The organism is Kitasatospora aureofaciens (assembly GCF_001188955.3).
GTDB classification, from domain to species: domain Bacteria; phylum Actinomycetota; class Actinomycetes; order Streptomycetales; family Streptomycetaceae; genus Kitasatospora; species Kitasatospora aureofaciens.
In genome coordinates this window covers 1-53,666 of the sequence record NZ_JPRF03000040.1, presented here as the reverse complement: position 1 = coordinate 53,666, position 53,666 = coordinate 1, and the positions used below count along the sequence as shown (strand labels likewise).

Sequence of the window (53,666 nt, the reverse complement as noted above, 5' to 3'; positions counted from 1 at the left end):
TGCCGGTGTCCGCGGCCCGTGCCGCGTCGGCGCGGCGTGCCGCCCGCACCGTTCCACAAGGGCGCGGCCGCAGCTTCCGACGTCGGCCCGCGCGAGCGGCGGTCCCGGCCCCCGGGGCCCCGGCGCCTGCGACTGGGCGGGCGCCACCCGAATCCCCTGCCACGCACGTGCCTTGGCCGCCGGGCCTCGTTCCGGCCTCTCCGCACCCGGATCCCCAAACGGGCGTGACCGGTGCCGCTGTCAGCAGTGCTCTTCCAGGTAGAGCATGCGACGGTCGGCATGCGTGCGGAACTCGTGCGCCAGGTAGCGTCCTGCCGTTCGGCTTCCGCCAGACCCCTTGTAGTCGTCCTTGACCATGCCCCAGAGCATCGGGCGTTCACCATCGACGACGAGCCGGGGGCGAGTCCCGCCGCTCTCTCCGAGCACGACGACCGAGGCGGGGTCCTTCATCAGTCGACGCACAGCGCGAAGATCGACTCGCTTCTTCCGGAGCTGCCACGCGGCGCCGGCGTCGTCCAGCAGCAGCACGGGCCCTTCGAGCCGATCCGGGTTCATGGGGAAGGCCTGCACAGTTCGAGTATTCGACATCGCGACGCGTGAGACATCAGGTTCGACGGAACTCCGGAGGGAGCCGTTCTTGGTGTGGGCGTCTGCTGTCGGCGCGGCGCCGGGGCGTCTGCGGTGGGCGGTGTCTTGCCCCGTCGGCCCGGGCTTGTACGCGCTGCGGGTCGTGCCCCGCCTGTTGCGTGGTGGTCGGACCGGGGCGGCGTCCGACCTCCTCCGGGGCGCGCGGCCATTCGGCTTCCGGGCTGTGCCGGGCACAGAGCGCAGTTCGCAACTCGACCCGACTCGCCCTGCCCCGCCCTGCTTCGCCCTGCCCCGCCTCCCGAGCCCATGGATCCTTCTGTCCCACGATGGCTCGTGAAATCGAGTGACGTACCGTCAGCGCTTCGTGGTGTACTGCTTCCTGGATCGTTCGCGCACAAGTCTTCCTGAGGAGTGGACAGTTCGATGAGCGTCATATGCCCGGGTTGCGCCGGCGGGGAGCACGTCCTGCCCGTGCCCGAGGCCCTGGGGGACGTGGTGGCCGCTGCCGTGGACCCGTCGGCGGTCGCCCACCTGGCCCCGCCGCCGGCCCCGCAGCCCGGGCCCGTGCGGGACAGCGCGGCGGTGGCCGTGCTGGTGGTGCTGGCGGCGTTGTGGCTGCTGCTGGGGGTGCTCTCCCTGCTGCGCCCGCGTCCGGACCTGGATCGCTACGGGGACGCCTACCGGGCGGGCTACCTGCTGGGCGGACTCGTTGGCCCGGCGGTGCTGACGGGTGCGGCCATGGTGGTGCGCATGCTCTCCCGCCGCCGGGCCCGGCGGCGGGAGGAGGAACTGCTGTGGGGCCGGCAGGCGCGCTGGCAGCACCTGGTCGCGCGGTGGCGCAGCGGCTGGTGGTGCCGGCGCTGCCAGGCGGCGTTCTTCCCGGTCGGTGCCCTGCACCCGGGCGCCCCGCCCTCGCCGCTGCTGGCCGCGCGGCACTACCCGGCCTGGGTGCTGGGCACCCCCGCCCCTGCCACTGCCACTGCCACAGGCTCGGGCTCCGCCCCTTCCCCGGGGCCCGGGAGGCAGGGGGCGGGTGGCCAGGCGCTCTCGTAGTACGCCAGGTGCGCGGCGCGCCCGGCGGGGCGCATGCCGGCGGCGGCCATGACGCGCTGGGAGGCGGTGTTGTCCAGGTCGGTGTCGCCGACCACGCGTGCCGCTTCGTGTGCGCGGGCCAGCTCCAGCAGTGCGCGCAGCGCCTCCGCGGCGTAGCCGCGGCCCCGGGCCGCGGCCACCAGCCCGTAGCCGACGGTGACGGTGCCCTGCGGGTCGCTGTCGTCCGCGCAAACCCGCAGGTACGGCGGGCCCCGACGAGGTCGCCGTCGGCGGGGTGGCCCGGCGCCCACGGCCCCGTCGGGGCCAGGGTCACCGCCCAGGAGGCGCCGGGCCTGGCGCGTGGTCGGCGGGTGAAGGATGAGGAGTTCGGTGACCAGGTCGTCCGTACCCGGCTTCGTACCACCCGCCGTCCGCACCCCGCACCCGCAGTTCCCGCCCCGGGCCCGGGGCCCGCCCCGGCCGGTGCCGCACGGCCCTCCCGCGGGGCGGAGCGACCGAGGATTGGCGACATTTCAGGCGCCGTGTGGTGGGTCGTGTCCCAGCGGTAGGGGGCGCTGGCCTCCCGGACGAGTGCGCGGACGGTGACGAACGCGGCGGCGAGGTAGAGGTAGAAGTCGACGGCCAGGCCGTCGCGTTCCGAGCAGCGGCGGACCTACCGGCCCAGCAGCGGCGCGCTCCGGCCGCGCCGGCAAAGCCCGACGCGGTGGAGTTCGGCGGCGGGCCGGGGCTCACGCTTGGTCGGCGATCGCCGCGAGCCAGAGGTGGAGCTCGATATTGCCGCCGGGGTAGTTGACGAAGACTTGGAGCACCAACGTCGACTCTCCCGCTCGCCAGTAGGCCGCCTTGCCGGAATCCGAGTAACGCAGCTCATCTGCGTTCTCGACAGCCTCGCCGTAGTGCGCCGAGATGAGTGTGACGAGTTCCTCGAAATCCTCGGAGAAATCGTCTGCCCGGCGGAATCCCACCGCTATGTCGTCGCCGCCCCATTCCGTCTCGTCGACGAAATCGTCGGCCAGGACGAGCAGCGCCCCGCGGCGAACCTGCTCCCGCTCGTAGTCGTCGAGCCCGTCGAGATCGTAGGGGCTGGACCGGTCCTCGTCGGCGAGCAGCGGCCGGAACGAGCGGGGCTCGGCGGAAGTCAGCGCCCGCGTCAGCTCGAGGATGCCGGGCCTTCCCGCGAGGAGGTCGTCGAGTATGTGCTCCGGATCGGCGTTCGGTTCAGTCATGGGGCAGAGAATCAACCGCTGTCCTATCGTTCCCGGCGTCGCCCTTGCCGGCGGGCAGGTCGAGGGTGCCACCGGGGTCGAGCACCCGACTGACCACGCCGAGTTCGTCGCATGCGGTGGTGAACGCCCCTGACGGGTCGTCGATCTGCTCGTACACCCCGACCGTGTGGAGAGTGTCGTAGTGGATCGGCACCGCGATCCGGGCGCCCAGCAGGTGGGCTGCCGCAGCCGCCTGGGCGGGGTCGAGGTCGACGGGGAACGGGCTCGCGGGGTGCAGGTGCGGGAAGGTGCACACGGCTCCGTTGACCGGCAGGAAGGCCGCGTCGAACGGGCCCAGGCGCTGGGCGATCCGCCACCAGTGCCCGTGGAAGAGGGTGTCTCCGCAGTGGAGGATCCGGCGACCGCCCACCTCTACGACCCAGGACACCTGCGGTGCGCCGAGCCCGTCGACCGCGGGAACGGCGGTCGCGGTGAACGGCCCTGCGCTGACGCTCTGCCAGGGCTCCACCACCATCGCGGGCAGCTTGTGCTCGGCCAGGCCGGCTTCGGCGGCGGCGGTGTCCGGGGTCTCGCGCGCGGTGCCCTCGGCGGGCGCGGGGCGTAGCAGGATCCCGTCCGGGGCGAGTGCCGCGGCGAGGGCGGCCGCGTCGGTGTGGTCTTCGTGCAGGTGGGTCACGAGTGCCAGGTCGACCGGTCCTGCCGGCGGCAGGAGCTCGGTGCGGGGCGGGCCGATGATGTGGGCCAGTTGGGGCATCGCGGTGACTGCGTCGATGACGGCGCGTCCTCCGGCTGCCTCGATCTCGATTCCCGCCCAGCCGAGTCGTCGTATCCGCATCCTGTCGCCTCCTGCTCGTTCTGTGGTCGGCGTGCGACGCGGGCGGCGGTTGCCGCCGGCGTGTCACGTCGGCCTTTAACGTACGATCGTTCGTATGTCATTAGCGCACGGGCGTTTGCTAAAATCTGGGCATGCCTCGACGCTCAGCCGCAGAAGCCCGCGACACCCGGGCAAGGATCCTCGACCGCGCCGTGGTGATCGCCGCCCGCGACGGCCTCGAGGGGGTCACCATCGGGCGCCTCGCCGACGACCTGGAGATGAGCAAAGCCGGCGTGTACGGGCACTTCGGCTCCAAGGAGGCACTTCAACTGGCCACCTTCGATGCCGCCGTCGAGCAGTTCCGGCAACTGGTTCCCGCCAGGGTGCCCCGAACCGCGACGGGCATCGAACGGCTGCGCCACCTGTGCGACGCCTGGATCGACTACCTCGAGCACGGCGGAATCGCCGAGGGCGGCTGCTTTCTCACCGCGGCGGCCACGGAGTTCGACGGCCGTCCCGGCCCGGTCCGCGACGCGGTCGCACAGGCCGCCGGCCGCTGGCTGGCCTACCTCGAACACCTCGCCGCGGCGGCGGTCGAGACGGGGGACCTGCCGCCCGACACCGACCCGGCCCAGATCGCCTTCGAGCTCAACGGCATCGCCATGTCCGCCAACCAGGCCATCCAGCTCCAACGCGACGACGCCGCGCCCCAACGCGCCCGCCGCGCCATGCACCGCGCCGCTGGCGGGCGTTGAGGCCTTTCCAGCCCGGAGTCGGGGGTCGCGCCGCCGGCGTGAAGCATGCCGTCATCTCTGTTCGAGCCGCTGTGGGACCAGCTCTCGGCGTTGTTTCCCAAGCGCCCGGAGTTCGATCCGAATCACCCGCTGGGCTGCCACGAACTCCTGCTCCGCGGAGGACAGGTCGTCCTTGTGGTGCTCGAACCAGGGGACTTCTTCCACGGCCGCACCTTGGCGAGGTGACCGTGTTGGCTGGTGAGGAGGAGGAGGTTGTGGAGTCGGGTGTGCCGATCCGGGGACACAAGGCACGTCGGTGGGTCCGGATTCCTGCGCTTGGACCTGCTGTCTCAAGGCCGGTGGCCCGACCCCTGCGGGTGCATTCGGTGACGGGGATGCCGTCTGGGCGCCACTGCGCTCTTATCTCTGGGAAGTGTCTGCCGCTTCGCCGCTGCCGGGCGAGCTCGCCGGTGGGGTGGGGGAGCGTGAGAAGTCGGCGGGTCCGACTTCTCACGTCCAGGGCTCGCTGTCGCAAGGGCTTGCTGATGTGCGGCGTTCGCGGACGCGTCAGTGGGGGCAGATTGTCAGGAATGGCGGGGAGGCGTGCGAGGCCCTACGCGGTGACCTGGTGGTGGCGCCTGGTGGGGCAGGGGAAGTAGGCGGGCCCGCTTGCCCGAGAGGTGTGCCGGTGTGCTGTGGTCGCGGGCCGGGTGGTCAGGAGCGCTGGGGGCGCGCCGGGTTCGGGGTGGTGGGGTCGGCGACGCGGAAGCGTTGGGCGACAACGAGGGTGTCGTCGCCGATGGCCGGGGTGCGGCCGAGGAAGGCGCTGACGCCCTCGCTGCGGAAGAACTCCTCGTGGGCGGTACGCCATTGGGCGGCGTCGGCGTAGCCGCGTCCCTCGGCGCGCGCGAAGTCGTCGTCGATCTCCTTCATGGCTACGACCTGTACGTCGAGGAGTTCGATCGTGACGGCCGGGCGGCCCGCGGAGTCGAGCACCGAGAAGCGCTGTCCGGCCGTCGGCAGTGCCTCGCGGGCGTGCTCGTAGATCTCCAGCAGGCCGGTGAGAGCGGTCTTGTCGCCGCTCAGGATCGCCGCCACGCCCCGGTCGCGTTCCGGCCCGGGAAAGGCGAGTTCGAGGGTCGGAAGGTCGTCGTGCTCCATTGGGCGATGGTACGGAGCCGGGCCCGCGTCGATCAACACCCGGCACTCCCCGGCCCCGGGCCGTAGCGGGCCGTTCGGGCGCAGCCGGCCTGCTGGGATGCACCTGCACTTCGTTTTCCTGGCTGAACGTGCCCGGCTCGTTCCACGGGGCCAAGCCCGACGACTGCGGCACCAGGCGCGATTTCGCCCCCCGGACTAACTACGCGTAGCGCTCGAACACTGCCTGGAGGTAGTCCTCCAGGCGCCCCGCCAGCACCGGCGCGCTCAGGTCGGTGCGCCCCAGCTCGCGCCAGGGCACGGCGACCTTCTGCGCGTCCGGGGCGAACGCCAGGGCGTCCAGCAGCCGCCAGTACAGGTGGTCCCCGCCGGTGGTCAGGACGCCCCCGGCCCGCTCGTAGGCGTCGGCGAAGGCCATGCCCGCCGGCACGCCGTGCAGCAGGGCCAGCGCCGTGGAGCAGTGGGCGACGTCCAGGTCGGCGGGGCCCCAGGAGGTCTCCACCCAGTCGACGACGCCGCTGACCGCCAACTGCTCACCGCTGCCGGTGAACAGCACGTTGCCCGGGTGGAAGTCGCGGTGCAGGAAGCAGCCCCGGTGCGCGGGCGCCTCGCGGTCGATCGCCTCCACCGCCCGCTCCCACAGGCGCGGACGCGCGGTCGCGGCGGGGATCTGCACGCGCTCGGGCGAGGTCCACGCCTGCCAGGCACGCGGGCGTTCCTGTTCCGGCACCGCCACGGCGTGCACGGCCGCCAACTGCCCGGCCAGCAGCACGGTGCGGCGCGCCACGTCGCCGTCCTCGTGCACCCGCACACTGCCGGGCAGGTGGGTCATCACCAGCGACGGATCCTCGCAGTGCTCGCCCGTCGCGTCCACCGCCCGCAGCCGGGCCGCCGGGATGCTCCTGGTCTCCAGCAGGCGCAGCACATCGGCCTCCCGGGCCAGCAGGCCCGGGGCGTGGCGGCGGTAGAACGGCTTGACGAAGGAACGCAGCACCAGCGGGTAACCCTGCCCACCGACACCGACACCGACACCATCGCCGTCACCGCCACCGCCTCGACCGACACTCCCGCCGTTGTCGGCGGGTGCGACGTCCAGCCGGCGCATCCGCGAGGTCCACCCGCCCTTGAGCTCCCGCACCCCCACGATCCGCTCACCGGGTGCGAGCACGCCCTGAACCCACCGGCGCGTGCCGGCCCACCCCCGGTCGTCGTCCTCGATCATGGACGACCACCCTACCCCCCCGCCCCGTACGCCATTCATACCCCCCGGCACGCCCTCTCCCGGTCCTGCGAAAAGCAGGTGGCGGGACATCAACTACCGGACGGCCACTGCCTCCACCCCTTTGTTCGACATCCATAGAAATTTGACAGCGAGCCGTGCCACCGCTTGGGTGGAAAGCGGACCGCACACCGGCCCACAGTCGACAAGGGGAGAGTTCGCGATGCCCAGGAAAGTCGTCTTCACCGCCACCGGCGCACCCGAGGTCCTCACCGTCCGCGAGACGCCCCTGCCCCAGCCCGGGCCGGGCGAACTCCGGATCAGGGTCCAGGCGCTGGGACTCAACCGCGCCGAGGCCCTCTACCGCGCCGGCACCTACCTGGAGCAGCCGCAACTGCCCGCCACCCCCGGCTACGAAGCCGCCGGCACCGTGGACGCCGTCGGGGAGGGGGTCACCGGCTTCCGCATCGGCGACGCCGTCGACTCCGTCCCCGCCTTCGACCAGAACGACTACGGCGTCTACGCCACCCACGCCCTCGTCCCCGCCCGCGCCGCCGTTCACCGCCCCGCCCAACTCAGCGCCGTCCAGGGCGCCGCCACCTGGATGCCCTACCTGACCGCCTACGGCGCCCTCGCCGAGGACGGCCACCTACGCCCCGGCGACCACGTGCTGCTCACCGCCGCTGCCTCCAGCGTGGGCCTGGCCGCGATCCGCATCGCCCGGCGCATCGGTGCCGTGCCCATCGCCACCACCCGCACCCGCGCCAAGACTCAGCAACTCCTGGACGCCGGCGCCGCCCACGTGATCGTCACCGGTGAGGAGGACCTGCCCGCCCGCGTGCGGGACATCACCGGTGGCGAAGGCGTGCGCACCGTCTTCGACGCCGTTGCCGGACCGGGTGTCAACACCCTCGCCGGCACCATCGCCCCCGGCGGGCACCTGATCGTCTACGGGCGCCTGGACATGCGCGACACCCCCATGCCCGGCCAGGACACCTTCGCCCCCGTCAGCAGCCGCTTCTACACCATCCACGAGGTCAGCCGCGACGCCCAACGGCTGCGCCGCGGCCATGCGTTCATCACCGCCGGCCTGGCCGACGGCACCTTCACCCCCGCTGTCGACCGCGTCTTCGAGGGCCTGGACAGCATCGTCGAGGCCCACCGCTACCTGGAGGCCGGCACCCAGGTCGGCAAGATCGTCGTGACTGTCACCGACTGACCATCGGCGTACCGCTGACTGTCCATCGACTGGCACCGGCCACTGTCAGGGAGCGTCCCGGGCCTCGGCGTCGGCGGCGGCCACCACCGCCGACAGCAGGCCCGGGAAGCGCCGCTCCAACTCCTCGGCGCGCAGCGTGTTCATCTTCGTGGTGCCCACGTAGTACTGGCGCAGCACCCCGGCCGCGCGCAGTACCGAGAAGTGGTGACTGGAAGTCGAGCGCCCGACCGGCAGGTCGAAGGAGCCGCAGCTCAGGTCGGCGCCCGCGTGCGCCAGAGTGCGCACCACCGAGCGCCTCGCCGGATCGGCCAGGGCCTCCAACACCTGCTGGACGCTCACGTCCTCCACACCGGGGTGCACGATCACCCGCGCCGTCACGCGTGCTCGTCCCACACCCACCACCCCTTTCCCGAGCCCGGCCCCCGTCCCGCAGCACTCATCGCCAAAAACCGCGCACCACGCGCGACTTCACGCGCAGACGCTACTACGGGCAGCCCCCCGCCACGCGCGCCGCAACACCTCCGCAACACGAATCACGCACGGGCCGCCCATCAGCATCGGGTCCACCGTCCGCACCGCCACCGCCACCGGCGACGGCGACGGCACGAGAGCGCAGCAACGACAGGTACGGCTCCCGGTCCTCGGCGGCCGGGTCCATCCCCGACTCCTCCGCCGGCACCCGGCGCAGCTGCCGGTAGCAGCGCTCCTGGAGCGGCGCCCGGCGCACCTCCTCGTTAGCCCAGCGCAGCGCGCGGTGCTCCTCGCCCAGCGCCGACCGAGGGAGGCGGCCGCCGCGCCCCGGTCAGGTGCCCTGGTGGGAGGCGGTCCAGCCGTGTTCGAGGAGGGCGAAGACCTCGTCGGCGGCGCGGGCTGGGTCGGGGTGGCGCTGGATGAGGCTGCGGGCCTCCAGGGCGAAGCGGGCCAGGGCGGCGCAGCGGACGTCGTCCCGGGGCGCGCCGGCGGCTTCGGCGATGGCGGCGGCCAGGGCCGCTTCGTGGCGGGTCCACATGCGGTGGGCGTAGTCGCGCAGGGCGGGGGTGTCCTGCACCATGCGCAGGAAGGCGGCGAAGCGGGGGTCCGCGGAGTGGACGGCGAAGCGGGTCTGCCCGAGCAGGAGGTGCTCTCGCAGGGCTTCGGGGACGGACCGGCCCGGGGGGCGTTCGCGTACGGCGGCGACCAGGGCCGCCTCCAGGTCGTCGTCCTGGTCGAAGACCAGGGCCTCCTTGCCGGGGAAGTGCTTGAACAGCGTGGTGACCGAGACGTCGGCGGCGTCGGCGACGTCCTTGACGCCGACCTGGTCGTAGCCGCGTTCGAGGAAGAGTTCGAGTGCGGCGTCAGCCAGGGCCTGGCGGGTCTGGGCCTTCTTGCGCTCGCGGCGCCCGGTCGCTTCGGTCACTCGCCCACCCTACCGTGAGGTGAACCCACTGCGAAAGTGTAGTCATTGCACTTATTCAGTGAGTGTGCTTTCTTGGTGGTGCCGGACCTCCCGGCGACCCGCACCCACCTCCCGAGAGGCACTCGCGCCTGTCATGAACCATGCCCGCGACCTCCGCATCGCCATCGTCGGCGCCGGCCTCGGCGGCCTCACCTGCGCCCGAGTCCTGCAGCGGCACGGCCGCCGCGTCACCGTCTTCGAACGCGAGGCGGGCCCCGACGCCCGCCCCCAGGGCGGCACCCTCGACCTGCACGCCGACACCGGCCAGGCCGCCCTGTGCGCGGCGGGGCTCCTGGAGCGCTTCCAGGCCCTCGCCCGCCCCGAAGGCGACCAGTGGCGCGTTCTCGACCCCGCGACCGCCGAACCCCTGGCCCAGCAGGGCCCGCCGGCCGGCCCCGACCGCGGCCTCGAGCCCGACCCCAACCCCGGCCCCGGCCCCGACGCCGACTCCGATTCCGGCGCCCGGCCGGAGATTGACCGAGGCCAACTGCGCGGCCTGCTCCTGGATTCGCTCACCGCAGGCACCGTGCACTGGGGGCGCGCCGTCAGCGCGGCCACCCCGCTCACGGACGGCACCTGCCGGCTCCACTTCGCCGACGGCACCACCGAGGACTTCGACCTGGTCGTCGGCGCCGACGGCGCCTGGTCCCGCGTGCGACCCGCCCTGTCCCCGGCCGTACCCGGCTACACCGGCGTCACCTTCCTCGAAACCGGCTTCGACCACTGCGACACCCGCCACCCCGACCTCGCCCGCCTCGTCGGCCACGGCTCGATGCTCGCCAAGGGCGCCGGCCGCACCCTGGTCGCCCAGCGCAACAGCAACCACCACATCCGCGCCTACATCGCGTTGCGCACCCCCCAGGACTGGCACACGGCCGCCGGCGTCGACCCCGGCGACCAGCAGGCCGTACGCGCGCACCTGCTGGACCTGTTCGAGGGCTGGCACGTGAGCCTGCGCCGCCTCCTGCACGGCGGCGACCACCCCTTCACCAGCAGGCCCCTGTTCGTCCTGCCCGCCCCGCACACCTGGCGGCACGTCCCCGGCCTCACCCTGCTCGGCGACGCCGCCCACCTGATGCCCCCGGTCGGACTCGGCGCCAACCTCGCCATGCTCGACGGCGCCGACCTCGCCCACGCCCTGGCCAGCGCGGCCGACGTCGACACCGCCGTCCGCGCGTACGAAGACCTCATGCTCCCGCGCTCGACCCGCGCCGCGACGGACAGCGCCCATGCCCTCGACCACCTCGTCCCCGCCACGGCCCCCTGAGCCCCGGCGGGCCGCGGTCGGATCCGCCGGCGCCGACCTCGCCACGCCCTGACCAGCGGCCCCGGCCCCGGCCCCGACGCCGACGAGCGCCTCCCGTTCCGGGAGAAAAGTTGCTCCCGGAGGGGTGGCGGAGCGGGAAGTCGGCGGGGCCGACTTCCCTTGCGCGGGCGTGGCGCGGGCGCGGGCGCGGACGCTGCTGGCTCTAACGGGGGGCGTCGTCTCGGTCCAGGGTGCCGCCGAGGACGCCGATGAGGTGGTCCGGGTGCAGGACGAAGTCGGCCACGAGGGCTACTGGTAGCAGGAGGTGAACGTACAGGGCCCCCGTCGCCGCGCACCGTACCAGGCGAACTCCCTGACTCACTGCGGGAGTTGTGTCGCGCCGGTGGTGGGCGTCCACCCTGGCGCCCACCAGGCCGATGCCGAGGCCCGCCAGCGCTCCGGCCGAGTCCAGGCCCACCAGCGCGGCCACGGCCGTTGGGTCGTACTCGGTGCGGGACAGCAGCCACAGGTCGAGAGCCAGCACCAGGGCGCCGAACAGGGACGCCTGGAACGCGTCGCCGTCCGCGACCCGCACTGCGCGCCGGATCCACCGCATGCCCCCAGGATGTCTCCGCGCCCGCGCGCGACGGAAGAGCCCGGCGCTACCCAAATTGCGACCCGGGCCCCCGATCCCCGCCCCCGATCCCCGCCCCACCTCTCGACAGTTACCTCTCACTGAGAGCTAAAATCGGAGCATGACGACACGGGCCCCCGCAACGCCCGACGGCACGGTCGCGGACGAGTTCTCCGCCCTGCTCGTCGGCATCCACCGGATGCTGCGCCGCCGCCTGCGCCGCCGTGTCGAACAGCCCAGACTGCGCGGTGCGCAGGTGGAACTGCTGCGCCTGGTGATGGACAGCCCCGGTCTGAGGGTGTCCGAGGCGGCCGAGGAGCTGTGCCTGGCCGGGAACTCGGTCTCCACGCTGGTCAACCAGCTCGCGGCGCAGGACCTGCTGCGCCGGGAGGTGGACCCAAACGACCGGCGGGCGGCGCTGCTCTACGCGACGGTCGCGGCCGAGGAGCGGATCGAGGCCTGGCGCCGGCGCCGCAGGGCGCTGATGGCCGAGCTGGTGGCGGACCTGCCCGAGCCCGAGCGGGCCGCCCTGGCCGCCGCACTGCCCGCGCTGCACCGCCTTGCCGAGGGACTGCGCAACCTGCCGGACGCGGAGGAGGAGTGATGGACCACGAGGAAGCGGTGGTGTGCCGGGGCCTGGAGTACAGCTTCACCCACGGCCGCGGGAAGGTGACCCGGGCCGTGGACGGCATCGACCTGACCGTGCGCACGGGCGAGGTGTTCGGCCTGCTGGGCCCCAACGGTGCGGGCAAGACCACCACGATCCGCGCCATCACCACTCTGCTGCCGGTCGGAGCCGGTATGGTGCGCGTCTTCGGTCACGACGCCACCCGCCGTCCCATGGAGGTAAGGCGGCTGCTCGGTTACGTCCCCCAGCAGCTGTCCGCCGACGCCGGACTCACCGGCCGCGAGAACGTCGCCCTGTTCGCCCGGGTCTTCGACGTCCCCCGCGCCGAACGCGCCCGGCGTGTCACCCAGGCCCTGGCCGCCGTCGACCTCACCGACGCCGCCGACCGGATGGCGGCCACGTACTCCGGCGGCATGGTGCGCCGCCTCGAACTCGCCCAGGCCCTGGTCAGTGCCCCGCGCCTGCTGGTCCTGGACGAACCCACCATCGGCCTGGACCCGATCGCGCGCACCGGCGTGTGGGAACGCGTGGACGCCGTCCGCCGGGCCACCGGTATGACCGTCCTGGTCACCACCCACTACATGGACGAGGCCGACCGTCACTGCGACCGCATCGCCCTGATGGACCGCGGCCGTATCCGCGCTCTGGGAACTCCCGCCGAACTCAAGGACCAGGTCCGTCAGGACGGCCAACAAGGCCAGGCAGGCCATGAAGGCCGGGACGGCCGGGACGGCCGGGACGAGCCGACCCTGGACGACGTGTTCCGCCACTTCGCCGGCCGCGACCTGGCCGACGCCACGGAAGGAGACTTCGGCGATGTCCGCCGTACCCGCCGCACGGCCAACCGCGTCGGCTGAACCCCCCGACCGGGGCCCGGAGTTGGACCTGCTGCTGGTGCCCCCGCGGGCCCGCACCGGCTGGCGCCTCGTACCCGCGCGCATCGCCGCGATGTGCGCGGTGGAACTGCAGAAGCTGCGCCACGACCGCACCGAGCTCTACACCCGGGCCGTCCAGCCCGCCCTGTGGCTGCTGATCTTCGGCGAGACCTTCACCCGTCTCAAGGCCATCCCCACCGGCGGCATCCCCTACCTGGACTACCTCGCACCGGGCATCATCGCCCAGTCCGCGATGTTCATCGCGATCTTCTACGGCATCATGATCATCTGGGAGCGGGACTCCGGGGTGCTCACCAAACTGCTGGTCACACCCACTCCCCGCGCCGCCCTGGTCACCGGCAAGGCCTTCGCCGCCGGCGTCAAGGCCGTCCTGCAGGCCGTCGTCGTGGTGCTGATCGCCGCCGTCCTCGGCGTCGCGATGACCTGGAACCCGCTGCGCCTGCTCGGGGTGGTGGCGGTGGTGCTGCTCGGCTCGGCGTTCTTCTCCTGCCTGTCGATGGCCATCGCCGGGATCGTGCTGACCCGCGACCGGTTGATGGGCATCGGCCAGGCGATCACCATGCCGCTGTTCTTCGGCTCCAACGCCCTCTACCCCCTGGACCTGATGCCGGGCTGGCTGCAGGCCGTCAGCAAGGTCAACCCGCTCAGCTACCAGGTCGACGCGCTGCGCGGCCTGCTGATCGGCACCCCGTCCCACCTGCCGCTGGACTTCGCCGTCCTGGCCGCCGCCACCCTCGCCGGCATCGCCGCGGCCTCCGCCCTGCTGGGACGCCTGGCCCGCTGAGACCGCCGGCAGCCCATCCGGAGGAAAGGAGGAAACACGACAGAAGATGTCGGGTTGAGGGCCGAGGCTGGCACCGCCGGCCGGCGCCGTCGTGGCGCCGGCCGGACCGACCAGGCAAGGACCTTATCCGCCATGCGCGAAACACCCGACGAGCTCCACCGCCTCCAGGCCCTCCTGGACGCCTCGCTCGCCCGCTCCACCGCCCACCTGCGCTCGATCATCAACAGCGAGCGCACCCTCACCGCAGAGCAGCTCACCCGCGTGCTCACCGGCATGTGCACCCTCGCCCTGTCCACCGTCACCGCCAACGGCGAGCCGCGCATCAGCGGCGTGGACGGCCACTTCCTGCACGGCACGTGGCATTTCGGCACCGCCCGCTCCTCCGCCAAGGCCCGCCACCTCGCCGCCCGGCCCGCCGTCAGCGCCGCCCACCTGCGCGGGGAGGATCTGGGCGTGTTCACCCACGGCACGGTGGAGACCCTCAACCCGCCCGGCGGCCCGGCGGCCGCCGACTGGCCCGAACTGCTGGCCCACTTCCGCGACTTCTACGGCCACGACGCCTTCGACTGGGACAACGACGTCGTCTACTACCGGCTCCACCCGCACTGGATGACCGCCTTCGCCCCCGACCCCGCCCAACTCGGCCCAACACCGGACCAGTAGTGACGGACGGCACCACCGACCACATCTCGGCGCCCGTACCGACAACCTGCGCCGGGCTGTCGACCGCGACCCGGGGGACCCGGGAGAGGTGGAACACCGACGGGCGGCGGACCCGCGCGAGCGGTGACAATGGTGCGAAGCGGGGGCCGAGCAGGACAGCGAGCAGGGAGGGCACGGTGCGGGCGAGCCGGACCATCGCGCTGCTGCTGCTCCTGCAGTCCCGGCACACCATGACCGCCGCGGAGCTCGCGGCCGAGCTGGAGGTCTCCGAGCGCACCGTGCAGCGCGACATCGCCGCCCTGCTCGAAGCCGGAGTGCCGGTGTACGCCGAACGCGGGCGCGGCGGCGGCTACCGGCTCGTCGACGGCTACCGCACCCGCCTGACCGGCCTCGAACGCGCCGAAGCCGAAGTCCTGCACCTGGCCGGACTCCCCGGCCCGCTGCGCGACATGGGCCTGGCCGCACACGCCCTCGCCGCCCGGCTGAAGGTCGCCGCCGCCCTCGGCGACGCCCCCGCGGCCGCCGCCCGGCGCTTCCACCTCGACGCACCGGCCTGGTTCCGCGACCCAGAGACCCCGCCGCTGCTCGCCGAGGTCTCCCGCGCCGTGTGGGAGGACCGCGTCCTCGACGCCCGCTACGCGGCACGCGGCGGCACCCGCCGGCGACGGCTGGAACCGTACGGCCTGGTCCTGAAGGCCGGCCAGTGGTACGTCGCGGCCCGCGGCCCCTCCGGCCGGATCGCCTCCTACCGTGTCGACCGCTTCGAGACCGCCGAGGCCGGCGACGAACGCTTCGACCGCGACCCGGACTTCGACCTCGCCGACTACTGGACCACCGCGGCCCGCGAGTTCACCCGCGCCATGCTGCGCGAACGCGCCGTCGTACGCCTCAGCCCGCTCGCCCTACGGAACCTCCCCGTCCTGCTGGAGCCGACCGCCGCCACCGACGCCCTCGCCACCGCAGGCCCCGCGGACCCCGACGGCTGGGTCACCGTCACCCTGCCGCTCGAAACCTGGGACATCGGCTACTTCGAACTCCTCCGCCTCGGCCCGGAAGCCGAGGTCCTCCACCCACCCGAACTCCGCGCCCGCCTCGCCGACGCGGCCCGCCGCACCGCCGCCCTCTACGCCTGACAGGCCCCAGTCTCCCGGCGCGGAGGCCGTCCCCCAGTGCCGGGACGGCCCCCGCCGCCGGGTGCGGGTCAGGCGCTGTGGATGCCCTGGCCGGGGGTGAGGATCCCCGCCGGGTCGAAGCGCCGCTTGGCCTCCTCCACCCGCTCCCACAGTGCCCCGTAGTGCCGCTGCCAGTCCGCGGCCGTCATCCCCGGCACCGCCCCGATCAGGTACCGCTTGCCGCCCAGCTGCACCGCCCGCTCGTACAGGCGCCGGTTGCGCTCCAGCATCCCGGCGACGTCCGCGCCCGGCGCGGGGAAGGCCAGCAGGTCGAAGTGCCAGCCCACCTCACCCTGCGGCAGCACCGCCAGCGGGGTGCGCACCCTGTCGCGCGCGTACGGGTAGAACAGCAGCAGCCCCGCCCCCAGGTCCGCGGCCGTCAGCGACGAGGCGGCCTCCCGCATGAACACCCCCACCGAGGAGGCCGGCAGGAACAGGCTCAGCCACGGCTTGGGCAGCCCCCAGAACCCCGCCGCCCGCAGGTAGCCCGCGAACGCGTCCACCCGGAACGCGTACTCGCGCCAGCTCTGCTCCACCACCGACGTCCCGTCCGCCACCGGGCTCAGCCCCGCCAGCAACGCCTGCCGGTCCACTGGGCGCCCGGCGTCCCCGTAGGCCACCAGCTCCGCCGTGTACCGCCAGCGCTGCCCGTCCGCGCTGCGCACCACGTTGCCGACCTGCAGGTCGAACCGGCCGTCGGCCAGCACCTTCTGCTGGTCGGCGAGGTAGGCGTCCAGGTCGTCGTAGGCCAGGGTGAACACGGTGGAGCGCTCGCGCGCCGGCACCAGCGCCAGCGTCGCCCGGACGATGATCCCCACCTGCCCGCCGCCGGCCAGCACCGCCTCGAACAGCTCCCGGTTGCGCTCGCGCGAGGCCGTGACCAGCTCGCCGGTGCCGGTCACCACCTCCAGTTCGCGCACCGTGTCCGTCTGCAGGCCGTGGTGCTGCACCGCCCCGCCGATCCCGCCCACGCTCAGCGTCCCGCCCACCGACAGGTGCAGATAGTCCGTCAGCACCGGCGGCATCCAGCCCTGCGCCAGCGCGGCGTCGGTCAGCTGCGCCCAGGTCGCGCCGGCCTCCACCACGGCCTCGCCGGGCCGGATCGACACCACCCGGTCCAGGCCGCGGGCGTCGACGGCGATGCCGCCGCGCGGATTGGCCTGGCCGTAGCTGGAGTGCGACTCCAGCCCTGCCTGCCCCACCACCGCCGCGTCCCCGCTCTGCCCGTTGACGGCCACCGGGATGCGGTGGCGCCGCGCGAACTCCACGACCCGCTGCACGTCCCGCACCGAGGCGGGCCGCAGCACCGCTCTCGGCGCGGCGCTGACCAGGTGCCCGAAGTCGGAGGTGAACCGCTCCAGGCCCTCGCCCCGCAGTGTCATCGACCCGTCCAGGGACGGCAGTTCGGCGACGTCGGCCTGCGGTGCGGTCGCCCAGGCGCGGGTGGCGGTGTTCCACCCGACGACGGCGGCGCCGGCCCCGGCGATCAGGGCGCGGCGGGACAGTCCTGACCTGCTCATATCAGCGTTTCTCCGATCAATCGTCAAATAGGGATTGTTGTACCGCAACCATCCCGCCGCCGCCTACCGGGCGGCGCCTCCGGTGCCCGTCCGTCCCTTGTTGTTGCTGCTGGTGTGGTGCGGGCGTGCTATTGGCCTGCCTGTCCCTGGCGGCGTTCGATCTCTCGTAGCTGCGCGACCGTGTGGTTCCACATCTGGTGCTGGTAGGTGGGGGCGTCGGCCGGAATGTGGCAGCCGGCGGCTCCGGCCTCCTCCAACAGTGCCTGTCGCGCTTCGGGCAGGTGGGCGAGGCGGGGGCTGGTCTCGCTCAGTTCCCTCAGGACGTAGGCTAGTTTGTAGGCGTGGGCGTGGGGGTTGACCGTGAACAGGGTCCGGTAGACCCATAGTCCTTCCTCGCCGTTCAGGATTCGTTCGTTGTGGCTCAGCAGTCGTATCCGTGCTTTCAGCACCAGGTCCGTGTGCGCGTTCATCTGCCTTTTCCCCCTTGGTCGTTGCTCCGGTGTGCCCCACCCCCGGCCATGGCGCCGGGGCGCGGCGGCCCGCACGCCGGCCGTCCGGGGAGCGGGCGGCGGCGCGTGGGGCCAGGTCGGGGGAGTGGGGTGTTGCACGAGTGTGCGGGGTGCGCACGGGGTGCGGCAAGGCGGAAACAGGGTGGGTTACGTCCTACCGGAACTGCGGCCTGACCTGGCAGGATTGGGGTCGACACCCTCCAGGGGAGGGGCACCCGCGCGGCCCGCCGCACTTCGCCGCCGTATTCCGTCGCCGTATTCCGTCGCGCCTCGCCGTACCGCGTCCCGGTCCGAAGGTGGCCCAGTGGGGCCGCGGGGAATTGGCCCGTGTGTCCGGTCAATTCGGCACTAGCGTAGGCACCATGACTACGGGATCCACCGCGACCGACCGACCCGCCCCCACCGCCGCCCAGACCCCCGCTCCCGGCCCCGTCCCCTCGGCCGAGGCCCTCGCCGAGGCGCCGGTGCGCCAGGCCCGCAACTCCGCCGCCTTCTGGGCCGCGATCGGCCGAAGCCGCGGACACCGGGTGGTCCGGCGCCGCAGCTTCGTCGCGGTGGACGGCGACGAGCGCGCCGGCCTGCGGATCCTGATCCAGGAACCCGGGCTCGACCCGGACGAACTGGCAGAGCTGAGCGAGTTCGCCCGCCGGGCCGTCGGCCCCGTCAACGCCGAGGACCCGTTCAGCACCACCGACCTGAGCCACCTCGGTATGCGCAACTGGCAGATGCCCGTCATGCTGCGCCCGCCCGCGCCCGTCGGCGAACCGGCCCTGGACGTGGTGCGGGTACGGCGGCCCGAGGACCTCAAGGAGGCGGAGCGGGTCGTCATCGCGGGCTTCGGACTGACCGGCTTCGAGCCCTACCGCCCCGGCGAGCTGTTCCCCATGGCGCTGATCGACCAGCCCGGGGTGGACGTGTTCGTCGCCCGGTACGAAGGTGTGGCTGCGGGGGCCTGCGTGAGGCTCGTTCACGACGGTGTCGCCAGTCACTACTGGGTCGGCACCTCGCCGCAGCTGCGTTCCCGTGGTGCCGGCCGGGCTGTCATGCTCGCCTCCCTGGCCGGCCTGGCCTCCCTGCCCGCCACACTTACGGCCTCGAAGCTGGGTCGGCCGCTGTACGAGTCACTGGGCTACACCGCCGCGGCTCCGGCGACCTGGTGGGCCTCCCCCCAGCCCGTCGCGCTAGTTTGACGCCATGTTCATCCTGGAGCTGACCTACACCGCCGCGCTGGAGCGGATCGACGAAGCGTTGCCGCAGCACGTGCAGTGGCTCAACGGCCACTACGCGGCGGGCACGTTCCTGGCCTCGGGGCGCAAGGTGCCGCGTGACGGCGGTGTGATCCTGGCGGTGGGGCAGGACCGGGCCCGGATCGAGGAACTGGTGGCCACCGACCCGTTCGTCCGACTGGGCCTGACCGAGTACCGGGTGACGGAGTTCCTGGCCACCGTCACCGCCCCCGCCCTGGAGGCCCACCGCCAGCAACTGCCCGCCTGAGCCAACAGCGGCCGTCCGCCCCGGGGCGGACGGCCCCGTTCGTCGGGGCCGGGGACCGTCTGAGGTGCCCTTGCCGAACGGCGGCGGCTCGCCCGCCTGTACAGCGGCTGCCCGCCTGGGCTCAACGTCGCCGCTCCCGGCCGGGCCGGACTGCGGCCGTCCGCCCGGCCCGAAACGGTCCCGTGTGCCTCCGGGCCGGTGGGTGCGGTTCGGGGTGTGGTTGTGTTCTGGTTACGATCGGTGAGCGCGGCATGCGGTTGCGTCGCGTGGTTCGGGATTTTCGGTGTTCGGCGTTTCGGCGGGAGTGGATGAATGGCGCACGTACGGGCCGGGCAGCCGGCGCAGCCGGGGGATCTGGTGGATGTGGCGCGGTTGGTGACGGCGTACTACGCGTTGCGGCCGGATCCGCAGGAGGTCTCGCAGCAGGTGGCGTTCGGGACGTCGGGGCATCGGGGGTCGTCGTTGGACGCGGCGTTCAACGAGGACCACATCGCGGCGACGACGCAGGCGATCTGTGAGTACCGTGCGGCGCAGGGGGTGGGGGGCCCGTTGTTCCTGGGGGCGGATACGCATGCGTTGTCGGAGCCGGCGAAGGTGACGGCGCTGGAGGTGTTGGCGGCCAACGGTGTGCAGGTGTTGATCGATGCCGCGGACGGCTACACCCCCACTCCCGCGGTCTCGCACGCGATTCTGGGGTTCAACCGGCGCGGTGGGCAGGCGTTGGCGGACGGGATCGTGGTGACGCCGTCGCACAATCCGCCGCGTGACGGGGGGTTCAAGTACAACCCGCCCAGTGGCGGGCCGGCCGGTTCGGAGGCCACCGGGTGGATCCAGGACCGTGCGAACGAGCTGATCCGTGAGGGCCTGCGGGGGGTGAGGAGGGTCCCGTACGCGCGGGCGCTGGCCGCGGCGACGACGGAACGTTACGACTTCCTGGGCGCGTACGTGGACGACCTGCCGTCGGTGGTGGACCTGGAGGCGGTGCGGGGGGCGGGACTGCGTATCGGTGCGGATCCGCTGGGCGGGGCGTCGGTGGCCTACTGGGGGCGTATCGCGGAGGTCCACGGGCTGGATCTGACGGTGGTCAATCCGGTGACCGATCCGACGTGGCGGTTCATGACGTTGGACTGGGACGGCAAGATCCGTATGGACTGCTCCTCCCCGGCCGCGATGGCTTCCCTGATCGGGCGCAAGGACGAGTACGCCATCGCGACGGGCAACGACGCGGACGCCGACCGGCACGGGATCGTCACTCCCGACGGCGGGCTGATGAATCCCAACCACTACCTGGCGGTAGCCGTGGACTACCTCTTCCGTCACCGCGGCGACTGGCCCGGGGACGCGGCGGTGGGCAAGACGCTGGTGTCCTCCTCGATGCTGGACCGGGTCGCGGCGGACCTGGGCCGCACGCTGGTGGAGGTCCCGGTCGGTTTCAAGTGGTTCGTCGAGGGCCTGCTGGAGGGCTCGATCGCCTTCGGCGGGGAGGAGAGCGCCGGCGCTTCGTTCCTGCGCCGTGACGGGGGGGTGTGGAGCACCGACAAGGACGGCATCCTGCTGGCGCTGCTGGCCTGCGAGATCACCGCGGTCACCGGTGCCACACCCAGCGCCTACTACCGTGAGCTGACCGGACGTCACGGCGCTCCGGCCTATGCCCGGGTGGACGCGCCCGCCGACCGGGAGCAGAAGGCCCGCCTGGCCCGGCTGTCCCCCGAGCAGGTCACGGCCGGGGAACTGGCGGGGGAGGAGATCACCGCGGTGCTCTCCCACGCGCCGGGCAACGGGGCGGCCATCGGCGGTCTCAAGGTGTGCACCGACAACGCCTGGTTCGCCGCGCGGCCCTCGGGCACCGAGGACGTGTACAAGATCTACGCCGAGTCGTTCCTGGGCGAGGAGCACCTGGCGCGGGTGCAGCAGGAGGCCCGGGCCCTGGTCGGCGAGGTCCTCGGGGCCTGACGCGCCCCTGCCGGCGCCCCCGGCCGCCGTCTGGGCGGTGCGGGGGCGCCGACGGTTTCGGGGGCGCCGAGGCCCGTACGGGCCCCGGGCGGGACGGGCCTCGGGCCGGTCGCGGATGGTGGCTGCGGCGACAGCCGCGCCGACCTGGACGCCCGCTTCCCCGGCTTGCTGGACGCCCTCCTCGCATCAGCGCCCGCGCCCGCCTGAGACGCGAAGCCCGAGAACCCGAGGCCCCGGGCCGGCGCGGCGCCCGCGTCAGCGCGCCAGCCGCGCCGCCGCCTCCGCCGTCACGGGCGCGAAGAAGTTGACGAGGTTGCCGTCGGGGTCGCGCACCAGCAGCGACCGGTTGCCCCAGGGCATCGTGGCGGGCCCCGCCACGACATCGGCGACGACGCCGGCATCGGCACCGGTCAGGTCCTGGTGAACCCGGTCGACGTCGTCGACCAGGAACTCGGTGATGACGCTGCGGTTGTCCGCCGCCACGGCGCAGCCCGGGGCGAACAGGGCCACGGTGCGGGTGGAGGCGATCGCCAGGGTCGCGCGGGCGGTCCTGAGCTCGGCGAAGTCCTCGGTGGCCCACACCGCCCGGGCTCCCGTCGCCCGCTCGTAGAAGTCGACGAGGCGGGCGACGTCGCCGGTGATGATGCGGATCGAGACGAAGTCCATGGGATCTCCCTGGCCGTTGGTGCTGAAACGTTGCGTTCCGCAGGCTAGGAGCAATACCGGACAGGATCGGTCCCCTATCTGCGGTAGATTTTCCGGGTGCCCCGACCCACCGCCCGTGTGCTGACCCTGCTGGAGCTGCTGCAGTCGGGGGGCACCCGAACGGTGGCCGAACTGGCCGAGCGCCTGGGCGTCCAGGGGCGCACCGTGCGCCGCTACGTGGACCACCTGATCGAGCTGGACGTGCCCGTGGAATCGGTGCGCGGCCGCTACGGCGGCTACCGCCTGGCCCCCGGCTACCGCCTGCCCCCGCTCATGCTCGGCGACGACGAGGCCCTGGCCGTGCTGCTGGGCCTGCTCGCCGCACGCCGTACCGCCCTCACGGCAGCCCAGCGCACCGCCAACGAGACGGCCGCCGCCAAGATCCGCCGGGTCCTGCCCCGGCACACCGCCCGCCGCCTCGACGCCCTCCAGGACACCGTCGCGCACACCGAAGCGCCCGACCCGTCCGAAGGCCCCGTCCCGCCCGGGCCGCCCGGCCTGCCCGGTGCGGGTGACTGCGGCACTCCCGACGCCGAGGTCCTGCTCACCGTCGCCGACGCGGTACGCCACCGCCGCCCCCTGGCCCTCGGCTACACCGACCGCGAGGGCCGCTCCAGCGAGCGCACCCTGCACGCCCACGGGATCGTCAACCACGCGGGCCGCTGGTACCTCACCGGCACCGACACCCGCCTCGACGAGGAACGCACCTTCCGGCTGGACCGCGTCACCGGCGCCAGGACCCTGCCCGGCACCTTCCGGGAACCCGCCGACCCCGTCGGCCCCGGCCCAGCCCAGCGCCTGCTCACCGGCTTCGCCACCGCCGACTACCGCCACCGGGTGACCCTGCGCATCCAGGCCACGCCCGAGCACATCCGCGCCCACCTGCCGGCCAGCGTCGCCGAGCTGACCGGACACGGGCCGAGCACGGTCGCGGACGGCGGGGCACCCGGGCAGCAGGACTGGCTGCGTGTCGAACTGCGGGCACAGCGCCTGGACTGGCTACCCCCGGTGCTGGCCGCACTCGACCGGCCCTTCGTCATCGAGCGCCCCGACGAACTGCGCGACCTCGTCAACGCCCTCGCCGACCGCCTCGCCCGCGGCGCCCGGGCGAGCGGCGCGTAGGGTCCCTACCGGAGCCCGCCGCACCTCAGCACACCGCGGGCGCACCGCCGCCAAAAAGCAGGAACGGGAACGGGAGAGGGAAGGACGGTTCATGCCGATCAGGGGCGTGCTCTTCGACGTCGACGACACCTTGTTCGATTACACCGGCTCGGAGCAGGCGGGCATCCTCGCCCACCTGCGCGACGTCGGCCTGCTGGAGCGCTTCCCCACCCCGCGGGCCGCCCTCACCCTGTGGCGCGACGTCATGGAGTACCAGTACGCCCGCTATCTCGCCCGCGAACTCACCCTGCGCGGCCAGCAGATCGAACGCACCCGCCAGTTCCTCGCCCACCTCGGCCACGGCGCCGAACACCTCAGCGACGAACAGGCCGCCGCCTGGTTCGCCGGCTACGCGGCCCACCGTGACGCCGCCTGGGCCGCCTTCCCCGACGCCGAGCCCGCCCTGCGCCAGCTCGCACCCCACTACCGGCTCGGCATCGTCTCCAACTCCGACACCGACCACCAGCGCCGCAAACTGGGCGCCATCGGCCTGCTCGACCACCTCGGTGACGTCCTCGTCTGCTCCGACCAGCACGGCGAAGCCAAGCCCGCCCCAGGGATCTTCCACGCCGGTTGCGCCGCCCTGGGCCTGCCCCCGCACGAGGTCGCCTACGTCGGCGACAAGTACACCGTCGACGCCGAAGGCGCCCGCAACGCCGGCCTCCACGCCTTCTGGCTCGACCGCGCCGCCACCGGCGCCCCCGCCGCCGACGGCATCCACGTACTCCACCTCCTCACCACTCTCCCCCACGCCCTCGCCACCCTCACGCCCGTCCCCTGACGCAGGCCCAGGACCCCGAAGACCCGCGCTCTTTCCCCCGCCCGCAAGCCGCCCGGCCCGCCTTCCCGCACCGGCCCCTCGGAGACCCCCGCCCTGCCGCCGCACCGCCGCCTACGCGCGGGAAGCCACCCGCCGCCCGCACCGCGGTTCCCCCGGCCAACCCGCCAACCGGCCAACCGGCCGCGCCGGGGCCTCGGTGGGGGCTAGGGTAAGGGCATGGTTGCCCCCTCCGCAGAAGAAGTAGCCATGCCCGCCCGGGAGTTCGTCAGCGCACCCGCCCTGCTCCTGCGCTCCCTGCTGCGCGAGCCGCACCGGCGCGCCATCACCACCGCCGACGGCGTCGAGATCACCGCCGGCGACCTCGCCGCCGCCACCTGCCGCCTCGCCCACGAGCTGCTGGCCCGGGGCGTGGGCCGCGGCGCGACGGTCACCCTGCTCACCGGCAACACCGCCGAGGCGCTCAGCGCCCGCTACGCGGCGGGGCTCGCGGGTGCGCGGGTGGTCAACCTGTACGACGGGATGAGCGCCCCGGTGCTGGCCGAGATCACCGCCAGCGTGGAGACCACCGTCCTTCTCGTGGACGCCGAACGCCACGCCGGCGCCGCCGAGTTGCTCCCGCTGATCGATGTCCCGACCGTCCTCACCCTCGGCCCCGGCCCGAGCGGGGGCGCCATCGGCGAGGACGTGATCGCCGCCTCCGCCCACCGGCCCGCCGAGGAGCCCGCCGTACGCATCGGCCCCGGCGACGACCTCGGCATCCGCCACACCGGTGGCACCACCGCGCTGCACCTGGTGGACGCGATCCCGCTGACGGCCGTCGGCAAGCCCGACAGGAAGCGCCTGCGCGAGGCGGTAGCGGCCCGCTGAACACGAAGGCACTCCAGTCCGCGCGACCCGGCCGGGGCAGGGGACAGCCAGGTCGCGGGGCAGGGACACGGCTCGGCCGGGCAGGGGCGGCTCGGTCAGGGCACCAGCACCAGCCGCCCCCGCAACCCGCTGCGCGCCAGCCGCTCGTGTGCCCGGCCGGAGCCGGGCCGGTGGTCCGCCGGCAGGCGTAGGCGCGGTTGCTGTTCGGGTCCCGGGCTTTCAGCGGCGGACGAAGGCGGCGATGTCCGCCAGCGGCGGGTCGTAGCCGTCGGTGGTGTCCACGCACAGGCGCGGTGCGCCCGGCGGGGACGGCGGGGTGAAGTCGTCCAGCAGGTTGCCCGCGCCGGGCGGGGCGGCGAGCAGCTCGCGGTCGGCGTGGGCGGCGCGGTGGCCCCCGGCGGCCAGGCGTTCGGCGATGCGGCGCCGGGCCAGGGTCGGATCCACCCGGCAGCACACCACCCGCACTTCGGTGCGGGCGGCCAGCGGCTCCAGGCGGGGGCGCCAGACGCGGTCCTGGTAGGCGGCCTCGGCGACCACGCTCACCCCGGCGCGCACCAGCACGCCCAGCACGTCGAAGAAGGCGTCGCGCACCGCCTCGTCGGGGGCGTCCACCCGGGTGCCGGCGTGCAGCAGGCCCTCCTTGACCTCGTCGCGGCACACCGCGGGGCAGCCGACGGCGCGGGCGAGCGCGTGCGCCAGTGTCGTCTTCCCACTGCCCGGGCCGCCGCTCACCACGATCAACACCGCTCGTCTCCCGTCAGACCCGGCTCTGTCCACCGCCCGTCGGGGTCTTTGTACCCGAAACCTGCCCCGCCCCGGACTCGTTGTTCCTGCGGACGGACGGATCGGCCCGCAGGCGGCGAGTCGCCGTACGGGCCCGGACACAGGGATGCTCATGACCGACACCGACACCGACGCGGGCACCGCGGCCCGCAGCGGCAGTCCGGACTCCGCAGTGGACCGGGTCGCCGACTTCTACGGCGCCTACGTCGACGCCGTCGCCGACGGCACCGACGACCTGTCGGACGAACTGCGCGGCCACTACCTCACCGAGGACCTGCGCCAGCGCCTGGCGGCCTGGGAGGAGGTCAACCACGCCGACGGTGTGCTGCGCGCTCAGGACGTGCCCACCGCCTGGGAGGTGGCCTACCAGGACGCGGGCGCCGGGCACCTGTTCACCACGGTCACCCTGACCTGGGGCACCGGCCCGGACGCCGGGACGACCCGGCTGGCGGTGCAGAGCGATCTCAGCACCAAGCTGATCTCGGACATCGAGGACGTCCCCGCGTAGCCGTCCTGCGCCGCCGCCCGGTGTGCCGCCGCCCTGCGCTGCGGCCCGGGCAGCGGTTCAGGCGTAGGAACAGGCGGCGGTCAGGCGCTGAGGCAGGGTGTCGTAGGGTCGGCAGTCGACCACCGGCAGGCGGTCGGCGCGGGCCTGGGCGGCGAGCCAGTGGGAGTAGCGGGCGCTGACGGCGGCGCGCTCGTTCTGCGCGCCGCTATCGGGTTCACGCCGGGCGTAGTTGGCGCTGATGCGGGCCGCCTCGCCCTCGTGGAGGAACACCGCGCGGAGGCGTCGGCCGTGTGCGGCGGCCTCGGCGGCGGCGCGGACGGCGGCCCGGGGACTGAGGTAGTCGCCCTCGACGATGGCGGGCACGTCGACGCTCAGGCGGTTGCGAACGACGCCGAGCAGGGCCTCGTCCAGGGCGTGGGCGGTGGCGATCTGCAGTTCCAGCACCCTTTCGGTGCCCAGGCGTTGGGCCGGGGTGGTGGTGAAGTGGTGCAGGCCGGGGTGGGTGGTGGGGGTGGTGGCGGCCTGCAGGGCGGCGACGACGTCGTCGAACTCCACCGTGAACGCGCCGCTCGCGGCGGCGAGGTGCTCGGCGGCGCGGCTCTTCCCGACGCCGGAGGCGCCGCCGATCAGCAGGACGTCCCAGGGGCGGCGGTCGGTGTGCATACGGTCACATTAACCGGGGGCGGTCATCCGTTCCGGGTCCGGGCGGGGTCCCAAGAGTGTGGGGGGCGCCCGTACGCGCGGCGGCCTCCCGGCCCGGCCCCCGGCGCCCCGCAGCCGGCCCAAGGCCCGGTCCCCGGCACCGCCGCCCGCCCAAGTCCGTGTATACGGGAGGGCGGCGGTGCATGGGAAAGACGGCCCGCCACCTGTCCGCTGCACGAGCGAGCGCGAGGCGGCGGGTGCCCCGGGCCCGCAGCTCGGCGGCGCCGGTCGGCCCGCACCGCCCGGCCCCTCCAACCCGAGGGGCTCGTCGCGACGGCCGGGGCGGCGCCGGGGCCGGAACCGGGCGGGTGTGCGTGCGTCAGGTTCTGCTCGGCCCGGCTCCTTCCAGGCGCCGGTGCCAGGCGGTGAGCAGCGTCTCGAGAGCGGCGGCCTCGCCGGGGTCCAGATGGGAGAGCAGGCGGTGCTCGTTGCGCATGTGGGCGGTGAACGCCTCGTCGAACAGGCGCAGCCCCGCGTCGGTGAGGGCGACCACGCGTGCGCGCCGGTCGTCCTCGGCGGTGCGGCGGGTGACCAGGCCGGCGTGCTCCAGGCGGTCGATCCGCTTGGTCATCGCGCCGGTGGTGACCATGGTGTGCGCGGCGAGCTCCCCGGGGGCCCGCTCGTAGGGGGTGCCGGCGCGGCGCAGCGCGGCGAGCACGTCGAACTCGCCTTCGCTCAGGCCGTAGCGCCGGTAGACGAGAGTGAGTTCGGCGGTGAGGCGGGCGGCGAGGCGGTGAAGGCGCCCGATCACGGCCTGGGGGGAGACGTCGAGGTCGGGTCGCTCGCGGTGCCACGCGGCCTGGATCAGCGCGACGTGGTCGCCGCCGTCGTCCGGGTGCTGCTGGTGCTGGGGCTCCATGGGCCCATCCTATCCCTGGTAGCTTCCAGGGAAGCTATATTGTCTTCCATGGAAGCAAATGTGCGGTGGGTGCTGCTGACCGCCCTCGCCCCGATCGCCTGGGGCGCGAACTACTGGGTCACCCACGCCTACCTGCCCGCCGACCGCCCACTGTGGGGCGCCGCCCTGCGCGCCCTGCCCGCCGGACTGCTGCTGCTCGCCCTCGCCCGCCGCCGCCCCCGCGGCGCCTGGTGGTGGCGCAGCGCCCTGCTCGGACTCCTCAACACCGCCGTGTTCTTCGTCCTGCTCTACCTCGCGTCCCAGCTGCTGCCCACCAGCACCGCCGCCACCGTCATGGCCGCCTCGCCGCTGGCCATGCTGCTCACCGCCTGGGCACTGGCCGGGCAGCACCCGCACCGCTCCCACCTGGCGGGGGCGGTGGTGGGCCTGGCCGGAGTGGCGCTCACCGTCCTGGGGACGGGCAGTGCGCTCGACCGGGCCGGGCTGGCGGCCTCGGCGGGCGCGATGCTGGTCTCCTCCGTCGGCTACGTGCTCGCCGCCCGCTGGCGCGAGGGCGCCGACCCACTGGCCGCCACCGCCTGGCAGCTGACCGCGGGCGGCTTGCTGCTGCTGCCACTGGCCGCCGGCGCCGAGGGAGCGCCGCCGCCGTTGCACGGCCCCACCCTGCTCGCCTTCGGCTACGTCACCCTGGCCGCCACCGCCCTCGCCTTCGCCTGCTGGTTCACCGGACTGCGGCACCTGCCGGCCGCCACCGTCGGCCTGCTCGGACTGCTCAACCCGCTGACCGGGGTGCTGCTGGGCACCGTGCTGGACGGCGACGAACTGGGGCCGCGCCAGGGGCTGGGACTGGCGCTGGTGGTGGTCGGGATCCTCCTCGGACGGCCCCGCCCCCGCACCGACACCCGCACCGACACCCGCACCGGAACACCCGCCACAGCCACGGGCGCGGGCTTGCCCGGAAAGCGCGTGCCGTGATCGGATGGGCACCGGCATCGCGTGCCGGTGGCGGACTGCGCCAGGCATGGAGGTGCACGACCGAAGGGACACGCCCGCACGTGGCCTCCCCCCGCACCGGCCGTACGGCCGCCCTCAGCCTCCAGCTCTCCCAGGCGCACAACGAACTGCGCCGCCGCCTGACAGGTGTCCGCTCCGCCCTGGGCCGCCACCAGGGCGCAGGCGGCGACTCCCTGACCGCCCACTGCCTCGCCTTCTGCACAGCTCTGACGACCCATCATCAAGGCGAGGACGACGGCTTGTTCGCGGACCTGCTGCGCGAGCGCCCCGACCTCGCACCCACCGTCGCCAAACTCGTCGAGGACCACGGCCTCATCGCCGCCCTCCTCACCCGCGTCCGTGACCTCGCCGAACAGGCCGTAGGGGAGGACGGGGCGGCCCTGGAGGCGATCGGACGCGAACTCGACGGACTGGCCGCCATCATGGAATCCCACTTCGGCTACGAGGAACGCGCCATCGGCGCCGCCCTGGACACCGCCCTGGACGTCTCGGGGCGCGACGAGGACGGCTGGATCCAGCCGGTGCTTCGCCTGCGCACGCCGCAAGGCCCGCAGGAGCCGTAAATCCCGTGGCCCCGCCGGGCCCGACCCCCCTACACTCGCCACGCGGCCGCACCCCGAGGTGCGGACGCCCAACGACCGTACCGGCACGCGAGAGCACACAGAGAGGGGGCGCAGCGGCCATGCCGAAGCACAGCGCCGCCGCCCCCTCTCCCGCGTCGCGGTACGAGGTGATCCTGGTGTCCCCGCCCCTCCGGTGCCCGCTGCGCGGCCGGCACCGGAGCAGCGCCGCCACCGCCTGACCGTCCGCCTCCCCGCGTTCCTTCGCGTTCCCTCGTGCGGCACGGTCCCTTCTCGACCGGATATCTGACGATCAGTCAGTCCAAGATGTGCCCGGCGGCACTGTGTCAATCGCGCGCCCACCCCGCAAGTACCGCCCTTCGAAAGGCAACCGGGCCATGCGCACCGACACCACCACCATCCGCACCACCACCGCCGCCGGCACCACTGCCGGTATCGCCGCCGTCCGCAACCTCGGCATCCTCGCCCACGTCGACGCCGGCAAGACCACCGTCACCGAACGGATCCTCTACCTCACCGGTGCCACGCACAAGCGCGGCGAAGTCCACACCGGTACCACCGTCACCGACTTCGACCCCCAGGAACGCGACCGCGGCATCACCATCTTCGCCGCCGCCGTCAGCTGCGCCTGGGCCGGGCACCGGATCAACCTCATCGACACCCCCGGCCACGTCGACTTCGCCGACGAGGTCGAACGCTGCCTGCGCGTCCTGGACGGCGCCGTCGCCGTGTTCGACGCCGTCGCCGGCGTCGAGCCGCAGAGCGAGTCGGTGTGGCGCCAGGCCGAACGCCACGGTGTGCCCCGCATCGCCTTCGTCAACAAGCTCGACCGCCCCGGAGCCGACCTGGATGCCGCCGTCGCCTCCATTCGCGAACGCCTGCACCCCCGCCCGCTCGCCGTCCACCTGCCCATCGGCGCCGAGGACGCCTTCACCGGCGTCGTCGACCTCGTCCACCATCGCGCCCTGATCTGGGACGACGAGGGCACCCTCGCCGAGGGCCCCGTCCCCGCAGACCTCGCCGACCACACCGCCGCCCGCCGCCAGGCCCTGGAAGAGGCGGTGGCCGAACTCGACCCCCGGGCCCTGGAGGAGTACTGCACCCACGGATCCCTCAGCCCTGCCACCCTCGCCGCCGCCCTGCGCGACCTCACCCGCAGCGGCGAGGCCGTGGTCGTTCTCGGCGGCTCCGCCTACCGCAACCGCGGCATCGAACCCCTCCTGGACGCCGCCGTCGCCTACCTGCCCTCACCCCTGGACACCCCGCCCGCACCGTCCGCGTCGCCCGCACCGTCCGCGCCGCCCGCACCGTCCGCGCCGCCCGCAGGCCGGGACGGGCAGTGCGGCGCCGACCCTCAACAGCCCCTGACCGCCCTGGCGTTCAAGGTGAGCGCCGCACCCACCGGGCGTCTCACCTACCTGCGTCTGTACTCCGGCACCCTGCGCAAGGGCGACACCGTCCTGGACGCGGCCACCGGCCGTCCGGAGCGCATCGCCCGCATCCTGCGCGTGATGGCCGGGCGCCACACCGAGATCGACCACGCCCTGGCCGGCGACATCGTCGCCGTCATCGGCCCCAAGACCGTCCGCGTCGGCGCCACCCTGTGCGACCCCGACCACCCCGTCCTCCTGGAGGCACCCGTGAGCGCCGAACCCGTCGTCACCGTCGCCGTCGAAGCCCGCCGCGCCGCCGACACCGACAAGCTCACCGCCGCCCTCGCCCGCCTCACCGAGGAGGACCCCTCCCTGCGCCTGGCCACCGACCCCGACACCGGCCAGCGCACCCTGTCCGGACTGGGCGAACTGCACCTGGAGGTCGCCGTGGAGAAGATACGCCGTGAAGCCGGCGTCGAAGCCGTCGTGGGAGCACCCCAGGTCGCCCTGCGCGAAGCCCTCGTCGAAGGCGTGAGCAACTTCACCTACCGGCACGCCAAACAGGACGGTGGCGCAGGCCAGTTCGCCCACCTCGTCCTCGACCTGGTGCCCGCCGTCGACGGCTTCACCTTCACCTCCGCCGTCACCGGCGCACAGGTGCCGCGCGAATACGTGCAGGCCGTCGAGGCCGGCTGCCGCGACGCCCTCACCGAGGGCCCGCTCGGCGGCCACCCCGTCACCGGCCTCACCGTCACCCTGACCGACGGCGCCACCCACCCCAAGGACTCCTCCGAACTCGCCTTCCGCACCGCCGCCCGCCTGGGCCTGCGGGAAGCACTGCGGGTATCCCGGCTGCACCTGCTGGAACCGCTCGCGCAGGTGACCGTCACCGTGCCCGAGGACGCCTTCGGAGCCGTCCTCGGGGACCTCGCCGCCCGCCGCGCCACCGTCCAGACCACCACCACCGGCCACACCGGCCACGGCGGAAACGGTGGCCACGGCGGCACGGCCCAGGTCGAAGCACTGGTGCCGCTGGCCGAACTCTTCGGCTACGCGAGTCGCCTGCGCAGCCGCACCCAGGGCCGCGGCACCTTCACCACCCGCCCAGCCGGCTACGCTCCGGCGCCGACACCGGTCGGCTGACCCGCGGGCCCGGCCCTGCCCCTTTCACCGGGGCAGAGCCGGGGGCCCGGCCGCTCGGCACATTCGCTGGCCAGGCCCCTCGCTGCACCGCGGGAGCCGGGGCCAGGGCCACGCACAGGCCCCACGACCAGCGAGTATGCCGTCAGGCTCCGCACCTAGCCGGAACCCGGACCGGGCGTGCGCCTCGGCGGATCCGGTGTAAGGAACAGACCACCGCGAGAAACGTCACGCCCGGGCACGTGGCGAACCACTGTGACGGGCCCGAAGCCACCCGCCTGGGTGCCGGCATCGGCGTCCTCCCCGCCTTCCTGACCGGGCGGGCCGGGCTGCGCCGCCTGCTGGCTGACGAGGTCGACATCCGCCTGCCGATCACCCTGGCCGTCCGGCGCGAGGCCGTCACCCACCCCGCCGTGCGCGCCGTCCGTGACACCCTGCACCGCGAAGTCGCCGAGCGCCGCGCCGAACTCCTCCCGGGGGCGGCGGGCCGCACTCCGGCGGGCCGAACGGGCACCGTGGAGCCGGCACCGCTGATCATGCACCGTACCCGACCCGTTCGAACTCCTCGAAGGATCAGGACATGAACAGATCTTCCCTCGACCGCCGTTCAATCCTGCGCTACGGCACCGGGGTCGTGGCCGCGGCCGGGCTCGCCGCGGTCGCCGAGGTCGGCCTGGCCGGGCCCGCGGCGGCCTACGGGTGGTCCGGCCCGCTCGGCCAGGGCTCCTCCGGTGCCGCCGTCGCCGAGCTGCAGATCCGCGTCGCGGGCTGGGCCGCCGACTCCGCCTCGCAGACCTACGTGGCGGTGGACGGCTCCTTCGGGCCCGGCACCGCCGCCGCCGTGCGCCGGTTCCAGGCCGCGTACGGGCTGAGCGCCGACGGCGTCGCCGGACCGCAGACCTTCGGCGTGCTCAACTCGCTGGAGAAGTCGGACGGTTCCACGGCCCACTTCGACTGGTCGGAGTTCACCAGCCACGACGGCTCGGGCTTCGGCGGCGGCAACGTCGGCTCCGGCGAGGTGCAGGAGAACGTGCGCCGCACCATGTACAAGCTGGAGGCGCTGCGGAAGAAGGCCGGCGGCCACGCGATCACCGTCAACTCCGGCTTCCGCAGCACCTCGTACAACGCCCAGGTCGGCGGGGCGTCGAACTCCATGCACACCGACGGGGTCGCCGCCGACATCGCCGTCTCCGGCCTGTCGACGCTCTCCGTCTACCGGATCGCCGAGACCTGCGGCTTCTCCGGCCTGGAGACCTACACCGTCTCGTGGCAGCACGTGGACAGCCGGGTCGAGCACGGCAACTACGGCTCGGGCTTCTGGTGGTGGCAGGACGGCGTCGCGTAACGGCGCCCGGCCCGGCCGGGGAGGTGGCGGGGCGCCGGGGGTGGCGCCGGGGCCTGCCCCGCCCGCCGGACCTCGGGTCCGGCGGGCGGCGGGGCCCTACACCGGGACCGTCACGAAGGTCTGCCCGGACTCGTTGACGACCGACACGGAGACCACGTCGTCCGGCGAGACGATCGCCGAACCGTCCAGCGTGGTCCCGGACTTGGCGCCGACAGCGGAGACCAGCCAGCTGCCCGCGTCCGCCGTCGCCCCGCCCCTGGCGTTGACCACCAGGTGGCAGCGCTGGCCGGCCGGGATTCCGGTGACCGCAGCGTTCACCCGCACCCAGCCCATGGCCGGGGTCATCGTCAGCGTCATGCGGGCACCGGTGGCCGGATCCGTCACGGAGCCGGTCCTGGTCCCGGCCGGCGGCGGGGTGACGGTCGCGGTCGGCGCTGCGGTCGGGGCTGGGCCGGCGGCCACCGGCGGTGCGGTGACCGTACCGCGGCCCACCGCGATCCCGAGGACCAGCGCCGCCGCCGCCGCGACGGCCGCGACCATGCCGATCCGGGTCCGGCGCCGGACCAGCGACGCTCCGCGTTCCGCCCGTGCCTGCCGCAGGGTGCGCTGCAGCAGCAGGTCACCGCCCGTGGGCGGGCCGTCCACCAGCAGCTCGGGCGGCACCTCGCCCAGGACGGTCTCCAGCTCCCGCAACTCGGCCACCTCCTGTCGGCAAGCGGGGCAGTCGGCCAGGTGCCCTTCGACCGCCGCCGACTCGTCCGGATCCAGCACACCCAGCACGTGGGCGCCGACGAGTTCGGCGATCCGCTCGGGCGGCACCGGGCCCGTACCCTCGGCGCCCGTGCCGTCCGCGCCCGTACCGTTCGTGTTCACGTCTTCCGTGCCCATGCCGCCCGTACCCGCGTCGTCCCTGGTCACACCGACACCTCCTGCCACGTCCCCGTCCTGTCGGTGTACGAGCGCCGGAGCGCCCGGAGCGCGTAGTGCGCGCGGGACTTGACCGTCCCGGCGGGTATGCCGAGTTGCTCCGCGGCCTCGGTGACCGACAGCCGCTGGAAGTAGATCGAGCGCAGCACGTCACGGTGTTCGGGCGAGAGGCGGTCCAGCGCCTGCGACATCACCAGCGTCTCCACCACGCCCTCGGCGTGGTCGCGTTCGACCGGCACGGTGGCCGTCGCCTCGGAGACCTCCGCCACCTCGGCCGGTCGTGCGGCCCGGGCCCGGAACCGGTCGGTGATCAGGTTGCGCTCCACGGTCAGCAGCCAGCCGCGCACCGATCCCCGGGCCTCGGTCAGCGCCTCGGGATTGCGCCAGGCCCGGATCAGCGTCTCCTGCACGGCGTCCTCGGCCGCCGCGCGGTCACCGGTGAGCCGGACGGCGTAGGCGAGCAGTGCCCCGCCGTGCTGCTCGTAGAGCGTTCGGATCAGTGCCTCGTCGGCGGCGTCCTGCGGCCCGCCCGGTCGTGTCCTCGCCATCCGCCATTCCTCCGTCGTCGGGTACCACGTCCAGCACGTGCGCGGCGGCCGTCCGGTTCAACCGGATTCCCGACAGGTGCGGTTCTCGTTCAGGCAGGCCACCACGGAGGCCATCTGCCGGTCGGTCATCAGGCCGATGTACACGGCGTGGTCGGTGAGCGGGCTGTGCCGCTGCTCGGGGAAGGCGTCCAGGGCGAAGGCCCGGGGCGGGGGAGGGCGGTAGCCGACGGTCACCCGCAGGTGCGGGATCGCGAAGGTGCTGTGCGGGCAGAGGCCGCCGGCGGACGGGAACCGCACGTGGGAGCGGTGGCCCGGGCTGTCCGTGCCGCGCCCGTCCCAGCAGCTGGGGAAGTCCAGGGTGCGGGTGAGCAGGCTGCCGGCGGGGCAGAGCGGGTAGCGGTCGGTGGTCGTGCGGTCGGCGAATCCCGTACAGCCCCAGCGGGCGCCGGCCTCGACGCCGCCGTCGGTGGCGGCGGTCGGGTCGCCTTCCAGGAGCCGGAGGAAGCGCGGCATCGGCACGACCTTCGACCACGGATTGCCGAGATACTCGATGGAGACCCGCTCGGGAGCGAGGATCTCGCCGGGGGCGTCGTGCGGGTCGTCGGAGGCCGCCACGGCGGTGCTCGGCGCCGGGGCAACGCGGTCGGTACGGCGCAGCACCGGCCAGTAGAACGTCGAGCGGTCGCCGTCGGTGCAGGTGGTCGGGGCCGCGGCGAGGCTGTCGTCGGTGGAGTCCGCGTCCGTGGAGAGGTTGCCGACGTAGTCGTGCACGTGGTGGGCGCCGCCCACCGTCCCGGGGGAGACCACCACGTTGTCCGCGTTGCGGTGGCCCTCCTGGTTGCGTCCGCAGTTCTGCGCGTACGAGCCGCCGGAGGCGTCCGGGCCGACGGCCGACGGCGCGGGCGCGGTGGCCGCCACCGCGGTGATGTCGACGAACGCGGACGCCTGTTCCGGCCCGCCTGGCCGGAACCGGAGCGCCAACAGCGACAGCCCCAGGACGAGGCAGAGCAGGACGCCGACCGGGAGGGCGACGCCCCCCGACCAGTGGTGATCGCGGTTCCGGTGCACCGCGACAGTCTGGGCGACGGGTCCCCGCACGGGCAAGGCGGCGCCGGCCGCCTCGCCGCCGTGCACAGCAGGTCAGTAACCTCCGGAGTAGCCGCCGCTCTGCGCGACGGTCGGCGACGCGGCCTGCCCGGCGGTGCCCGGCGCCTTCTTCCCCTCGGGCGTGCTCGCGAACCACGTGCCGCCGACACCCTGCCCGTTGGTCTGCCCCGCCGCGGTGTCCCCGGCGAAGCGGTAGAGCGGCCAGCCGTTGAGGGTCACCTGCTTCGTGCCGTCCGGCCGGGCCACACTGCCGACCAGGGCGGAGTCCACTCCGGTGACCTGGACCGCGTCCTGGGCGGTGAGCGGCGGCCACTTCGCGGCGCAGGCGTCGACGCAGGTGCTCGCGGACGGCTTGGCGGTGTCCTTGTCGAAGCGGTACAGGGTCCGGCCGGCGGCGTCGGTGACGACCGGCCCGAGCGTGGCCGACTTCACGGCCACGAGCCGGACCCCGCCGGTGCCGCCGGTGGCCGGGGCTGACGACGTGGCGGCCGCGGCCGGAGGGACGGCGGCGGACGTGGCCGCGCTCCCGCCGGAACCGTCGGCCGTGTCCGGCCCGCAGGCGCCGGCGGCGAGCGCGAGCACGGCGACGCCGGTGGCGGCGAGCATCCGGCGCGCGGTGAACCGGGGCGCGGCGAACATGGGCGTGGCGAACTTCGGCATGGCGAACTCCCCCTGGATCGTGGGTGTTTGGCGATCCGGGCGGTGTTCGCCCGGGCACCTTCCACACGAGTCCCGCCGGGGAACGGTTCAACGTCGGCGCGAAGTTTTTTCCCGCATCCGTCCGGGCCGGATCGCGGCCTGTCGTTTCCTGGGGGACCGGACCCGCACCACGCCCGACTTCACCGTCGACACCAACGCGAAGGTGCTGTGCGGCACTTCCGCCGAATTTATGACCGTTGACGTACGACCACACCACTTCACGGGACACGACCCGTGGGCACGCATCTCCTCGGCATTGACCACCAGCGCCTGCAGCAGTTCATCACCATCTCGACCTGGGCCCTGGAGGAGGTCCGCGCCCGCATCGGGGACCTGGTTGTGCAGGCGCTCACGTCGCAAGCCTGGGTGATCGACGACACCGCGTTCCCGAGGATGGCGGCGCCCCGCACGGCCACCCGGCGGCACGGTTCACGCGACCGTCTGACCGGCGAAGATCCGGTGGCGGATCGAGCACGACTACCGCGAGCTGAAGACCGCCCTGGGCCTGAACCACTTCGAAGGCCGCTCCTGGACGGGCCGGCATGGCCACGTCGCCCTCGTCACCGCCGCCCGTCTCTTCAATGGCCCTGGCCCGGAGCCGCCCCGAAGTGTCTGCTCGGGCATGACCCTCTATCAGGCTGTCGGAGCCCGCCAACACCTCCTGGTCGCCTGGCATGCCCAACGTGCCACCAGCCAACACCCAGGCCAAGAGCAGCCCCGACCCAACAAAGCACTACTCGGCGGCGCGGAGGATGAGATGGCCGCGGCGAAAGCGTTCGCCGTCGCCGGGGCAGCGCAGCATGCGGGCGGTCTCGGTGAAGCCGGCCTCGGCGGCGAGCGCGGCGAGGGTGTCGAGGGGCCAGCGGTAGGCGGTGGTCACCTTGTGGTCGAAGGGGGTGACCGGGGCGCCCTCGGACTCGAAGAAGCCCAGCAGGGCGTAGCCACCCGGGGCCAGGACGCGGCGGAACTCGGCGAGGTAGGAGGGAAGTTGCTCGGGCGGGGTGTGGATGAGCGAGTACCAGGACACCACGCCGCCCAGCGCGCCGTCGGCCGTCTCCAGGGCGGCCATCGAGCCGACCTCGAAGCGAACGCCCGGGTACGTCCGGCGGGCGATGGCGATTAGGGCGGGCGACAGGTCGATGCCGAAGGCGTCCAGGCCCTCCTTCCGCAGGGCGGCGGTCAGGTAGCCGGGGCCGCAGCCCAGGTCGGCCACCAGGGCGGGACCTGCGGCGCGCACGAGGTCGGCGAAGGCGGTGACGAAGGAGCGGTCCAGCGGCAGGTGGGCCAGGCCGTCCTTGACGTGGTCGGCGTAGCGAACGGCCACGGCGTCGTAGGCCTCCGCGGTGGCGCTCAGATGCGCGGACGCGGACGACGCGGCCGACGAGGCAGGGGACGACGAGGACGGGGACGACGGGTGTGACGGGGTATCGGACACGGTGGACGACCCTAGACCACGGCCACCGGCCGGGGAGCGGCGGTCCCTGGCTACCGCGCCCCGGGTGGAGCCATGCCGGGAAACATGATTGACCGTTAGGTCATCGCCGACTTCCTCAGCCGCTCCCGCTCCCGCGCCCGCCTGACGCCCGCCGACGCCGCCTCTACTTCCTCGGCGCCGTGATCACCGTCGCCCGTGCCGGCGCGTACGCCCACATCCCCTTCCCCCTGATCTACCTGGCCCCGGCCGCCGCCTCCCTCGCCCTGGGACTCCCCGGAACCGGCGCCGCACCCCCGGGCTGCGCCGGGAGGAGGTGGCGCAGCTGGCCGGGCCGTCGGTGGACTACCACGCGCGGCTGGAGCAGCGGCGCGGCCCGCAGCCCTCGCCGCAGCTGCTGGCTGCGCCGGCCCGGGCTCTGCGGCTGAGCGAGAACGAGCTGGACCACCTGTACCACCTGGCCGGGCACGAGCCGCCGCGTCGGCACGGCCCGCTCACCCGCGCTGCGCCCCGGGGCTGCTGCTGATCCTGTACCGCCCGCCTGCACGATGCGCCCGCCCAGGTGGTCTCCGACCTGTGGGATGTGATGGCGCAGAACGCGATGGCCGCCGCCGTGTTCGGGGACCTCGCCGCGCAGCCGCCCGGGGGCGCAACCTGCTGCTGCGCTGGTTCACCGATCTGGCGAGCCGTGCGCTGTTCCCACCCGAGGACCACGAGGTGTTGGCCCGCGCCCATGTGGCGAGCCTGCGCGCCGCCCACGCGGCTCGCCCCGGGGGCCGGCGCGCCGCCGAGCTGCTGGCCGAACTCCGCGTCACGGAAGAGGAGTTCGCCGCCTGCTGGCAGCGCCACGAGGTGGCGGTGCGCGCAGCGGCTGCAAGCGGGTGCTGCGACCGGTGGTGGGGGAGCTGCAGTTGGAGTGCGAGGTGCTGGCCGCGGGCGCGTAGGGCGCATCCGGCAGGCCCGCGGGGCTGCCCGCTGTGACGCTGCGGCTGCGGCGTGTCAGGGCCCACTGCCCGTAGGCTGGGAGGGCCGCAGGCGGCACGAAACGCCACCAAAGCGACGAAGCGACACACAGGCAAAATCGACATTTCGACACTTCGACACATTCGACAGACCGACAGACCGACAGACCGACAGACCAGCACTCCGACGGAACAACAGGAAACGGGCAGGCAGGGGCATGCAGTTCGACGACCAGGGAGACCTGGACACCTCGCAGGTGGACGACCGGCGTGGCATCCCGGGCGGGAAGGTCGCCATCGGGGGCGGGGCGGTGGGCCTGCTCGCGGTGCTGCTGGCGGTCGTCCTGGGAGTCGACCCCCAGTTGATGGGCCTGTCCTCCGGCGGCGCGGGCACGTCCTCCGGGGCGCGTACCGACGGCCAGGTGCAACAGTCCTGCAAGAAGGGCGCGGATGCCAACGTGCGCCAGGACTGCCGGATCACGGCCGTCACCAACAGCCTCCAGGAGTTCTGGGGCACCGAGCTGCCGCGCCGCACCAAGACGGCCTACAAGCCCGCCCAGACGGTGCTGTTCACCGACCGGGTCTCCACCGCCTGCGGCCCGGCGACCTCGGCGGTGGGCCCGTTCTACTGCCCCGGCGACCAGAAGGCCTACTTCGACCTCGGCTTCTTCGACGAGTTGTCCACCCGCTTCGGCGCCAAGGGCGGCCCGTTCGCCGAGTCCTACGTCGTCGCCCACGAGTACGGCCACCACCTGCAGACCCTGCTGGGCACGATGCAGAAGGTCGGTAGCGACCGGCAGGGCGCCAACAGCGCCTCGGTGCGCCTGGAGCTGCAGGCCGACTGCTACGCAGGGGTGTGGGCCCACCACGCCACCACCACCGCGCAGGCCTCCACCGGTCGTCCCCTGATCGCCGCCCTGACCGACCAGGACATCGCCCAGGGCCTGGACGCGGCCGCGGCCGTCGGCGACGACCGGATCCAGAAGCAGGCCACCGGCAGGATCAACCCCGAGGCCTGGACCCACGGCTCCTCCGACCAGCGCAAGGCCTGGTTCACCACCGGCTACCGCAGCGGCGACCTCGCCCAGTGCGACACCTTCTCCGGGAAGATCTGAACCCCGGTCCGCCGGACCGAACCCTTGCGCGCCCGGGCCGCTGTGAACGTGGTGCCGGGAGTGGGACGTCGGACCGGCCGACGTCCCACTCCCGGCGCCGAAGGCTCAGGACAGGCGCTGGAGGATCCACTCGACGAGGACGCCGGAGACGTGGCTGTGCTCGGTGTTGTCGGTGTCGAAGGCGACCTCGTGCAGGTGGAAGCGGTCGGGGGACTGGGAGCGGAGGTTCAGGTGGGGGTCGACGTCCCAGGCGATGGGGTCGTACGTGACGGCGGAGGCGCTGACCGCGGGGACGAAGGCGCCGCTGCGGTACTCCTCGCTGATCTTCGCCTTGATCGCGTCCGCGACCTTGCCGAAGGAGTCCAGGGTGCCGCCGGGCACCCCGTCCAGGGCGGGGACCTCGCTGGTGGTGGAGCGGCGCAGCTCCAGGCCGGCGTGCATGCCGCCGATGCGCTGCTCGGTGCCCCGGTCGGGCTGGAAGCGGGCGGTGGCGCTGGCGACCAGGGCCTGCCAGTCGAAGGCGACCTCGCCGGGCGGTAGCGGGCGGCCGGTGCCGTCGCCGCGGCCGTTGGCGACGCCCAGCAGGCGCGGGCGACGCGGGAAGTTGCCGAGGTCGGCGAGCTCGCGCACGAACTCGGTGCGCAGCCGGCTGGCGGTGGCGACCTCGCCGGAGTACTTGGCGTCCGGCACCCATGCCCACAGCAGCTGCTGGGCGGCGGGGCTGCGGATCAGGTCGGCCTGGCCGGGCCGGCCGGGCTCGGCGGGGGTGAGCTTTTCGAAGAAGTACGCCATCTGCTGGAGGATCAGCGGGATCCAGGCGCCGTTGTGGGGGGAGTCCCAGGACAGGTAGGTGCCGGTCTCGTGGTCGACGCCCTCGTTCTCCAGTTTGGCGAGCGCGTAGCGGGTGACGATGCCGCCCATGCTCACTCCGCCGACGGTCAGCGGCTCGGTGCCGGTGCGTTCGGCACAGGCCTGCTGGATCGCGGCGGTCGCGGCCCGGGCGTTGTGCTGGATGCGGGCGTGGCGCTCGTCGAAGCCGATCAGGACGATGTCGTGGCCGCGGGCGAGGAGCTGGTCGAAGAAGCCCGGCCGGTCTTCCTCGTAGGGGGTGTTGAAGTGGGCGAAGAGGGCGGGCAGGTCGCTCTTGCCGTAGTTGAAGCCGTCGGCGAACAGGAACGGCCTCTCCAGGCGGGTGCGGCCGTTGCCGTAGTAGACGGCCGCCTCGCCGCCGGGCAGCGGCCAGGTCGTGTCGGGCACCCGGCCGCCGGGGGCGCCGATCTCGGTGGTGAACAGGACGTTCCGGGAGAGGCCCGCCGCCAGCTCGGCGACTTCCTCGGGGGTGAGGTCCGCGCCCTTGGCGCTGAGGGTGGTGGAGACGTCGATACGGGGTGCCGCAGTCATGGCTTACCGCCTCGGTCGGTGGGTCGGTTCGTGATGGACCGTAGTCGAACGATCGCTCGCCGTGCGGGGCCGACACACGTACTGGCCGAAAGTGGTCGTCGGGGCGGGTGCGGGAAGTCGGCGGGTGGACTCTGCCGGCGAGGGATGTGGTCCAGGTCGGGCTCAGGTCGCTGTCACTGTCGCTGTCGCGATGCCGTGGTGGGTGCGGAGTGCGTGGATGCGGGTGGGGCGGCGATCTGTCGTGGTGGTGGTGTCGTGGGCGCCGGTCGGCGGATGTTGACGGCCGTGCCGATGTGCCCGGGGACAACCCTGACGGGCGGTCGCGCCCCGTGAGGACACCGGTCTGCCGCATCCGCCTGGTCGACGCCCGGGCCGGTGCCACCTGCCGCCTGGACGAGGGACGGGTCCGTGGAAGCCCGGTGGCGGTGGTGACTTCGACGTGTCCTCCCGACAGCGCGGCGGCCTGTTCGGCGCCCGTTTCGTTGCCGTCGGCGAACTCGCGCGCCCCATGGCGCCGGTCCCGGGGGCACCCGCGTCACCGGGACCCTCACCGGCCGCGCCCTGCCGGTCCTTCTCCACGGCCGGCAACCCCGGCTGGGCGGACCCTGCCGACACCTGCGTGCCCTGGGTGTCCTCGGCCGCCTTGCGGCCCTGTCACCCGTGGCCGGTGCCGAGCCCGTGGTATTTCCTCACCAGGGCGCGGTCGGGAGCCGGGCACCGGTGCACGGAAGGCTGGGCCATGCGGAAACTGATCTACGGCATGAACCTGACCCTGGACGGCTACATCGCCGCGCCCGGCGACGACATCGGCTGGAGCGGTCCGCCGAGTCGCGAGCTGTTCCAGTGGTGGCTGGAGCAGGAGAAGGCGAGCGGCCTGTCGCTGTACGGGCGCAAGCTGTGGGAGACGATGAGCTCCTACTGGCCGACCGGCGACCGGCAGCCCGGCGCCACCGCGGCGGAGATCGAGTTCGCGCGGAACTGGCGGGACACGCCGAAGGTGGTGTTCTCCTCGACGATCGACGAGGTCGGCTGGAACGCCCGCCTGGTCACCGGTGACGCGATCGCAGAGATCACCCGGCTCAAGGCCGGGGACGGCGCCCCGATGAACATCGGCGGCGCCACGCTCGCCGGGGCGGCCATGCGCGCCGGGCTGATCGACGAGTACGTGATCGCCGTCCATCCGGTCCTGGTGGGCGCCGGCACGCCGTTCTTCACCGCGCTGGACAGCCGGGTGGACCTGGACCTGCTGCAGACGCGGACGTTCCCCGGCGGCGTGGTCCTGAGCAGGTACGGGACGAGGCGCTGAGCGGCCCGCCCCGGGCGCTGGGGTGGCGTGGCGCCGGAGGTCAGATTCCGAGCAGGGCGGTCGAGACCGTCCACAGGCGCTCGGCGATCGCGGGGTCGAGTGCCCATTCCTTGACGCCGTGTGGGTGCTGCGCGAGGTCGGCGTCGTTCGGCACGGTGTAGGCCTCCTGCGAGTCGTCGAGGTAGTGGCCTCCGGAGTGGGCGAACTGCGGGGCCACGGCCGCGACCATCGTGGTGGCGGCGCCCTGCTGGACGCTCTTGTACGTGAACACTCCGGCGGCCTCGGCCTCGTCGAGTGACTGCCTCTGCCGGGCGGTGAAGTTGCGCTGCAGGCCCGTCGCGACGCCGCCGGGGTTCACCGCGTTGGCGACGATGCCCTCGCCCGCCCACCGGCGGGTCGCCTCGACGGCGAACAGGCAGTTCGCCGTCTTCGACCGGGCGTAGGCGATCTGCGGGTCGTAGCCGCGCCGCTCGAAGTGGAGGTCGTCGAAGTCGACGCCGGAACGCATGTGCGCCGTCGAGCTGACCGAGACGATCCGTGCCCCGTCGCGCTCGCGCGCTCCCAGGGCCAGGGCCCGGTGCAGGCCGACGGCCAGTGCGAGGTGGCCCAGGTGGTTCGTCGCGAACTGCAACTCCCAGCCCTCACGGGTGCGTTCGAGGCCGCCGGTGACCACACCCGCGTTGTTGACCAGCAGGTGGAGCGGGCCGCTCCACGCGTCGACGAACGCGGCGACGGCGGCCCGGTCGGCGAGGTCCAGCCGCATGACACGGGGGCGGCCCCCCGCGGTCGAGTTCTCGATGGACGCGGCGACGGCGTCGCCCGCGGCCGTGTTGCGCACGGCGAGCGTCACCTGCGCCCCGGCCGCGGCCAACGCGCGAGCCGTCTCCACGCCGATCCCGGAAGAGGCCCCCGTCACGACCGCGCGCACGTCTGTGAGGTCGACACCCCGCACCACCTCCTGCGCCGTGCTGGAGGCGGTGAAGGACGTGGACAGGGGTGCGCGAGCCGTCATGCCGGCAAAGCTATACACACTCGACAGAACTTGTACAGTGGGACTTGTTTGGCTGGATCCCCGCTCCTATGCTCGCCCCATGAGCAGCCCCGAAGCCGGCCCCCCGGCGTCGCCGACCACCGAGACCGACCGCCGCACCGCGGTCCTGGACTCCGCTCTGGCCACCTTCGCCCGATTCGGCTACCGCAGGACCTCGATGGAGGAAGTGGCGCGGGCTGCGCACATCTCCCGCCCGGGGCTCTACTTCCTCTTCTCCTCGAAGCAGGCCCTGTTCCGCGCTGCGGCGGCCCAGGCGCTGGAGCGCGACATCGCAGCGGTCGAACACGTCCTGGCCGATGCCGGCCGTCCGCTTGCCGAGCGCCTCGTCGAAGCCTTCGACCAATGGGCGGGCCGCTACGTCGGCCCGCTGGCGCGCGATGTCGCCGTGCTCATCGAGGACAACCCCGACCTCCTCGGCGAGCTCGCCCTGACCGCCCCACGACGTTTCGAGGAACTGATCACCGATGCGATCGCGGTGGAGTCGGGACAGGCGACGGCCACGTCCCGGGCGCAGACGATGATCAGCGCATCGATCGGCCTCAAGCACCAGGCCGCGACGCGCGAGTTCTACCTCGAACGCCTGAAGGCCGCCGTCCACCTCCTGATGCCCTGAAGAAGGGACCTCCCAGGACCGGGCACGGCGGCCGAACACCGTCGCTCGCCCGGGCGGCCGCGAGCGCAGGACTGGTCGGCTCACCGTGATCACGAACGGCGCGCTGGAGCCCGTCGCGTCGTGCGGGCCGCACACCGCGCCCCGGCCGCCGCTCAGCCGGGTGCCGGGCGCGATCCCGTTCTCGCCCGCCGCCGGGACCAGCGCCGCGGCGCCCCCGCCGGGCTCCAGACCCGCGGGGACGGTGCAGGTGACGCTGTGCCCGGCCATGCCGGGCCCGCGGTTCGCGGGGGACAACGGCTGGGCGGTGTAGTTCCCACGGGGCATCCCGATCGTCATCGTGATCGGATCGGCCGTGGCGTCGGGGCCCTCGTTGACGACGACGCCGCGCACGGCGCTCCTCGCGCCGGCCGCCGCGGGAGCCGGGTCGAGCGCCACGACCCGCAGGCGGGAGCCGACGGCGCCGCGGCCGGGAAGGCGGTGGCGGTCGTGAACGGGCCGAGCCCGAGGTGCCGGCCCCGCCGGCCCCGCCGACCCCGTCGGCTCAGCGGGTGAAGCGGCCGCCCAGGTAGCGGTACTCCGGGTCGTCGGCGGGCAGTTCGCCCAGCTCGGCGAGCAGCTCCTGCGCGTAGACCTCGGCGTCGTCCTGCGGCTGGTAGCCCAGTGCCCGGGCCGACGAAAGGTCCCACCAGGCGCGGGAGTTGGCGGAGATGCCGTACACCACGGCATGGCCCGCCACCGGGCCGGCGAGCGCCGCGTGCACGAGGCGGGCGCAGTCGCCCGGGCTCAGCCAGGTGCCCAGCGCCCGGATGCCACGCGGCCGCTCGGCGAAGGAGCCGATCCGCAGCGACACCGTGTCGATGCCGTGCCGGTCGGCGTACAGCGAGGCCAGGTTCTCACCGAAGCACTTGGACAGCCCGTAGAAGGTGTCGGGCCGCTGCGGGGTGTCCACCGGCACGACGGCACCGCCGGCGGGACGCTCGGTGAAGCCCACCGCGTGGTTGCTGCTGGCGTAGACGATCCGGCGCACCCCCGCCGCCCGGGCCGCGTCGAAGAGCCGGTAGGTGCCGTCGATGTTGGCGGCCAGGATGTCGGCGAACGGCGCCTCACCCGCAATCCCCGCCAGGTGCACCACGGCGTCGACGCCCTCCATCGCCGCCGCCAGCGCGCCGGCATCCTGAAGGCCGGCGGTCACCGCCTGCGGCTCGCCGGGCACCGGCAGCCGGTCGAAGCAGCGCAGCCGGTACCCGTACGCGGGCAGCAACTCCCGCAGGCAGGTGCCGATCCGCCCGGCCGCGCCGGTGAGCAGGACGAGTTCGGGCTGGTTCACCATCTGCTGTGACCCCCTGGTCTTCCCCGCAGGCCCGAAACGAACCGGCGACCGGATCCGATGACCCGCGACTGTACCCGACGGCCCGCCGACCGGGGCCGACTCGCACAGGGGCACCGGCAGCCCAGCGGCGTGGTGACGGCGCGGGGCACGGTGTCCACCGCCACCGTCTCGTTCTCACGGGGAACGCGAAAAGTAGTAGGGGGGTGCGCCCGCTGCACGACGGGCTCGTTGACGTACAACGGGCGGCTTCCACGACTGGGTGCTCCGGTACTGCCCGTTGGCCGTGTACGTGTACGCGAAGGGACTTCGCCGCATCCTCGGCCCGGAAGCGGACCAGCCAGGCCCGCACGATCTGTGGGAGCGGGAGGTGGGCGGAGGGCGCGGCGCCGGCGGACGGGGCGATCGGCAGCAGGCACAAGGCCCCCGCCTCGCGGCGGCGCCCGCCCGCGGTAGCGGCGCGCGGTCCCACCCGAACGGCCCGATCCTCCGGGCGGCCACCCCGCCCGGGGGCGGTGGCACGGTGACGCACGGACGGCAGGCGCTTGCGGGCGGCGCCGTCACCACCTGGTAGCAGGGTGACGGCCCGCACGCGCGGCTGGTCCGGCAGGGGAACCGGCACAGATCAGTACAGGGCCTCGCCCATGGGCGAGCCGTCGCCCGTGACGAACGCGCGGATCGAGGCCAGGTACTCGACGCGGCCGACGCGCCCGTCGCCGTCGCCGTCCAGGGCGTCGAACGCCGCGTCGGCGTTGCCGGCCCGGTTGCCCAGGGCCTGGCGCAGCGCCGTGAACTGCGAACGGTCCAGCGCGCCGTCCTGATCGGCGTCGGCGAGGTCGAACAGGGCCCCCAGGGCGTAGCGGCACACGTTGTCGAACTTGTCGGCGTCCACCCAGGCCGCGTACTCCTCGTAGGTCATCACGCCGTCGCCGTTGGCGTCCATCGCCGCCCAGGCCCGCTCTCCCGCGGTGAGGGCGGCGACCACCAGGGGGTCGTCGTGGCTGCGCCCGGTGGCCTGGCGTGCCCGCTCGATGCGCACGAAGTAGTCGTGGCGGGAGGCGACGCCGTCGCCGTCGGTGTCGAGCATCGCGTAGATACGGGCCTTCGGGGCGGTGGCGGTGGTGGCGGTGTCGGCCGGGGCCGGCTGCGGTGCGGTGCGCGGCTGTGGCATCTCGGGTCTTCCTTAACGGGGGAGGGGTTCGTGCCGGTCAGTGGGTCAGGCGCAGCACGAGGGTGGAGTCCAGCGTCGTCTCGCCGGCCGGGGTGCCGCAGCCGGCGCCGGAGCTGGTGCCCACCGCGCTGAGGGCGTCGCCCGCGAAGCGCGCGCTGTCGGCGGTGACGGCGCCGGAGACGACCAGCGAGGCGGTGCCGTTGACCTTCACCACGTCCGTCCTCGTGAACCGGAGGGTGGAGGTGCTCAGGTCGGCCCAGTGGACGGTGGTCGTGGAGGTGTCGCCGTGTTCGTCGCCGGTGCACTCGGCGGCCGGCATGGTGACCGTGCGCTCGAACGTGCCGGTGGCCAGGGGCGCGCCGAAGGCGTCCACGCACGAGAGGGTGCCGGTCATGGCCAGGGTGTCGGGCAGGGGCAGGTCGATACCGCCGGCGCCGACGGCGTTGGCGAACACGCCGTGGGCGTTCAGCACGCACGTGGCGTCGGTGACCGGCGCGGCGGAGCTGACGGGCGCGGTGGAGCTGACGGGCGCGGCCAGGCCCGCTCGGGCCGGAGCCCAGGCGCCGGTCAGCAGCGGGACGACGGCCAGCAGCGAGGTCGCGGCGGCCAGCGAGCCACCACGGACGGAGATCTTCATATCGTGTGCTCCAAGGAAGGGCCGGTTGTGCGCGGGCCCCGCGGCCGCGCCGGTGCGCCCATGATCGAGCGCGGCGCCCCCGGCGGTCTGACGACCCGCCAGAAGCGGCGGAAAAGAGCCGTCGGCGTCGAGGCCGCTCCCGCAACGCCCCGGCATCAGCAGAAGGCGTAGCCCGCGGACGTGCCCAGGCCCCGGGGCTTCCCGACGGCCGCGGCCCCGCAAGGGCCGAAGCGGCCGGTCACTTCGTGCCACAGGTAGGAGCCCGCGAGCGCCTCCTGCAGCGACCGGGTGAACCCGGCCGCCCCGGGCGGCACGGCGGCCGGGGCGTGGGCGAGGGTGTCGACCCGGGCGGTGAGCAGGCCGTCGATCAGGGCGGTGGCCTCGCGCCGGCTCACGCCGAGGGCCCGGCGGGCGACCTCCACGCCGTTGTTGCCGATGGTGCCCTCCTCGACCTCCCGGTCGTAGGACACGATGTCGTTGTGCAGGCTGACGGCGTCCACGAACGCGTCGACGGCGGTGCGGAACTCCCTGCTGCGCAGCACGTCCGGGTGCAGCTCGCCCACGGCGTGCTCCATGAGGACGGTGGTGAACTGCAGGGCTCGCGGTGGCCGGCGCGAGGGGCAGGAGCAGGGACGCGGGGGCGGCTGTGGCCGTCGCCGCGCGCCGGGAAGGAACGGGCAAGGGGGTGGCTTTCCGTGGAGGCTCCGCGCATTCGTTTGTGCAACGCTCAACGATCGACGGGGAGCCGGGAAACGAGCCGCCGTCTGCCCTGGCGCGCGAGAGCGCGGGAAGTCGGCCCGGCCGACTTCCCGCGCCGCCGCGGGCCCGCCCGGGAGGACTACTCCATGGGGGTCCTGCGGCCGAGCGGCTTGTAGAGCGCGGCGAGCCGCGGATGCGTGAAGCACTGGTGGGCCGTGCCATCGAACGTATCCGTGCCAGCGGCCGGGCGGCCACCGGGTTCCCCGTCCTGGCGGCGGCGCTCAACTCATCTTCTGCCGTCGCCAGTTCGAGGGATTGCGGTATCCGCCCCGGCGCCGACACGATCCTGCGCACAGGCACGGCCGCGTCCGTGGCGGTGCCGCGCCGAAGAGGGAGGGAAGCCATGCGCCGTCAGATCATCGGTGCCTTCATGCTGGCCGCCGCCGGGACGTTCGCGCTCGCCGCACCCGCCGGGGCGGCGAGCGGACTGCTGGTGGTCAACGGCGTCCCCCGCCACAACCCCCCGCGCGGCTGCTACCCGGCCTCCTCGCCGGTCACCATCCACAACCACACGAACACCATGGTCCTGGTGCACGCCGCCGCGAACTGCCAGGGCCCGGTGACCGCGGAGGTGGAACCCGGCCAGTCCGCCAGGACCTTCGGGGCCAGCTACTTCGTCTTCTGATCCGGCGGGTGTTCCCGAACCCGCGCCGCTCTGCCGACGGCGAAGACCGCCCCCCGCCGCTCCCGCCCGCCACTACGGTCCGAAGCCATGGAAACCGTCACCACCCGTACGGTCGAGTACCCCGCCGACGGCCTCACCATGGTCGGGCACCTCGCCCTGCCCGCCGGCACCGGCCGCCGGCCCGCCGTCCTGATCGGGCCCGAGGGCACCGGCCTGAACGACTTCCAGCGCCGCCGGGCCGACGCCCTCGCCGAACTCGGCTACGTCGCACTGGCCTTCGACCTCCACGGCGGGCGCTGGTTCACCGACCCCCAGGAGATGCTGGAGCGCTGCCTGCCGCTGATCGCCGATCCCGAGCGGCTGCGCGGCATCGGCCACGCCGCACTCGAGGTCCTGCGCGCCCAGCCGCGCACCGATCCCGGGCGTATCGCCGCCATCGGCTACGGCACCGGCGGCGCCGTCGTCCTCGAACTCGGCCGCGCCGCGGCGGACCTGAAGGCGATCGGCACGGTCAACGCCCTGACCACCGGCCGTCCCGGCGAGGCGGCGAACATTCGCTGCCCGGTGTGGGCGGGCGTCGGGTCCGAGGACCCGATCATGTCCGCCGCCCAGCGGGACGCCTTCACCGCCGAACTGCAGGACGCCGGCGTCGACTGGCGCCTGACCGTCTACGGGGGCGCCCGGCACGCCTTCCACCACCCGCCCGTCGACCAGAGCGTCGTGCCCGGTGTCGCCCACCACCCGCGGCACGCCCGGCGCGCCTGGCACGACGTCCTCGCCCTGCTCGCCGAATGCCTGCCCGTGGCCGCAGGGTGACGGCCGGTTGCGGTTGCCGGCCCCGGAGCGGGCGAGGGCCGCCATGGCGACAGCGGGCTTGACCTCAAGGCCACTTGAGCTCGTAGCGTCGGGTGCGTGATCTTCACCGACAAAGAACGCCGGTACCTCGCCGCGCAGCTGCTGGCCCGGCTGGCCACCACCGGTCCCGACGGCGCTCCGCAGGTCCGCCCGGTGGGTTTCCGGCTCAACGACGACGGCACCATCGACATCGGCGGGCCCGCGATGGCCCGCAGCCAGAAGTACCGCAACGCCCAGGCCCGTCCCGGCGTCTGCGTGCTGGTGGACGACATGGCCCCCGCCGACGACCCGATCGCGCCCGGGTGGGGGCGCGGCGTGGAGATCAGGGGGCGGGCCGAGGTGCTGAGCGTCGATGTGCCGCCGGTGGCGCCCGGGCGCTTCAGCAACGACATCATCCGCGTCCACCCCCGGCGGGTCATCACCTGGAACCTGGAGGCCCTGGGCAGCGCCTCCCGTACCGTCGGGTGACGCGGGGGCGGCGCCGGGGGGGGGGGGGGGGCTCAGGCGCGGGTGCAGGTGTGGGTGGTCCTGCTGCTGCCGGCGGTGTGGACGACGGTCAGCGTGGTGCCGTCGTAGGTGACCGCGAGGTTCTCGCTCCTGCTGTCGGAGGAGCCGGGCGGCTGCCAGGGCAGGGTGAGTTGGAGGCCGGCGCCCACCGTCGCGGGGACGTCGAGGGCCTCGGGGGCGCGCTCGTGGGTCAGCTTCTCGGGGCCGTCGGCCAGGGTCAGCGACAGGTGGCCGCCGCGCAGCAGGAAGGAACCGCGCCAGGTGGCCGCCTTGCCGCTCGCACCGTCCCAGGTGATCGTCCAGCCGCCGTTGCCGCCGCCGTCGGTCTGGACGTCGACCTTGCCGGCCATGGGCTCGCCGCGCGAGTTGGTGGAGCGCAGGTTCCAGCTGCCGCGCACGAAGGCGTCGAAGGCGCGGTCGGCGACGGTGGGCTTCGCCGCCCCGGTGGGGGCGCCCGTGGCGGCCGTGGTGGCCGTGGTGGCCGTGGTGGTGGCCGTGGTGGTGGCGGTGGCGGTCGGGGGAGCGGCCTGGCCGCCGTCGGCGCCGCCCGCGCTGCCCGCGCTCTTCGTGGCGGTGCTGCTGGAGCAGGCGGCGACCAGGGCGGACCCGGCGCCGATCGCCAGGTAGCGCAGGGCGTTGCGGCGCCCTATGACGCTTGCGGCGGCGTGGAGATGACGGACGCTCATGCTGGACTCCCCGTTCGGCGTGCGGTTGATCAAGACGGGGAGTCTAGGGGAGTACGCCCTGTGCCTGCTCTGGGGGTTGCGGGCCGCGGGGCTGGTCCGGGGCTGGGAAGCCGGTGATGTGTGTGGTGCGGGTCGGGTTCGGCGGTGCCGTCTGGCGGGGGGTTGGCGGGGTTGTCGGGAGGTTGGCGAGGGGCGGGGCGAGGGTGTCGGCGGTGGTGGCGAGGAGGGCGCGGGGGGCGGGGCGGACGTATGAGGGGGTTCTTGTGACGGCGGGGGACGCGTCACCGGCGGTAAGGGTGGGTGGGCCGGGCGCCGCGTCTTCGTGGCTCGTGGTGGTGCCGTCCCCGGTTCGAGCGGGGGCGGCATCACCTGGCCTGGTGTCGGTGACGGCCTGTCCCTGTCCGGGGCCGTCCCCGGGCCGCGGGGCCGGCCGGTTCACCGGTTCGGGATGCGTGCGCCTATCGCTGCCGCCGCTTTCGGGGTGTGCGTAGGCCGAGGTCGGAGACCTCGCCCAGGTGGGCGAGTTTGTCCGGGTTGGCTACGGCGTGGATCTCGCGCACGGTGCCGTCCTGGGTGATGTCGAGCGCGAGTACGTTGAGTACCCGGCCCTGGGCGTCGTAGGCGACCATGCCCGGGTGGCCGTTGACGCGGGCGGGCACCAGGCGGGCGCCGAGTTCGGTGGTGCGGCGTACGGCGCTGACGATGAGCTTGGCGACCGGCAGGGGGGTGGTGACGCGGCGGCCGATCGCGCGGGCCTTGCCGCCGCCGTCGCCGTGCAGGACGACGTCGGGGGCGAGCATGCCGAGCAGTTCCTGCGGGTCGCCGCCGGCGGCCACTTCGAAGAAGCGGCGGGCCAGTTCGTCGCCCTGCGCGCGTCGGGCCGGGGGTGGTGGCGGGGTGTCGCCGGTGGTCGCCGCGAGGTGTTTCCTGGCGCGGGTGAGGATCTGACGGCAGTTCGCCTCGGACTTGCCGGTCAGCTGCGCGAGCTGGGGGTAGCCGTAGCCGAAGGCCTCGCGTAGCAGGAACACCGCGCGTTCCACGGGGGAGAGGGCCTCCAGCATCACCAGGAACGCCATGGACAGCGAGTCGGCGAGCTCGGCGTGTTCGGCGGGGGTGTCGCCGGGGCGCTCGGCGAAGGCGACGACCGGTTCGGGTAGCCACTCGCCGACGTAGGTCTCGCGTCGCACCCGCGCCGAGCCGAGGTGGTTGATGCCCAGGCGGGTGACCGAAGTGGTCAGGTAGGCCTTCAGGTTGGTGACGGTGGTGCCCGCCTGCTCGGCGCGGGCCAGGTTGAGGAAGGTGTCCTGGACGAGGTCCTCGGCGTCGCCGACCGAACCCGTCATGCCGTAGGCGATGGAGAACAGCAGCGGCCGGTACCCGGCCGCCTGCGCCGCCTGCGCCACGTCCGCCGATCCCGCCGATCCCGCCATGGAGCCCCGTCCCTTCCGGCGCCGCCCCAGCGGGTGGCGCGCGTCACACCGGCCCGCCTGTCACAGGCGGGCGGGCTGCCCTGTCTCAGAGGGCAGCAGCAGACAAGGTACCGAGGAGGACGCGGGGCGGGCGTGCCCGGCCCTCGTCCTTCGGACCCCGCCCGCGCAACCCCCCTTGCCCGTAAGGAGAAACGCCGTGGACCTCGCACTGTGGATCGTCACCGCCCTACTGGCCGCCGCCTACCTGCTCGGCGGCGCCTTCAAGGTGCTCGTGCCCAAGGAGCGGATCGCCGCCGCCGGCCGCAGCGGGCGCTGGGTCGAGGACTTCGGTGCCGGCGGGGTGAAGGCGATCGGCGCCCTCGAGGTGCTGGCCGCCGCCGGTCTCGTCCTGCCCGCCGTACTCGGCATCGCGCGGGTCCTCGTGCCGCTGGCCGCGCTCGGCCTGGTGCTGCTGATGGGCGGCGCCGCGGCGGTGCGCGTGCGGCGCCGGGAGTACGCACTGGTGGCGGTCGACGCGCTCTACGTGCTGCTGGCCGCCTTCGTGCTGTGGGGGCGCCTGGGCCCGCAGTCCTACCTGCACTGACACCGGCCACCCGGCCCCCGACGCCTCTTCGGTACAAGGCTGTTGCACTCCCGGCCCGCCCCGGTGGGCATCATGCGGGGGGACGTGGAGGCGGGGAGGCGTGATGGGGCGGACGGCACGGCGCGCGGGCGGCACGGCGGCGGCGGTGGTGGTGGTGCTGGTGCTGGGGGCGGCGGCCTGCACGGGGCAGGGCGGCGGTGCGGACGCGACGGTCACCGGGAGCCGGCCGCGGCCGGTGTCGACGGTGAACGGGGCGGTGCTGTCCGAGCCCGCCCCGCCCTCGGCGCAGTGGATCGTGGACGAGCTGTCCGAACCCGGTGCGTACGAGAGCAGTTGTCCGGTCCCCACCCGCACCGACATGATCGTGCTCGACAGCGACGACCGCCACCGCACCCGCGCGGCCGTGGTCTGGCTGGGGGACGGCCTGCAGGTGTGCCTGGCCGGGATCAGCCACGGCGCGGACGGCGGCGGGTCGACCGTCTCCTCCGGACCGCTCGGCGACCTCACCCGCGGGCACTGGTCGGCCTGGATGGGGCGGTCCTTCTTCGCCGTCTTCCCCGGCGACGCGGGGACGGTGGTGATGGAGGACGACGACGACCACCTCTACGGGCCGGTGCACCAGCGGGTGGCGGACTTCGGCGCCGGCCGCAGGGCCACCTTCGTCCAGTACGCCTTTCCCGGCCCGCTCGCGCCGTCCGGCTCGCCGTCCGGTTCGCCCCGGGCCCGGCTGTGCCCCTCCGCGGGCGGCGGCTGCCGCCCGGCCCAAGGGGGCCGCTAGGGCCTGTCTTCAACTCGCGTCTGCGGGGCGGCGTTGGGGCACGCACCTCGCCGCGTTGTCGTCGCTCGCCCGATGGCCCCCAGCCTTCGGGCGGGAGGTGCCCCCACCGCAGTGGCTCCCTCCTCCGCCTTGCGATGCGCGCACCCCAACGCCGCCCCGCCCGCCCTGCGGGCGGACGACGGGAGTTTGAAGACAGGCCCTGGCGCTGTGGGTGGTGGTGGTGGGGGTGGGTGGTGGGGGTTGTCTGGGCGTGTCTTCGCGCGGTGGGGTGTTGTGGTGGCTGGGGGTGGGTGTGTTCGTGTGTGGTGGCCGGGATCGGGGTGGGGGCCGGTGTCGGGTGGGTGGTGGGTGTGTGGGGTGGGGCGGGGGAGTGGGTGGTGGGT

Annotated in this window: 60 protein-coding genes and 4 pseudogenes; 34 read left to right on the top strand and 30 right to left on the bottom strand. The window is 73.8% G+C overall.

The window, feature by feature from the left end; genetic code table 11:
* Positions 1-240 precede the first annotated feature (240 nt).
* The gene (locus tag HS99_RS25665) at positions 241-570 is read right to left on the bottom strand and encodes a hypothetical protein (RefSeq protein WP_030552911.1); all 330 of its coding nucleotides are present in this window, start codon (positions 568-570) and stop codon (positions 241-243) included.
* Between the two features lie 441 nt (positions 571-1,011).
* On the opposite strand from HS99_RS25665, the gene HS99_RS44200 reads away from it, so the two are divergent.
* A complete protein-coding gene (locus HS99_RS44200; RefSeq protein WP_030552909.1) occupies positions 1,012-1,641 on the top strand; it encodes a hypothetical protein in 630 nt (209 codons plus the stop codon).
* On the opposite strand, the gene HS99_RS46960 is transcribed toward HS99_RS44200, so the two are convergent.
* The 4 genes and pseudogenes from HS99_RS46960 to HS99_RS25650 all read right to left on the bottom strand — a co-directional run bounded on the left by HS99_RS46960 (position 1,524) and on the right by HS99_RS25650 (position 3,702).
* Positions 1,524-1,931 carry a GNAT family N-acetyltransferase gene (locus HS99_RS46960; protein WP_370863297.1) on the bottom strand — a complete coding sequence of 136 codons (408 nt, stop codon included), beginning with the start codon at positions 1,929-1,931 and terminating at the stop codon, positions 1,524-1,526. The two genes, HS99_RS44200 and HS99_RS46960, sit on opposite strands and share 118 nt — an antisense overlap.
* A 223-nt stretch (positions 1,932-2,154) precedes the next feature.
* A pseudogene (locus HS99_RS43485) lies at positions 2,155-2,293 on the bottom strand (IS5/IS1182 family transposase); the annotation flags it as partial.
* A gap of 76 nt (positions 2,294-2,369) precedes the next feature.
* Complete coding sequence (locus HS99_RS25655; RefSeq protein WP_030552907.1) at positions 2,370-2,867, bottom strand: hypothetical protein; 498 nt, start codon at positions 2,865-2,867, stop codon at positions 2,370-2,372.
* Positions 2,860-3,702: an MBL fold metallo-hydrolase gene (locus HS99_RS25650; RefSeq protein WP_046385806.1), complete on the bottom strand. Its 843-nt coding sequence runs from the start codon at positions 3,700-3,702 to the stop codon at positions 2,860-2,862. Before HS99_RS25650 ends, HS99_RS25655 begins: the two co-directional genes overlap by 8 nt.
* A 131-nt stretch (positions 3,703-3,833) precedes the next feature.
* On the opposite strand from HS99_RS25650, the gene HS99_RS25645 reads away from it, so the two are divergent.
* The gene (locus HS99_RS25645) at positions 3,834-4,436 is read left to right on the top strand and encodes a TetR family transcriptional regulator C-terminal domain-containing protein (RefSeq protein ID WP_030552903.1); all 603 of its coding nucleotides are present in this window, start codon (positions 3,834-3,836) and stop codon (positions 4,434-4,436) included.
* Between the two features lie 51 nt (positions 4,437-4,487).
* Here HS99_RS25645 and HS99_RS48480 read toward each other — a convergent pair whose 3' ends face one another.
* The 3 genes from HS99_RS48480 to HS99_RS25630 all read right to left on the bottom strand — a co-directional run bounded on the left by HS99_RS48480 (position 4,488) and on the right by HS99_RS25630 (position 6,795).
* Positions 4,488-4,640 carry a hypothetical protein gene (locus HS99_RS48480; protein ID WP_157881792.1) on the bottom strand — a complete coding sequence of 51 codons (153 nt, stop codon included), beginning with the start codon at positions 4,638-4,640 and terminating at the stop codon, positions 4,488-4,490.
* A gap of 489 nt (positions 4,641-5,129) precedes the next feature.
* Entirely contained in the window at positions 5,130-5,576 is a 447-nt protein-coding gene (locus HS99_RS25635) for an ASCH domain-containing protein (RefSeq protein ID WP_046385805.1), read from the bottom strand.
* A gap of 199 nt (positions 5,577-5,775) precedes the next feature.
* A complete protein-coding gene (locus HS99_RS25630) occupies positions 5,776-6,795 on the bottom strand; it encodes a phosphotransferase family protein (RefSeq protein ID WP_052743434.1) in 1,020 nt (339 codons plus the stop codon).
* Between the two features lie 220 nt (positions 6,796-7,015).
* Between HS99_RS25630 and HS99_RS25625 the strand changes: the two genes are divergently transcribed.
* Complete coding sequence (locus HS99_RS25625; protein WP_030284783.1) at positions 7,016-8,011, top strand: zinc-dependent alcohol dehydrogenase family protein; 996 nt, start codon at positions 7,016-7,018, stop codon at positions 8,009-8,011.
* A 45-nt stretch (positions 8,012-8,056) separates the two neighbouring features.
* Here HS99_RS25625 and HS99_RS25620 read toward each other — a convergent pair whose 3' ends face one another.
* Complete coding sequence (locus HS99_RS25620) at positions 8,057-8,404, bottom strand: ArsR/SmtB family transcription factor (RefSeq protein WP_030552897.1); 348 nt, start codon at positions 8,402-8,404, stop codon at positions 8,057-8,059.
* Positions 8,405-8,813: 409 nt separating this feature from the next.
* The gene (locus tag HS99_RS25615) at positions 8,814-9,407 is read right to left on the bottom strand and encodes a TetR/AcrR family transcriptional regulator (RefSeq protein ID WP_030284788.1); all 594 of its coding nucleotides are present in this window, start codon (positions 9,405-9,407) and stop codon (positions 8,814-8,816) included.
* Positions 9,408-9,540: 133 nt separating this feature from the next.
* On the opposite strand from HS99_RS25615, the gene HS99_RS25610 reads away from it, so the two are divergent.
* Entirely contained in the window at positions 9,541-10,713 is a 1,173-nt protein-coding gene (locus tag HS99_RS25610; protein ID WP_030552895.1) for an FAD-dependent oxidoreductase, read from the top strand.
* Between the two features lie 202 nt (positions 10,714-10,915).
* On the opposite strand, the gene HS99_RS42730 is transcribed toward HS99_RS25610, so the two are convergent.
* Positions 10,916-11,308, bottom strand: coding sequence for a hypothetical protein (locus HS99_RS42730; protein WP_030284793.1), 393 nt, complete (start codon positions 11,306-11,308; stop codon positions 10,916-10,918).
* A 139-nt stretch (positions 11,309-11,447) separates the two neighbouring features.
* Between HS99_RS42730 and HS99_RS25600 the strand changes: the two genes are divergently transcribed.
* The 5 genes from HS99_RS25600 to HS99_RS25580 all read left to right on the top strand — a co-directional run bounded on the left by HS99_RS25600 (position 11,448) and on the right by HS99_RS25580 (position 15,430).
* Positions 11,448-11,930: a MarR family winged helix-turn-helix transcriptional regulator gene (locus tag HS99_RS25600; protein ID WP_030284795.1), complete on the top strand. Its 483-nt coding sequence runs from the start codon at positions 11,448-11,450 to the stop codon at positions 11,928-11,930.
* Complete coding sequence (locus HS99_RS25595) at positions 11,930-12,811, top strand: ATP-binding cassette domain-containing protein (RefSeq protein WP_030284797.1); 882 nt, start codon at positions 11,930-11,932, stop codon at positions 12,809-12,811. Before HS99_RS25600 ends, HS99_RS25595 begins: the two co-directional genes overlap by 1 nt.
* The gene (locus tag HS99_RS25590) at positions 12,771-13,634 is read left to right on the top strand and encodes an ABC transporter permease (RefSeq protein WP_030284799.1); all 864 of its coding nucleotides are present in this window, start codon (positions 12,771-12,773) and stop codon (positions 13,632-13,634) included. Before HS99_RS25595 ends, HS99_RS25590 begins: the two co-directional genes overlap by 41 nt.
* 132 nt (positions 13,635-13,766) lie before the next feature.
* Complete coding sequence (locus HS99_RS25585) at positions 13,767-14,297, top strand: pyridoxamine 5'-phosphate oxidase family protein (RefSeq protein ID WP_030284800.1); 531 nt, start codon at positions 13,767-13,769, stop codon at positions 14,295-14,297.
* 176 nt (positions 14,298-14,473) lie between these two features.
* Positions 14,474-15,430 (top strand): helix-turn-helix transcriptional regulator, encoded by a 957-nt coding sequence (locus HS99_RS25580; RefSeq protein WP_030552893.1) that lies wholly within the window; start codon positions 14,474-14,476, stop codon positions 15,428-15,430.
* Between the two features lie 68 nt (positions 15,431-15,498).
* Here HS99_RS25580 and HS99_RS25575 read toward each other — a convergent pair whose 3' ends face one another.
* Together HS99_RS25575 and HS99_RS25570 are read right to left on the bottom strand one after the other, a co-directional pair.
* Positions 15,499-16,989, bottom strand: a complete 1,491-nt coding sequence (locus HS99_RS25575) for an FAD-binding protein (RefSeq protein ID WP_030552891.1) — start codon at positions 16,987-16,989, stop codon at positions 15,499-15,501.
* A 128-nt stretch (positions 16,990-17,117) separates the two neighbouring features.
* A complete protein-coding gene (locus HS99_RS25570) occupies positions 17,118-17,459 on the bottom strand; it encodes a hypothetical protein (RefSeq protein WP_050366329.1) in 342 nt (113 codons plus the stop codon).
* A 401-nt stretch (positions 17,460-17,860) separates the two neighbouring features.
* On the opposite strand from HS99_RS25570, the gene HS99_RS25565 reads away from it, so the two are divergent.
* The 3 genes from HS99_RS25565 to pgm all read left to right on the top strand — a co-directional run bounded on the left by HS99_RS25565 (position 17,861) and on the right by pgm (position 20,945).
* Positions 17,861-18,688, top strand: coding sequence for a GNAT family N-acetyltransferase (locus HS99_RS25565; protein ID WP_232543084.1), 828 nt, complete (start codon positions 17,861-17,863; stop codon positions 18,686-18,688).
* A gap of 4 nt (positions 18,689-18,692) precedes the next feature.
* A complete protein-coding gene (locus HS99_RS25560; RefSeq protein ID WP_030284811.1) occupies positions 18,693-18,992 on the top strand; it encodes a YciI family protein in 300 nt (99 codons plus the stop codon).
* Between the two features lie 312 nt (positions 18,993-19,304).
* Complete coding sequence (pgm, locus tag HS99_RS25555; protein ID WP_030552887.1) at positions 19,305-20,945, top strand: phosphoglucomutase (alpha-D-glucose-1,6-bisphosphate-dependent); 1,641 nt, start codon at positions 19,305-19,307, stop codon at positions 20,943-20,945.
* A 255-nt stretch (positions 20,946-21,200) separates the two neighbouring features.
* On the opposite strand, the gene HS99_RS25550 is transcribed toward pgm, so the two are convergent.
* Complete coding sequence (locus HS99_RS25550) at positions 21,201-21,611, bottom strand: VOC family protein (protein ID WP_030284817.1); 411 nt, start codon at positions 21,609-21,611, stop codon at positions 21,201-21,203.
* A 96-nt stretch (positions 21,612-21,707) separates the two neighbouring features.
* On the opposite strand from HS99_RS25550, the gene HS99_RS25545 reads away from it, so the two are divergent.
* The 3 genes from HS99_RS25545 to HS99_RS25535 all read left to right on the top strand — a co-directional run bounded on the left by HS99_RS25545 (position 21,708) and on the right by HS99_RS25535 (position 24,459).
* On the top strand, positions 21,708-22,772 hold the full coding sequence (locus HS99_RS25545; protein WP_030552885.1) for a helix-turn-helix transcriptional regulator: 1,065 nt from the start codon (positions 21,708-21,710) through the stop codon (positions 22,770-22,772).
* Positions 22,773-22,863: 91 nt separating this feature from the next.
* A complete protein-coding gene (locus tag HS99_RS25540; protein WP_030552883.1) occupies positions 22,864-23,592 on the top strand; it encodes an HAD family hydrolase in 729 nt (242 codons plus the stop codon).
* A 216-nt stretch (positions 23,593-23,808) separates the two neighbouring features.
* Complete coding sequence (locus HS99_RS25535; RefSeq protein WP_079151535.1) at positions 23,809-24,459, top strand: AMP-binding protein; 651 nt, start codon at positions 23,809-23,811, stop codon at positions 24,457-24,459.
* 219 nt (positions 24,460-24,678) lie between these two features.
* Here the strand turns inward: HS99_RS25535 and HS99_RS25530 are convergent, their stop codons facing one another.
* On the bottom strand, positions 24,679-25,203 hold the full coding sequence (locus tag HS99_RS25530; RefSeq protein WP_030552879.1) for a P-loop nucleotide/nucleoside kinase family protein: 525 nt from the start codon (positions 25,201-25,203) through the stop codon (positions 24,679-24,681).
* A gap of 151 nt (positions 25,204-25,354) precedes the next feature.
* Here HS99_RS25530 and HS99_RS25525 point away from each other — a divergent pair, with 151 nt between their 5' ends.
* Positions 25,355-25,750, top strand: a complete 396-nt coding sequence (locus HS99_RS25525; RefSeq protein WP_043480725.1) for a hypothetical protein — start codon at positions 25,355-25,357, stop codon at positions 25,748-25,750.
* 57 nt (positions 25,751-25,807) lie between these two features.
* Here the strand turns inward: HS99_RS25525 and HS99_RS25520 are convergent, their stop codons facing one another.
* Both HS99_RS25520 and HS99_RS25515 read right to left on the bottom strand, forming a co-directional pair.
* Entirely contained in the window at positions 25,808-26,413 is a 606-nt protein-coding gene (locus HS99_RS25520; RefSeq protein WP_043480693.1) for an AAA family ATPase, read from the bottom strand.
* Positions 26,414-26,771: 358 nt separating this feature from the next.
* Positions 26,772-27,311, bottom strand: a complete 540-nt coding sequence (locus HS99_RS25515) for a MarR family winged helix-turn-helix transcriptional regulator (RefSeq protein ID WP_030552876.1) — start codon at positions 27,309-27,311, stop codon at positions 26,772-26,774.
* A 48-nt stretch (positions 27,312-27,359) separates the two neighbouring features.
* On the opposite strand from HS99_RS25515, the gene HS99_RS25510 reads away from it, so the two are divergent.
* From HS99_RS25510 to HS99_RS25490, 5 genes are all read left to right on the top strand, one after another.
* Entirely contained in the window at positions 27,360-28,286 is a 927-nt protein-coding gene (locus HS99_RS25510; protein ID WP_030552874.1) for a DMT family transporter, read from the top strand.
* Positions 28,287-28,366: 80 nt separating this feature from the next.
* Positions 28,367-28,888 (top strand): hemerythrin domain-containing protein, encoded by a 522-nt coding sequence (locus tag HS99_RS25505; RefSeq protein ID WP_063737923.1) that lies wholly within the window; start codon positions 28,367-28,369, stop codon positions 28,886-28,888.
* A 395-nt stretch (positions 28,889-29,283) separates the two neighbouring features.
* A complete protein-coding gene (gene fusA, locus HS99_RS25500) occupies positions 29,284-31,422 on the top strand; it encodes an elongation factor G (RefSeq protein ID WP_046385739.1) in 2,139 nt (712 codons plus the stop codon).
* A 239-nt stretch (positions 31,423-31,661) separates the two neighbouring features.
* Positions 31,662-32,003 (top strand): type 2 periplasmic-binding domain-containing protein, encoded by a 342-nt coding sequence (locus HS99_RS25495; RefSeq protein ID WP_030290523.1) that lies wholly within the window; start codon positions 31,662-31,664, stop codon positions 32,001-32,003.
* Entirely contained in the window at positions 32,000-32,764 is a 765-nt protein-coding gene (locus HS99_RS25490; protein WP_030290524.1) for a D-Ala-D-Ala carboxypeptidase family metallohydrolase, read from the top strand. The genes HS99_RS25495 and HS99_RS25490 overlap by 4 nt, the downstream gene beginning before the upstream one ends.
* 96 nt (positions 32,765-32,860) lie before the next feature.
* Here HS99_RS25490 and HS99_RS25485 read toward each other — a convergent pair whose 3' ends face one another.
* The 4 genes from HS99_RS25485 to HS99_RS25470 form a co-directional block, all read right to left on the bottom strand.
* Positions 32,861-33,682: an anti-sigma factor family protein gene (locus tag HS99_RS25485; RefSeq protein WP_232543083.1), complete on the bottom strand. Its 822-nt coding sequence runs from the start codon at positions 33,680-33,682 to the stop codon at positions 32,861-32,863.
* Positions 33,679-34,239 (bottom strand): sigma-70 family RNA polymerase sigma factor, encoded by a 561-nt coding sequence (locus tag HS99_RS25480; protein WP_030290526.1) that lies wholly within the window; start codon positions 34,237-34,239, stop codon positions 33,679-33,681. Before HS99_RS25480 ends, HS99_RS25485 begins: the two co-directional genes overlap by 4 nt.
* A gap of 57 nt (positions 34,240-34,296) precedes the next feature.
* Positions 34,297-35,307 (bottom strand): DUF1996 domain-containing protein, encoded by a 1,011-nt coding sequence (locus tag HS99_RS25475; RefSeq protein WP_046385741.1) that lies wholly within the window; start codon positions 35,305-35,307, stop codon positions 34,297-34,299.
* Between the two features lie 72 nt (positions 35,308-35,379).
* Entirely contained in the window at positions 35,380-36,006 is a 627-nt protein-coding gene (locus tag HS99_RS25470; protein WP_050366325.1) for a hypothetical protein, read from the bottom strand.
* Between the two features lie 273 nt (positions 36,007-36,279).
* Here HS99_RS25470 and HS99_RS48475 point away from each other — a divergent pair.
* Together HS99_RS48475 and HS99_RS45210 are read left to right on the top strand one after the other, a co-directional pair.
* A pseudogene (locus tag HS99_RS48475) lies at positions 36,280-36,450 on the top strand (transposase); the annotation flags it as partial.
* A 43-nt stretch (positions 36,451-36,493) separates the two neighbouring features.
* Positions 36,494-36,671 (top strand): annotated as a pseudogene (locus HS99_RS45210) (transposase); the annotation flags it as partial.
* Between the two features lie 107 nt (positions 36,672-36,778).
* Here HS99_RS45210 and HS99_RS25465 read toward each other — a convergent pair.
* Positions 36,779-37,369, bottom strand: coding sequence for a class I SAM-dependent methyltransferase (locus tag HS99_RS25465; RefSeq protein WP_232543082.1), 591 nt, complete (start codon positions 37,367-37,369; stop codon positions 36,779-36,781).
* Positions 37,370-37,793: 424 nt separating this feature from the next.
* Here HS99_RS25465 and HS99_RS46950 point away from each other — a divergent pair, with 424 nt between their 5' ends.
* From HS99_RS46950 to ypfJ, 3 genes and pseudogenes are all read left to right on the top strand, one after another.
* Positions 37,794-38,003, top strand: coding sequence for a helix-turn-helix domain-containing protein (locus HS99_RS46950; RefSeq protein WP_050366324.1), 210 nt, complete (start codon positions 37,794-37,796; stop codon positions 38,001-38,003).
* Between the two features lie 60 nt (positions 38,004-38,063).
* Positions 38,064-38,458, top strand: a pseudogene (locus HS99_RS46940) (MmyB family transcriptional regulator).
* 199 nt (positions 38,459-38,657) lie between these two features.
* On the top strand, positions 38,658-39,554 hold the full coding sequence (gene ypfJ / locus HS99_RS25455) for a KPN_02809 family neutral zinc metallopeptidase (protein WP_030290531.1): 897 nt from the start codon (positions 38,658-38,660) through the stop codon (positions 39,552-39,554).
* A gap of 105 nt (positions 39,555-39,659) precedes the next feature.
* On the opposite strand, the gene HS99_RS25450 is transcribed toward ypfJ, so the two are convergent.
* Positions 39,660-40,955: an esterase/lipase family protein gene (locus HS99_RS25450; RefSeq protein ID WP_050366323.1), complete on the bottom strand. Its 1,296-nt coding sequence runs from the start codon at positions 40,953-40,955 to the stop codon at positions 39,660-39,662.
* A 739-nt stretch (positions 40,956-41,694) separates the two neighbouring features.
* On the opposite strand from HS99_RS25450, the gene HS99_RS25445 reads away from it, so the two are divergent.
* Positions 41,695-42,261, top strand: a complete 567-nt coding sequence (locus HS99_RS25445) for a dihydrofolate reductase family protein (protein WP_030290533.1) — start codon at positions 41,695-41,697, stop codon at positions 42,259-42,261.
* 40 nt (positions 42,262-42,301) lie between these two features.
* On the opposite strand, the gene HS99_RS25440 is transcribed toward HS99_RS25445, so the two are convergent.
* Complete coding sequence (locus HS99_RS25440) at positions 42,302-43,273, bottom strand: SDR family NAD(P)-dependent oxidoreductase (RefSeq protein ID WP_030552858.1); 972 nt, start codon at positions 43,271-43,273, stop codon at positions 42,302-42,304.
* Positions 43,274-43,352: 79 nt separating this feature from the next.
* Here HS99_RS25440 and HS99_RS25435 point away from each other — a divergent pair, with 79 nt between their 5' ends.
* Together HS99_RS25435 and HS99_RS25430 are read left to right on the top strand one after the other, a co-directional pair.
* Positions 43,353-43,925 carry a TetR family transcriptional regulator gene (locus tag HS99_RS25435; RefSeq protein ID WP_030552856.1) on the top strand — a complete coding sequence of 191 codons (573 nt, stop codon included), beginning with the start codon at positions 43,353-43,355 and terminating at the stop codon, positions 43,923-43,925.
* Between the two features lie 85 nt (positions 43,926-44,010).
* Positions 44,011-44,235 (top strand): hypothetical protein, encoded by a 225-nt coding sequence (locus HS99_RS25430; RefSeq protein WP_030552855.1) that lies wholly within the window; start codon positions 44,011-44,013, stop codon positions 44,233-44,235.
* A gap of 231 nt (positions 44,236-44,466) precedes the next feature.
* Here the strand turns inward: HS99_RS25430 and HS99_RS25425 are convergent, their stop codons facing one another.
* From HS99_RS25425 to HS99_RS47895, 4 genes are all read right to left on the bottom strand, one after another.
* Complete coding sequence (locus tag HS99_RS25425; RefSeq protein WP_370863298.1) at positions 44,467-45,252, bottom strand: NAD-dependent epimerase/dehydratase family protein; 786 nt, start codon at positions 45,250-45,252, stop codon at positions 44,467-44,469.
* A gap of 625 nt (positions 45,253-45,877) precedes the next feature.
* A complete protein-coding gene (locus HS99_RS25420) occupies positions 45,878-46,423 on the bottom strand; it encodes an EF-hand domain-containing protein (RefSeq protein ID WP_232543081.1) in 546 nt (181 codons plus the stop codon).
* A 37-nt stretch (positions 46,424-46,460) separates the two neighbouring features.
* Entirely contained in the window at positions 46,461-47,060 is a 600-nt protein-coding gene (locus tag HS99_RS25415; protein WP_030552851.1) for a hypothetical protein, read from the bottom strand.
* Between the two features lie 155 nt (positions 47,061-47,215).
* Entirely contained in the window at positions 47,216-47,965 is a 750-nt protein-coding gene (locus HS99_RS47895; protein WP_267885535.1) for a terpene synthase family protein, read from the bottom strand.
* A gap of 197 nt (positions 47,966-48,162) precedes the next feature.
* Between HS99_RS47895 and HS99_RS25405 the strand changes: the two genes are divergently transcribed.
* The 3 genes from HS99_RS25405 to HS99_RS25395 all read left to right on the top strand — a co-directional run bounded on the left by HS99_RS25405 (position 48,163) and on the right by HS99_RS25395 (position 49,767).
* A complete protein-coding gene (locus HS99_RS25405) occupies positions 48,163-48,444 on the top strand; it encodes a hypothetical protein (protein WP_050366321.1) in 282 nt (93 codons plus the stop codon).
* Between the two features lie 87 nt (positions 48,445-48,531).
* Complete coding sequence (locus HS99_RS25400; RefSeq protein WP_030552847.1) at positions 48,532-49,260, top strand: dienelactone hydrolase family protein; 729 nt, start codon at positions 48,532-48,534, stop codon at positions 49,258-49,260.
* Positions 49,261-49,356: 96 nt separating this feature from the next.
* Positions 49,357-49,767 carry a PPOX class F420-dependent oxidoreductase gene (locus tag HS99_RS25395; protein WP_030552845.1) on the top strand — a complete coding sequence of 137 codons (411 nt, stop codon included), beginning with the start codon at positions 49,357-49,359 and terminating at the stop codon, positions 49,765-49,767.
* A gap of 32 nt (positions 49,768-49,799) precedes the next feature.
* Here HS99_RS25395 and HS99_RS45205 read toward each other — a convergent pair whose 3' ends face one another.
* Together HS99_RS45205 and sigJ are read right to left on the bottom strand one after the other, a co-directional pair.
* The gene (locus HS99_RS45205) at positions 49,800-50,492 is read right to left on the bottom strand and encodes a hypothetical protein (protein WP_030558479.1); all 693 of its coding nucleotides are present in this window, start codon (positions 50,490-50,492) and stop codon (positions 49,800-49,802) included.
* Between the two features lie 458 nt (positions 50,493-50,950).
* Positions 50,951-51,922 (bottom strand): RNA polymerase sigma factor SigJ, encoded by a 972-nt coding sequence (gene sigJ / locus HS99_RS25380; RefSeq protein WP_046387508.1) that lies wholly within the window; start codon positions 51,920-51,922, stop codon positions 50,951-50,953.
* Positions 51,923-52,118: 196 nt separating this feature from the next.
* Here sigJ and HS99_RS25375 point away from each other — a divergent pair, with 196 nt between their 5' ends.
* Both HS99_RS25375 and HS99_RS45200 read left to right on the top strand, forming a co-directional pair.
* The gene (locus HS99_RS25375) at positions 52,119-52,505 is read left to right on the top strand and encodes a DoxX family protein (RefSeq protein ID WP_030291254.1); all 387 of its coding nucleotides are present in this window, start codon (positions 52,119-52,121) and stop codon (positions 52,503-52,505) included.
* Between the two features lie 103 nt (positions 52,506-52,608).
* A complete protein-coding gene (locus tag HS99_RS45200; RefSeq protein ID WP_030558407.1) occupies positions 52,609-53,283 on the top strand; it encodes a hypothetical protein in 675 nt (224 codons plus the stop codon).
* Positions 53,284-53,666 lie beyond the last annotated feature (383 nt).

Bases quoted from the DNA above. Each gene is read 5' to 3' on its own strand.
- HS99_RS44200 (WP_030552909.1), top strand. From the start codon at position 1,012: ATGAGCGTCATATGCCCGGGTTGCGCCGGCGGGGAGCACGTCCTGCCC.
- HS99_RS25655 (WP_030552907.1), bottom strand. From the start codon at position 2,867: ATGACTGAACCGAACGCCGATCCGGAGCACATACTCGACGACCTCCTC.
- HS99_RS25650 (WP_046385806.1), bottom strand. From the start codon at position 3,702: ATGCGGATACGACGACTCGGCTGGGCGGGAATCGAGATCGAGGCAGCC.
- HS99_RS25645 (WP_030552903.1), top strand. From the start codon at position 3,834: ATGCCTCGACGCTCAGCCGCAGAAGCCCGCGACACCCGGGCAAGGATC.
- HS99_RS25635 (WP_046385805.1), bottom strand. From the start codon at position 5,576: ATGGAGCACGACGACCTTCCGACCCTCGAACTCGCCTTTCCCGGGCCG.
- HS99_RS25630 (WP_052743434.1), bottom strand. From the start codon at position 6,795: ATGATCGAGGACGACGACCGGGGGTGGGCCGGCACGCGCCGGTGGGTT.
- HS99_RS25625 (WP_030284783.1), top strand. From the start codon at position 7,016: ATGCCCAGGAAAGTCGTCTTCACCGCCACCGGCGCACCCGAGGTCCTC.
- HS99_RS25610 (WP_030552895.1), top strand. From the start codon at position 9,541: ATGAACCATGCCCGCGACCTCCGCATCGCCATCGTCGGCGCCGGCCTC.
- HS99_RS42730 (WP_030284793.1), bottom strand. From the start codon at position 11,308: ATGCGGTGGATCCGGCGCGCAGTGCGGGTCGCGGACGGCGACGCGTTC.
- HS99_RS25600 (WP_030284795.1), top strand. From the start codon at position 11,448: ATGACGACACGGGCCCCCGCAACGCCCGACGGCACGGTCGCGGACGAG.
- HS99_RS25595 (WP_030284797.1), top strand. From the start codon at position 11,930: ATGGACCACGAGGAAGCGGTGGTGTGCCGGGGCCTGGAGTACAGCTTC.
- HS99_RS25590 (WP_030284799.1), top strand. From the start codon at position 12,771: ATGTCCGCCGTACCCGCCGCACGGCCAACCGCGTCGGCTGAACCCCCC.
- HS99_RS25585 (WP_030284800.1), top strand. From the start codon at position 13,767: ATGCGCGAAACACCCGACGAGCTCCACCGCCTCCAGGCCCTCCTGGAC.
- HS99_RS25575 (WP_030552891.1), bottom strand. From the start codon at position 16,989: ATGAGCAGGTCAGGACTGTCCCGCCGCGCCCTGATCGCCGGGGCCGGC.
- HS99_RS25570 (WP_050366329.1), bottom strand. From the start codon at position 17,459: ATGAACGCGCACACGGACCTGGTGCTGAAAGCACGGATACGACTGCTG.
- HS99_RS25565 (WP_232543084.1), top strand. From the start codon at position 17,861: ATGACTACGGGATCCACCGCGACCGACCGACCCGCCCCCACCGCCGCC.
- HS99_RS25560 (WP_030284811.1), top strand. From the start codon at position 18,693: ATGTTCATCCTGGAGCTGACCTACACCGCCGCGCTGGAGCGGATCGAC.
- pgm (WP_030552887.1), top strand. From the start codon at position 19,305: ATGGCGCACGTACGGGCCGGGCAGCCGGCGCAGCCGGGGGATCTGGTG.
- HS99_RS25550 (WP_030284817.1), bottom strand. From the start codon at position 21,611: ATGGACTTCGTCTCGATCCGCATCATCACCGGCGACGTCGCCCGCCTC.
- HS99_RS25540 (WP_030552883.1), top strand. From the start codon at position 22,864: ATGCCGATCAGGGGCGTGCTCTTCGACGTCGACGACACCTTGTTCGAT.
- HS99_RS25535 (WP_079151535.1), top strand. From the start codon at position 23,809: ATGGTTGCCCCCTCCGCAGAAGAAGTAGCCATGCCCGCCCGGGAGTTC.
- HS99_RS25525 (WP_043480725.1), top strand. From the start codon at position 25,355: ATGACCGACACCGACACCGACGCGGGCACCGCGGCCCGCAGCGGCAGT.
- HS99_RS25520 (WP_043480693.1), bottom strand. From the start codon at position 26,413: ATGCACACCGACCGCCGCCCCTGGGACGTCCTGCTGATCGGCGGCGCC.
- HS99_RS25515 (WP_030552876.1), bottom strand. From the start codon at position 27,311: ATGGAGCCCCAGCACCAGCAGCACCCGGACGACGGCGGCGACCACGTC.
- HS99_RS25510 (WP_030552874.1), top strand. From the start codon at position 27,360: ATGGAAGCAAATGTGCGGTGGGTGCTGCTGACCGCCCTCGCCCCGATC.
- fusA (WP_046385739.1), top strand. From the start codon at position 29,284: ATGCGCACCGACACCACCACCATCCGCACCACCACCGCCGCCGGCACC.
- HS99_RS25490 (WP_030290524.1), top strand. From the start codon at position 32,000: ATGAACAGATCTTCCCTCGACCGCCGTTCAATCCTGCGCTACGGCACC.
- HS99_RS25480 (WP_030290526.1), bottom strand. From the start codon at position 34,239: ATGGCGAGGACACGACCGGGCGGGCCGCAGGACGCCGCCGACGAGGCA.
- HS99_RS25470 (WP_050366325.1), bottom strand. From the start codon at position 36,006: ATGCCGAAGTTCGCCACGCCCATGTTCGCCGCGCCCCGGTTCACCGCG.
- ypfJ (WP_030290531.1), top strand. From the start codon at position 38,658: ATGCAGTTCGACGACCAGGGAGACCTGGACACCTCGCAGGTGGACGAC.
- HS99_RS25450 (WP_050366323.1), bottom strand. From the start codon at position 40,955: ATGACTGCGGCACCCCGTATCGACGTCTCCACCACCCTCAGCGCCAAG.
- HS99_RS25445 (WP_030290533.1), top strand. From the start codon at position 41,695: ATGCGGAAACTGATCTACGGCATGAACCTGACCCTGGACGGCTACATC.
- HS99_RS25440 (WP_030552858.1), bottom strand. From the start codon at position 43,273: ATGACGGCTCGCGCACCCCTGTCCACGTCCTTCACCGCCTCCAGCACG.
- HS99_RS25435 (WP_030552856.1), top strand. From the start codon at position 43,353: ATGAGCAGCCCCGAAGCCGGCCCCCCGGCGTCGCCGACCACCGAGACC.
- HS99_RS25420 (WP_232543081.1), bottom strand. From the start codon at position 46,423: ATGCCACAGCCGCGCACCGCACCGCAGCCGGCCCCGGCCGACACCGCC.
- HS99_RS25415 (WP_030552851.1), bottom strand. From the start codon at position 47,060: ATGAAGATCTCCGTCCGTGGTGGCTCGCTGGCCGCCGCGACCTCGCTG.
- HS99_RS25405 (WP_050366321.1), top strand. From the start codon at position 48,163: ATGCGCCGTCAGATCATCGGTGCCTTCATGCTGGCCGCCGCCGGGACG.
- HS99_RS25400 (WP_030552847.1), top strand. From the start codon at position 48,532: ATGGAAACCGTCACCACCCGTACGGTCGAGTACCCCGCCGACGGCCTC.
- HS99_RS45205 (WP_030558479.1), bottom strand. From the start codon at position 50,492: ATGAGCGTCCGTCATCTCCACGCCGCCGCAAGCGTCATAGGGCGCCGC.
- sigJ (WP_046387508.1), bottom strand. From the start codon at position 51,922: ATGGCGGGATCGGCGGGATCGGCGGACGTGGCGCAGGCGGCGCAGGCG.
- HS99_RS45200 (WP_030558407.1), top strand. From the start codon at position 52,609: ATGGGGCGGACGGCACGGCGCGCGGGCGGCACGGCGGCGGCGGTGGTG.